At 62.2% G+C, this 57,671-nt stretch carries 51 protein-coding genes, 2 pseudogenes and 2 riboswitches (2 of these 55 only partly in view); of the genes and pseudogenes, 27 read left to right on the forward strand and 26 right to left on the reverse strand.

The window, feature by feature from the left end; all coding sequences use genetic code 11:
• Window positions 1–35, forward strand: a riboswitch (SAM riboswitch) (it extends 43 nt beyond the left edge of the window).
• 43 nt (window positions 36–78) lie between these two features.
• Window positions 79–1,272 (forward strand): O-succinylhomoserine sulfhydrylase, encoded by a 1,194-nt coding sequence (locus ABVK50_RS01920; protein WP_353643049.1) that lies wholly within the window; start codon window positions 79–81, stop codon window positions 1,270–1,272.
• Window positions 1,273–1,310: 38 nt separating this feature from the next.
• Here ABVK50_RS01920 and ABVK50_RS01925 read toward each other — a convergent pair whose 3' ends face one another.
• Window positions 1,311–2,441, reverse strand: a complete 1,131-nt coding sequence (locus ABVK50_RS01925) for an IS630 family transposase (protein WP_353643048.1) — start codon at window positions 2,439–2,441, stop codon at window positions 1,311–1,313.
• 669 nt (window positions 2,442–3,110) lie between these two features.
• On the opposite strand from ABVK50_RS01925, the gene ABVK50_RS01930 reads away from it, so the two are divergent.
• The gene (locus ABVK50_RS01930; RefSeq protein ID WP_353643047.1) at window positions 3,111–4,451 is read left to right on the forward strand and encodes an MATE family efflux transporter; all 1,341 of its coding nucleotides are present in this window, start codon (window positions 3,111–3,113) and stop codon (window positions 4,449–4,451) included.
• 192 nt (window positions 4,452–4,643) lie between these two features.
• Here ABVK50_RS01930 and ABVK50_RS01935 read toward each other — a convergent pair whose 3' ends face one another.
• Window positions 4,644–5,732, reverse strand: coding sequence for a quinone-dependent dihydroorotate dehydrogenase (locus tag ABVK50_RS01935; protein WP_353643046.1), 1,089 nt, complete (start codon window positions 5,730–5,732; stop codon window positions 4,644–4,646).
• Complete coding sequence (locus ABVK50_RS01940; protein WP_353643045.1) at window positions 5,729–6,076, reverse strand: DUF952 domain-containing protein; 348 nt, start codon at window positions 6,074–6,076, stop codon at window positions 5,729–5,731. The genes ABVK50_RS01935 and ABVK50_RS01940 overlap by 4 nt, the downstream gene beginning before the upstream one ends.
• Window positions 6,077–6,178: 102 nt before the next feature.
• Between ABVK50_RS01940 and ABVK50_RS01945 the strand changes: the two genes are divergently transcribed.
• Entirely contained in the window at window positions 6,179–6,622 is a 444-nt protein-coding gene (locus ABVK50_RS01945) for a hypothetical protein (protein WP_353643044.1), read from the forward strand.
• 22 nt (window positions 6,623–6,644) lie between these two features.
• On the opposite strand, the gene ABVK50_RS01950 is transcribed toward ABVK50_RS01945, so the two are convergent.
• Window positions 6,645–7,055: a hypothetical protein gene (locus ABVK50_RS01950; RefSeq protein ID WP_353643043.1), complete on the reverse strand. Its 411-nt coding sequence runs from the start codon at window positions 7,053–7,055 to the stop codon at window positions 6,645–6,647.
• A 324-nt stretch (window positions 7,056–7,379) separates the two neighbouring features.
• Here ABVK50_RS01950 and ABVK50_RS01955 point away from each other — a divergent pair, with 324 nt between their 5' ends.
• Window positions 7,380–8,036, forward strand: coding sequence for a response regulator transcription factor (locus tag ABVK50_RS01955; RefSeq protein WP_353643042.1), 657 nt, complete (start codon window positions 7,380–7,382; stop codon window positions 8,034–8,036).
• A gap of 202 nt (window positions 8,037–8,238) precedes the next feature.
• On the opposite strand, the gene ABVK50_RS01960 is transcribed toward ABVK50_RS01955, so the two are convergent.
• The 3 genes from ABVK50_RS01960 to ABVK50_RS01970 all read right to left on the reverse strand — a co-directional run bounded on the left by ABVK50_RS01960 (window position 8,239) and on the right by ABVK50_RS01970 (window position 13,642).
• Complete coding sequence (locus ABVK50_RS01960; RefSeq protein ID WP_353643041.1) at window positions 8,239–9,222, reverse strand: threo-3-hydroxy-L-aspartate ammonia-lyase; 984 nt, start codon at window positions 9,220–9,222, stop codon at window positions 8,239–8,241.
• 56 nt (window positions 9,223–9,278) lie between these two features.
• Window positions 9,279–12,773, reverse strand: a complete 3,495-nt coding sequence (locus ABVK50_RS01965; protein WP_353643040.1) for a PAS domain-containing hybrid sensor histidine kinase/response regulator — start codon at window positions 12,771–12,773, stop codon at window positions 9,279–9,281.
• Between the two features lie 263 nt (window positions 12,774–13,036).
• Complete coding sequence (locus ABVK50_RS01970; RefSeq protein WP_353643039.1) at window positions 13,037–13,642, reverse strand: VOC family protein; 606 nt, start codon at window positions 13,640–13,642, stop codon at window positions 13,037–13,039.
• Window positions 13,643–14,029: 387 nt separating this feature from the next.
• On the opposite strand from ABVK50_RS01970, the gene mscL reads away from it, so the two are divergent.
• Both mscL and ABVK50_RS01980 read left to right on the forward strand, forming a co-directional pair.
• Entirely contained in the window at window positions 14,030–14,449 is a 420-nt protein-coding gene (gene mscL / locus ABVK50_RS01975) for a large conductance mechanosensitive channel protein MscL (protein ID WP_353643038.1), read from the forward strand.
• A gap of 145 nt (window positions 14,450–14,594) precedes the next feature.
• Window positions 14,595–15,761 carry a pyridoxal phosphate-dependent aminotransferase gene (locus ABVK50_RS01980; protein ID WP_353643037.1) on the forward strand — a complete coding sequence of 389 codons (1,167 nt, stop codon included), beginning with the start codon at window positions 14,595–14,597 and terminating at the stop codon, window positions 15,759–15,761.
• Window positions 15,762–15,779: 18 nt separating this feature from the next.
• On the opposite strand, the gene hemA is transcribed toward ABVK50_RS01980, so the two are convergent.
• Window positions 15,780–17,057 carry a 5-aminolevulinate synthase gene (gene hemA, locus ABVK50_RS01985; protein ID WP_353643036.1) on the reverse strand — a complete coding sequence of 426 codons (1,278 nt, stop codon included), beginning with the start codon at window positions 17,055–17,057 and terminating at the stop codon, window positions 15,780–15,782.
• A gap of 206 nt (window positions 17,058–17,263) precedes the next feature.
• Here hemA and galE point away from each other — a divergent pair, with 206 nt between their 5' ends.
• The 6 genes from galE (at window position 17,264) to ABVK50_RS02015 (ending at window position 24,140) form a co-directional block, all read left to right on the forward strand.
• Window positions 17,264–18,259: a UDP-glucose 4-epimerase GalE gene (gene galE / locus ABVK50_RS01990; RefSeq protein ID WP_353643035.1), complete on the forward strand. Its 996-nt coding sequence runs from the start codon at window positions 17,264–17,266 to the stop codon at window positions 18,257–18,259.
• Between the two features lie 53 nt (window positions 18,260–18,312).
• On the forward strand, window positions 18,313–20,136 hold the full coding sequence (locus tag ABVK50_RS01995) for an alanine racemase (RefSeq protein ID WP_353643034.1): 1,824 nt from the start codon (window positions 18,313–18,315) through the stop codon (window positions 20,134–20,136).
• A 205-nt stretch (window positions 20,137–20,341) separates the two neighbouring features.
• Window positions 20,342–22,300 (forward strand): nucleoside-diphosphate sugar epimerase/dehydratase, encoded by a 1,959-nt coding sequence (locus ABVK50_RS02000; RefSeq protein ID WP_353643033.1) that lies wholly within the window; start codon window positions 20,342–20,344, stop codon window positions 22,298–22,300.
• 189 nt (window positions 22,301–22,489) lie between these two features.
• On the forward strand, window positions 22,490–22,837 hold the full coding sequence (locus ABVK50_RS02005; protein WP_353643032.1) for a hypothetical protein: 348 nt from the start codon (window positions 22,490–22,492) through the stop codon (window positions 22,835–22,837).
• Window positions 22,834–23,583, forward strand: coding sequence for a hypothetical protein (locus ABVK50_RS02010; protein WP_353643031.1), 750 nt, complete (start codon window positions 22,834–22,836; stop codon window positions 23,581–23,583). Before ABVK50_RS02005 ends, ABVK50_RS02010 begins: the two co-directional genes overlap by 4 nt.
• Complete coding sequence (locus tag ABVK50_RS02015; protein WP_353643030.1) at window positions 23,580–24,140, forward strand: sugar transferase; 561 nt, start codon at window positions 23,580–23,582, stop codon at window positions 24,138–24,140. The genes ABVK50_RS02010 and ABVK50_RS02015 overlap by 4 nt, the downstream gene beginning before the upstream one ends.
• Window positions 24,141–24,151: 11 nt before the next feature.
• Here ABVK50_RS02015 and ABVK50_RS02020 read toward each other — a convergent pair whose 3' ends face one another.
• The 7 genes from ABVK50_RS02020 to ABVK50_RS02050 all read right to left on the reverse strand — a co-directional run bounded on the left by ABVK50_RS02020 (window position 24,152) and on the right by ABVK50_RS02050 (window position 31,949).
• On the reverse strand, window positions 24,152–25,342 hold the full coding sequence (locus ABVK50_RS02020; protein ID WP_353643029.1) for a glycosyltransferase family 4 protein: 1,191 nt from the start codon (window positions 25,340–25,342) through the stop codon (window positions 24,152–24,154).
• Between the two features lie 111 nt (window positions 25,343–25,453).
• The gene (locus tag ABVK50_RS02025; protein WP_353643028.1) at window positions 25,454–26,368 is read right to left on the reverse strand and encodes a glycosyltransferase; all 915 of its coding nucleotides are present in this window, start codon (window positions 26,366–26,368) and stop codon (window positions 25,454–25,456) included.
• Window positions 26,369–26,405: 37 nt separating this feature from the next.
• Window positions 26,406–27,650, reverse strand: a complete 1,245-nt coding sequence (locus ABVK50_RS02030) for an O-antigen ligase family protein (RefSeq protein WP_353643027.1) — start codon at window positions 27,648–27,650, stop codon at window positions 26,406–26,408.
• Between the two features lie 13 nt (window positions 27,651–27,663).
• Complete coding sequence (locus ABVK50_RS02035; protein ID WP_353646995.1) at window positions 27,664–28,551, reverse strand: NAD-dependent epimerase/dehydratase family protein; 888 nt, start codon at window positions 28,549–28,551, stop codon at window positions 27,664–27,666.
• Window positions 28,552–28,607: 56 nt separating this feature from the next.
• Window positions 28,608–29,927 carry an HlyD family type I secretion periplasmic adaptor subunit gene (locus ABVK50_RS02040; protein WP_353643025.1) on the reverse strand — a complete coding sequence of 440 codons (1,320 nt, stop codon included), beginning with the start codon at window positions 29,925–29,927 and terminating at the stop codon, window positions 28,608–28,610.
• Between the two features lie 34 nt (window positions 29,928–29,961).
• Complete coding sequence (locus ABVK50_RS02045) at window positions 29,962–31,710, reverse strand: type I secretion system permease/ATPase (RefSeq protein WP_353643024.1); 1,749 nt, start codon at window positions 31,708–31,710, stop codon at window positions 29,962–29,964.
• Between the two features lie 77 nt (window positions 31,711–31,787).
• Window positions 31,788–31,949, reverse strand: coding sequence for a hypothetical protein (locus ABVK50_RS02050; protein ID WP_353643023.1), 162 nt, complete (start codon window positions 31,947–31,949; stop codon window positions 31,788–31,790).
• Between the two features lie 351 nt (window positions 31,950–32,300).
• Here ABVK50_RS02050 and ABVK50_RS02055 point away from each other — a divergent pair, with 351 nt between their 5' ends.
• From ABVK50_RS02055 to ABVK50_RS02085, 7 genes are all read left to right on the forward strand, one after another.
• The gene (locus ABVK50_RS02055; protein ID WP_353643022.1) at window positions 32,301–32,546 is read left to right on the forward strand and encodes a hypothetical protein; all 246 of its coding nucleotides are present in this window, start codon (window positions 32,301–32,303) and stop codon (window positions 32,544–32,546) included.
• A gap of 4 nt (window positions 32,547–32,550) precedes the next feature.
• The gene (locus ABVK50_RS02060; protein ID WP_353643021.1) at window positions 32,551–32,886 is read left to right on the forward strand and encodes a hypothetical protein; all 336 of its coding nucleotides are present in this window, start codon (window positions 32,551–32,553) and stop codon (window positions 32,884–32,886) included.
• Entirely contained in the window at window positions 32,883–33,974 is a 1,092-nt protein-coding gene (locus tag ABVK50_RS02065; RefSeq protein ID WP_353643020.1) for a pre-peptidase C-terminal domain-containing protein, read from the forward strand. Before ABVK50_RS02060 ends, ABVK50_RS02065 begins: the two co-directional genes overlap by 4 nt.
• A gap of 62 nt (window positions 33,975–34,036) precedes the next feature.
• Window positions 34,037–34,555 carry a hypothetical protein gene (locus ABVK50_RS02070; protein ID WP_353643019.1) on the forward strand — a complete coding sequence of 173 codons (519 nt, stop codon included), beginning with the start codon at window positions 34,037–34,039 and terminating at the stop codon, window positions 34,553–34,555.
• A gap of 387 nt (window positions 34,556–34,942) precedes the next feature.
• The gene (locus tag ABVK50_RS02075; RefSeq protein WP_353643018.1) at window positions 34,943–35,308 is read left to right on the forward strand and encodes a hypothetical protein; all 366 of its coding nucleotides are present in this window, start codon (window positions 34,943–34,945) and stop codon (window positions 35,306–35,308) included.
• Window positions 35,266–36,273, forward strand: a complete 1,008-nt coding sequence (locus ABVK50_RS02080) for a calcium-binding protein (RefSeq protein ID WP_353643017.1) — start codon at window positions 35,266–35,268, stop codon at window positions 36,271–36,273. Before ABVK50_RS02075 ends, ABVK50_RS02080 begins: the two co-directional genes overlap by 43 nt.
• Window positions 36,274–36,385: 112 nt before the next feature.
• On the forward strand, window positions 36,386–36,952 hold the full coding sequence (locus tag ABVK50_RS02085) for an NUDIX hydrolase (protein ID WP_353643016.1): 567 nt from the start codon (window positions 36,386–36,388) through the stop codon (window positions 36,950–36,952).
• 28 nt (window positions 36,953–36,980) lie between these two features.
• Here ABVK50_RS02085 and ABVK50_RS02090 read toward each other — a convergent pair whose 3' ends face one another.
• Both ABVK50_RS02090 and ABVK50_RS02095 read right to left on the reverse strand, forming a co-directional pair.
• Complete coding sequence (locus tag ABVK50_RS02090) at window positions 36,981–38,387, reverse strand: mannose-1-phosphate guanylyltransferase/mannose-6-phosphate isomerase (RefSeq protein WP_353643015.1); 1,407 nt, start codon at window positions 38,385–38,387, stop codon at window positions 36,981–36,983.
• A gap of 118 nt (window positions 38,388–38,505) precedes the next feature.
• Window positions 38,506–39,396, reverse strand: a complete 891-nt coding sequence (locus ABVK50_RS02095; protein WP_353643014.1) for a glycosyltransferase — start codon at window positions 39,394–39,396, stop codon at window positions 38,506–38,508.
• A 211-nt stretch (window positions 39,397–39,607) separates the two neighbouring features.
• Between ABVK50_RS02095 and ABVK50_RS02100 the strand changes: the two genes are divergently transcribed.
• Window positions 39,608–40,966, forward strand: a complete 1,359-nt coding sequence (locus ABVK50_RS02100; RefSeq protein ID WP_353643013.1) for a phosphomannomutase — start codon at window positions 39,608–39,610, stop codon at window positions 40,964–40,966.
• 16 nt (window positions 40,967–40,982) lie between these two features.
• On the opposite strand, the pseudogene ABVK50_RS02105 reads toward ABVK50_RS02100, so the two are convergent.
• The 4 genes and pseudogenes from ABVK50_RS02105 to ABVK50_RS02120 all read right to left on the reverse strand — a co-directional run bounded on the left by ABVK50_RS02105 (window position 40,983) and on the right by ABVK50_RS02120 (window position 44,938).
• Window positions 40,983–41,568: pseudogene (locus ABVK50_RS02105) on the reverse strand (NAD-dependent epimerase/dehydratase family protein).
• Window positions 41,569–41,577: 9 nt separating this feature from the next.
• Window positions 41,578–42,657, reverse strand: a pseudogene (gmd, locus tag ABVK50_RS02110) (GDP-mannose 4,6-dehydratase).
• On the reverse strand, window positions 42,647–43,654 hold the full coding sequence (locus ABVK50_RS02115; RefSeq protein ID WP_353643012.1) for an NAD-dependent epimerase: 1,008 nt from the start codon (window positions 43,652–43,654) through the stop codon (window positions 42,647–42,649). The pseudogene gmd and the gene ABVK50_RS02115 overlap by 11 nt, the downstream one beginning before the upstream one ends.
• Window positions 43,655–43,663: 9 nt before the next feature.
• On the reverse strand, window positions 43,664–44,938 hold the full coding sequence (locus tag ABVK50_RS02120) for a nucleotide sugar dehydrogenase (RefSeq protein WP_353643011.1): 1,275 nt from the start codon (window positions 44,936–44,938) through the stop codon (window positions 43,664–43,666).
• Window positions 44,939–45,185: 247 nt separating this feature from the next.
• Here ABVK50_RS02120 and ABVK50_RS02125 point away from each other — a divergent pair, with 247 nt between their 5' ends.
• The 6 genes from ABVK50_RS02125 to ABVK50_RS02150 all read left to right on the forward strand — a co-directional run bounded on the left by ABVK50_RS02125 (window position 45,186) and on the right by ABVK50_RS02150 (window position 52,219).
• A complete protein-coding gene (locus ABVK50_RS02125; protein ID WP_353643010.1) occupies window positions 45,186–46,151 on the forward strand; it encodes a glycine betaine ABC transporter substrate-binding protein in 966 nt (321 codons plus the stop codon).
• Between the two features lie 15 nt (window positions 46,152–46,166).
• Window positions 46,167–46,853: a L,D-transpeptidase gene (locus ABVK50_RS02130; RefSeq protein ID WP_353643009.1), complete on the forward strand. Its 687-nt coding sequence runs from the start codon at window positions 46,167–46,169 to the stop codon at window positions 46,851–46,853.
• 6 nt (window positions 46,854–46,859) lie between these two features.
• Window positions 46,860–47,207, forward strand: coding sequence for a hypothetical protein (locus ABVK50_RS02135; RefSeq protein ID WP_353643008.1), 348 nt, complete (start codon window positions 46,860–46,862; stop codon window positions 47,205–47,207).
• A 226-nt stretch (window positions 47,208–47,433) separates the two neighbouring features.
• Entirely contained in the window at window positions 47,434–48,984 is a 1,551-nt protein-coding gene (locus ABVK50_RS02140) for an AbgT family transporter (protein ID WP_353646048.1), read from the forward strand.
• A gap of 43 nt (window positions 48,985–49,027) precedes the next feature.
• Window positions 49,028–50,239 carry a M20/M25/M40 family metallo-hydrolase gene (locus ABVK50_RS02145; protein ID WP_353643007.1) on the forward strand — a complete coding sequence of 404 codons (1,212 nt, stop codon included), beginning with the start codon at window positions 49,028–49,030 and terminating at the stop codon, window positions 50,237–50,239.
• Between the two features lie 144 nt (window positions 50,240–50,383).
• Entirely contained in the window at window positions 50,384–52,219 is a 1,836-nt protein-coding gene (locus tag ABVK50_RS02150) for an SLC13 family permease (RefSeq protein ID WP_353643006.1), read from the forward strand.
• Between the two features lie 121 nt (window positions 52,220–52,340).
• Here ABVK50_RS02150 and ABVK50_RS02155 read toward each other — a convergent pair whose 3' ends face one another.
• From ABVK50_RS02155 to ABVK50_RS02175, 5 genes are all read right to left on the reverse strand, one after another.
• A complete protein-coding gene (locus ABVK50_RS02155; RefSeq protein ID WP_353646047.1) occupies window positions 52,341–53,348 on the reverse strand; it encodes an ABC transporter substrate-binding protein in 1,008 nt (335 codons plus the stop codon).
• Window positions 53,345–54,100 carry an ABC transporter ATP-binding protein gene (locus ABVK50_RS02160; RefSeq protein ID WP_353643005.1) on the reverse strand — a complete coding sequence of 252 codons (756 nt, stop codon included), beginning with the start codon at window positions 54,098–54,100 and terminating at the stop codon, window positions 53,345–53,347. The genes ABVK50_RS02155 and ABVK50_RS02160 overlap by 4 nt, the downstream gene beginning before the upstream one ends.
• Window positions 54,097–54,897, reverse strand: a complete 801-nt coding sequence (locus tag ABVK50_RS02165; protein ID WP_353643004.1) for an ABC transporter permease — start codon at window positions 54,895–54,897, stop codon at window positions 54,097–54,099. Before ABVK50_RS02165 ends, ABVK50_RS02160 begins: the two co-directional genes overlap by 4 nt.
• Before the next feature lie 33 nt (window positions 54,898–54,930).
• Window positions 54,931–55,539 carry a YkoF family thiamine/hydroxymethylpyrimidine-binding protein gene (locus ABVK50_RS02170; RefSeq protein WP_353643003.1) on the reverse strand — a complete coding sequence of 203 codons (609 nt, stop codon included), beginning with the start codon at window positions 55,537–55,539 and terminating at the stop codon, window positions 54,931–54,933.
• Window positions 55,530–55,643: riboswitch (TPP riboswitch) on the reverse strand. Its footprint overlaps the gene before it by 10 nt.
• A 379-nt stretch (window positions 55,644–56,022) precedes the next feature.
• Window positions 56,023–56,709: a TetR/AcrR family transcriptional regulator gene (locus tag ABVK50_RS02175; RefSeq protein ID WP_353643002.1), complete on the reverse strand. Its 687-nt coding sequence runs from the start codon at window positions 56,707–56,709 to the stop codon at window positions 56,023–56,025.
• 141 nt (window positions 56,710–56,850) lie between these two features.
• Here ABVK50_RS02175 and ABVK50_RS02180 point away from each other — a divergent pair, with 141 nt between their 5' ends.
• Window positions 56,851–57,671, forward strand: the 5' portion of a protein-coding gene (locus tag ABVK50_RS02180; protein WP_353643001.1) for an efflux RND transporter periplasmic adaptor subunit. Its footprint extends 184 nt past the window's final position; only the first 821 of its 1,005 coding nucleotides appear in the window; it begins with the start codon at window positions 56,851–56,853; its stop codon lies beyond the right edge, outside the window.

Here is a 57,671-nt window from a genome sequence, read left to right on the forward strand (position 1 = left end):
TAAATAAATCGCTAAAGGGCCGTTGATGGACCGGTTGCGATTTTCGCGGCCGGTTTTTTGTATTTTGGGGACAGCGCAATGACCATCGAAAAGAAGCGCAACTGGAAGCCAGCCACCCAGCTCGTGCACTCCGGAACGCTGCGTTCGGGCTTCGGCGAGACCTCCGAGGCGATCTACCTGACGCAGGGCTATGTCTACGACACTGCCGAAGCCGCCGAAGCCCGTTTCAAGGGCGAGGAGCCGGGCTTCATCTATTCGCGCTACGCCAATCCGACCGTCGACATGTTCGAAAAGCGCATGTGCGCGCTGGAGGGCGCCGAGGACGCGCGCGCCACGGCGTCGGGCATGGCGGCGGTGACGGCGGCGATTCTGTGCTCCCTCACGGCCGGCGACCATATCGTTGCCGCGCGCGCGCTGTTCGGCTCCTGCCGGTGGGTGGTCGAGACGCTGGCGCCGAGATACGGCATCGAGGCGACGCTGGTCGACGGCACCAGGATCGAGAATTGGGAGAGGGCGGTGCGCCCCAACACCAAGCTCTTTTTCCTCGAAAGCCCGACCAACCCGACGCTCGAAGTCATCGACATCGAGGCCGTGGCAAGGCTCGCCAATTCGATCGGCGGCCGGCTGGTGGTCGACAATGTATTCGCCACCCCGCTGCAGCAGAAGCCGCTCACGCTCGGCGCGCATGTCGTCGTCTATTCGGCGACCAAGCACATCGACGGCCAGGGGCGGTGTCTCGGCGGCATCATCCTGTCGGACAAGAAGTGGATCGACGAGAATTTGCACGACTATTTCCGCCACACCGGCCCGAGCCTGTCGCCGTTCAACGCCTGGACGCTTCTCAAGGGGCTGGAGACGCTGCCGCTGCGGGTGCGCCAGCAGACGGAAAGCGCCGGCAAAATCGCCGATTTCCTGGCCGAGCGGCCAGAGGTTTCGCGCGTGATCTATCCGGGACGCAGCGATCATCCGCAAGCCGATCTCGTGAAGAAGCAGATGCTCGGCGGCTCGACGCTGATCTGCCTCGACCTGAAGGACGGCAAGAAATCCGCCTTCGCCTTCCAGAACGCACTGGACGTGGTGCTGATCTCCAACAATCTCGGCGACGCCAAAAGCCTGATCACGCACCCCGCGACCACCACGCACAAGAACCTCTCCGACGAGGCGCGCGCCGAACTCGGCATCGGGCCAGGGACGCTGCGCCTTTCGGTCGGGCTGGAGGATACAGACGATCTGCTGGAGGACATCGAGCAGGCGCTGCGGGCGGTGGGGTGAGGTAACACGTCTATTGGCGGTCTGCCGCAGGGGACAGTTTACTTTTTTCCGCCAGCGCGAACCTCTAGACTGCCGCTGCCTTTCCGCGGAAGAAAGTAATACCCGGTCTGGCCGATAACCCGAAATTGCTCGGGTCGAACGATAACGAAATTGTCGTTGACGGTATCGCGGATGGTCTTCCAGTTCCGCGGCAGGGTGGATTTGAAGAAGCGCATGATGGCGTCGGCGAAGGCGCGGAAATTGTCGTAGTAGCGGTTGTGGGTGACATGCTCGTGCATGACTTTCCACAATCGCTCGATGGCGTTGAGATTGGGGGCGTAAGCGGGCAGGAAATGCAGCCGGATGCGGCATCCTGGCCGCGTCAGCCAGCCTCTGACGGCCTCGCCGCGGTGAACCGGCGCCCGGTCGAGGATAAGGTGGATCACACGTTTGTTTGGGTTGGCGCGCTCCAGCTTGGCAAGCAGATCGATCGTCGTCTGTGTCGACATCTTCAGTGTTTCGATCAGCTGCAGGTCGAAGTTCTCCAGGCACAGTGCGCCCATGAGGTTCATGCGTTCACGGCCCTTGCCGCGCTTGACGGCGAGCTTGTCGCCGCGCCGGATCCAGCCATAGGCCGGCCGGCTTTGATACTCGGGATGCACGGCATCGCTGAAGTAGACGATCTCGTCGGGCTCGAGCCGGTTGAGCAGCTTATCGTAGCAGGTCACGAAAGCTTCCTGCGCCGCCGCGTCGGCCTTGGCCGGCAGCCCCTTGGGCTTGCGGTAATCGAAACCCAGCCGGTGCAACAGCTGGATCATTCCCGGTTTGGAATAGGCGATCCCGTAGCGCCGTTCGACATGCGCCATCACCGCCGCCGTGCTCGGAAAAAGCTTGGCCGACAACGTCTCGACCAGTTCGGCTTCCTGGCAGCGCGACAGCTTGCTCTGGCTGCCCTTCCAGCCGAAGCTCCGCAACGCTTGCGTTCCGTCGGTGGTAAAAGCCTTGTGCCAGCCGCGCACCGTGTCGTCGTCGAGGTAGAGCGCCCGCGCTACATCTTCACAGCTCCAGCCGTCGTCCAGCAGCAGGATGGCGTTGGCACGGCGCGCAACCCCGTGCCTCTCCGTCGGCCGCCGCACCACCGCCTGCAGATAGGCACGCCCTTCCTCGCTGAGAAAACCGCCGCGAATCATGCGGCCAAAAGAATCGACCCCAAACTACCTGTCAACCTCTTCTTCGCGTTGTCAGCGAGTCGGGGTAAAACTGTCCCCGGCACGCATCTCTCCGTTGCCACGCTGCGTTTCCGCCCTGGCTGTTGCAAGAAGTCGGGAAGCGGGGCGCATGGCCTTGCCTACCGAAACTTAAATACGTGGCGCAGCTTCCGCGCCCCGCCGGTGTCTGTCGCCCGGTCGACCGGTCACGCGCCCCGCTCCATGTTCTTTCCATGGACAATGACGCGCGGATGATCCGCCTTCAGCCAGGCATTGGCGCCTGGCTTCCGGAATGCCGGCCCGTCGGACGCCCTCGGAGCCATGGGTTCCGATCCCATGGCGGGAGGTCACCGCCGTTCTGCCTGATACCCGGTGCGCACCAGGTCCCGCCAGAACGGTGAGGCCATTATGCGGGAGGGCTAGATATGTGGACAAATCGGGTGCGAAGATTTTTCAAGAATCTGACATCCCATTGATACGGAAGGGGTATTTCTTCGCTTTGGCCGAAATTGGTGTGGATTCTATCCACAAAGGAGGCTGTTCGACGGTTGAGCCCTCCAATGATTTGCCGCGGGCTTCGGCTTGCGCCGGCATGGCCGCCGTGGGACATGTTCCGGCCCGCCGGTAACTCAGGGAATCGAGCGCGAAAGTATGCGGCAGCAACAGCCAGAAGCGGTTTCGGCGAGACCTTTCGCGGTGACGCACCGCAGCGTGCTGTCGATAGCCATACCGATGACGCTCGCTTATCTGACGACGCCTATGCTCGGGCTGGTCGACACGGCCGTGGTCGGGCAATTCGGAGACGCAGCGCTTTTAGGCGGCCTGGCGGCGGGCGCGCTGGTGTTCGACGTGGTCTTCACCACCTTCAACTTCCTGCGTTCAGGAACAACCGGGCTGGTGGCGCAGGCATTCGGTCGCGGCGACGAAATAGAGGAGCAGGCGGTGTTCTGGCGCGCTTTCGCCATCGCGCTGGTCGCGGGCCTGGTGCTGGCGGCATGCGCGCCGCTGGTTTCGATCGTTGGCATCTGGTTCATAGATGCGGAACCCGGCGTCAACGCTGCGCTGGACGAATATGTCCGAATAAGGTTTCTCGGGGTGCCGTTCGCACTGATCAATTACGCGATCCTCGGCTATGTGCTCGGCAGGGGCGAGGGCGGGCTCGGCCTGGTCCTGCAACTCGTCCTCAACAGCATCAACATCGCGCTGTCGATCATGCTCGGCTTGTGGCTCGCATGGGGCGTGGCGGGCGTCGCTTGGGGCACGGTCATCGGCGAGTTCGCGGCCATGCTGCTCGGCCTCGCCATCATCGTCGTCCGCTTTTCAAAATCGCCACGCCTGCCGCGCGAGCGGCTTCTGCACGCCGAACCGTTCTGGGCCATGGTTTCACTCAACCGCGACATCATGATCCGGTCCTTCTCTCTGCTGGCGGCGTTCGCCCTGTTCACGCGACAAGGCGCGCAGTTCGGCACGCTGACGCTCGCCGCGAATGCGGTGCTGATGAACTTCTTCATGATCTCGGGCTTCTTCCTCGACGGATTCGCGACCGCCGCCGAGCAACTGGCAGGGCGCGCCGTCGGCGCGCGCAACGTTACCGCCTTCCGGCGAGCCGTGTGGCTGACGTCGATATGGGGCTTCGGCCTTGCCGGCGTCGCCTGCGCCGCGTTTCTGCTCGCTGGGCGCGACCTGATCGCGCTGATCACGACGGCGGAGGATATTCGCGACATAGCCTCGGCCTATCTGCCATGGGCGGCGTTCACTGCCGTCAGCGGCGTGCTCGCCTTCCAGATGGACGGCGTCTTCATCGGCGCGACCTGGTCGACCGACATGCGCAATATGATGCTGCTCTCGCTTGGCGTGTCCGTGGCCGCCATGCTGGTGCTGACCGGGTCCTTCGGAAATCACGGCCTGTGGGCGGCGCTGCACATCTTCCTGGTCGTGAGGGGACTGAGCCTGCTGGCGATACTTCGGCTGCGGCTTCGGACATTCAGTTGAGGCCGGCCTGCGGCTTTCACGGGGTTCCAGTTTGCGCTGCCCCTCACCCTTACCCTCTCCCCATGAAAAATGGGAGAGGGAGACATCCGCGTTGCTGCCAATCGCCGTTGGCGGAAACTAGCGTCAGCGACGACGCCCCCTCTCCCCGGTTTTCACGGGGAGAGGGTAAGGTGAGGGGCGATTTGCAAAGCGCTAAAGCGGCTTGGCGGCCCAATGGTCCAGCCGGCTGTCGCGTAGACTGCCAATGCTTGAAAGGCCCTCGCGTTCAGCGAAACGCGCCATATCGCCGACGATGCGGCCGGGGAGCGCCGGACCTGCATAGATCATCCCGGTATAAAGCTGCACGAGATCGGCCCCGGCACGGATTTTTTCGAGTGCAGTCTCGGCGGAGTTGACGCCGCCGACGCCGATCAGCGCCAGATCGGGCCCGACGAGCCGGCGCATTTTTGCGAGCACAGTGGTGGAGCGCTCGAATAGCGGTTTTCCCGACAGGCCGCCGGCCTCGCCCGAAAGAGCGACCGATTGCAAAGTGGGGCGGGAGATCGTCGTGTTCGAGACAATGACGCCGTCGATCGCAGCGGCGGCGACTTCGGCCGCTATGTCCTCGAGCTCGGCCTCGGCCAGATCGGGTGCGATCTTCAAAAACAGCGGCGTTTTTCGCCCCGCGCCGTCGGCAAGCGCCGCCCGAGCGGCGGTGACGCGTGACAGGAGTTCGGCGAGCTCGGTGCGCGCCTGCATGTTGCGCAGACCCGGCGTGTTGGGCGACGAGATGTTGACGGTCAGATACGAGGCGTAGCGGGCGAAGCGCTTCACGCCCAGTCCATAGTCGGCGATGCGGTCGGCGCTGTCCTTGTTGGCGCCGATGTTGACGCCGACAATGCCGGGGCGGCCGGCCCGCGCGGCGAGCCGCTCTTCGCAGCGGACATGGCCCTCATTATTGAAGCCAAGCCGGTTAATGACGGCTTCGTCCTTCGTCAGCCTGAAAATGCGCGGCTTCGGATTGCCCGGCTGCGGCAGCGGCGTGACGCTGCCGATCTCGGCGAAGCCGAAGCCGAGATTGAGCAGCGCATCGGGCACTTCGCCGTTCTTGTCGTAGCCGGCGGCCATGCCCAGCGGGTTCGGGAAATCCAGCCCGCACGCGCGGACCTTCAGCCGGCGGTCGACGGGCGGCCTCGCGGCGACCGGCAATCCGCATTTCAGCGCCTTGATCGACAGGCCGTGCGCAGTTTCCGGATCGAGCGTGAAGAGCAGCCTCTGGCCGAGCCGGTCGATGGCGTTCATGAAGGCTCCAGCGGCGGAAATTCATGGCCGTTCGCGCCGAGCGGCAGCGGCTTCGCCCAGATCACCGCGGACAGGTCGAGAGCGCCGTAGAGATGCGGGAACAGCGCGCCGCCGCGCGAAACCTCGTATTTCAGCGCTGGTCCGAGCCTTTCGGCGTCGATCGCCACCAGGAGCAGGCCGGACTGGCCGGCGAAATGGCGCGTCGCTGTCTCCTCGACCTGATCGGCGGTGGAGAAGTGGATGAAGCCGTCGGCGATGTCGATCGGCGCGCCGGAAAACACTCCGGAATTTTCGGCCTCGCGCCACAGCGCTTCCGGGCATATCTTGTAAACGGTCTGTCGCATGCGGGCCCTATAGGCCAGAAGCCGGGCCGGGAAAAGGGAGGCGTCTCCCTATTTACGGCGAAAACCGCGGGCATCCTGCCCCGATCGCGAATGGAGGAAGTCATGCGTGCCACTGCCACCGTCGCTGCTGCGATCGTCATGTCGTTTGCGGGCGCACCGGTCTTCGCCCAGGACAATACCGACCGCTATACGCTTGAGAAAACCGACAGGGGCTATGTCCGGATGGACCGGCGGACCGGCGAGATGTCGCTGTGCGAGGAACGCTCCGGCCAACTCGTCTGCAAGCTGGCTGCCGATGAACGCGCCGCTTTCCAGGCTGATACCGAGAGGCTAGAAGCCGCAATCGAGGCGCTCGAGGAGCGGGTCGCCAAACTGGAGAGTGGGCTGACGGCCAAGCTCGACCAGGCGCTGCCGACGGAAGAGGAATTCGAGAAGACGATGGGCTATATGGAGCGGTTCCTGCGCCGCTTCATGGGCATCGCCAAGGATTTCGAGGAAGAGCCGGAAGGCCCGAAAACTCCGCCCGCCGACCCGCAGAAGACCTGACGGATAGCTACCCCGAGACGACTCATTCCGTCGCCATGGCCGGGCTGACCTCCGGCTGGTAGGCCTCGAAGCCGAACATCACGAAAATCATCGAGATGGCGAAGAACAGGCAGGCGACGGCGAGCGAAGCTTGCCCGAACCGCGCGTAAACATCGCGCATGACCGTCGCGAACACGAAGCGCGAATGCTCGTTGGCGGGCCGCGCCTTCTGGTCGAGATACATCCAGACTTCGGTCGACTTCGGATTCTGGCGGGCTGCGGCGTAGGCCTTCCAGATCAGGATCGCGGCCATCAGCAGGGTCAGCACGGCGCCGGCGCGGAAGGCCGACACCGGATTGAACGAGAAGCCGACCATCACGCAGGTGATCGCCAGCGTGCCGAACATCACGGCGCGCCCGACGCAGAAAATGGCGACTTCCCTTATTTTATCCATCGGGGGATCCGGCGTGAGATGGATTTAACTGTGCAGAGGCAAGTCGGTTCCCTGCAAGTAAATTTCCGGCGATCTGCGGGGTGTGCCGGGATTCAGGTGATGCCGGCCTGCAAATGGTGGCTTTCTGCGCTTCCGGTGCTCACGTACCTGAATGTACGGCTCCGCTCCGGTTCTCGAAATCCGCCATTTTCGACTCGGCCTGAGCTGAATCCCGGCACACCCCAAGCAAGGGCCCTCTCGATTGCGGCTTGAAAACCCCGCTCATCCCCGCATAATCGGCGATCAACCGCTGGCACGACATAGCGGAGGGATGGGGAGGGTTCATTGCCGTCAGGCTACAAGTTCGTCATCGCGGACGACCATCCCCTGTTTCGCGGCGCGCTGAAGCAGGCGCTCGGCGGCATAGCCGATGTCGCGACGATCCTCGAGGCCGGAGATTTCGAGGCGACGAAGGCGCTCGTTGCGGCCAATGAGGATGTCGACCTCGTGCTGCTCGATTTGTCGATGCCTGGCGCCAGCGGCCTTTCCGGCCTGATCTCGCTGCGCGGCATCCATTCGGCGGTGCCCATGGTGGTGGTGTCGGCCCATGACGATGCCGAGACGATACGGCGCGCGCTTGAACTCGGCGCGTCCGGCTTCATCTCGAAGTCGGCGAGCATGGAAGACATAAGGGCGGGCGTGATGACGGTGCTGTCGGGCGGGATCACGGCGCCTGTAGGCATCGACCTCGGCGTCGAGCGCGACCCCGAAATTTCCGACCTGATCAAGCGGCTGCAATCGCTGACCCCGCAGCAGGCGAGGGTGCTCGGCATGCTGGCTGAAGGGCTTCTGAACAAGCAGATCGCCTACGAACTCAGCGTCTCGGAAGCGACGATCAAGGCGCATGTCTCGGCGGTGCTGCAGAAACTTGGCGTGGACAGCCGCACCCAGGCGGTGATCCTGCTGTCCAAGATCGGAACCGACCCGCTGCCGGCGGCTTGAGATTCAGGTGATGCCGGCCTGCAAATGGCGGCTTTCTGCGCTTCCGGTGCTCACGGCCCTGAATGTACGCTCCGCTCCCGTTCTCGAAATCCACCATTTTGGTCGCTTCGCGCCCTCTTCGATTCCGGCGCGGCCTGACCTGAATCTCCCATCGCCTAGCGAGCAGCGCGATCATATCCGAAAAGTCCGCAACCTTTCGGGATCATGCCCCCAGAATCGCCGCCAGCACTTTCAGGTCGACATTGCCGCCGCTGAGCAGAATGCCGACCCGCTTGCCGGCGCAGGCGACCGCGCCATGCATGACGGCGGCGGCGGCGAGGCAGCCTGTCGGCTCCACGATCAGCTTCATGCGCTCGGCGAGGAACTTCATCGTCTCGATCAGTTGCGCGTCCGAGATCGTGACGATGTCGTCGACGTTGTCTTTCAGGATGGGGAAATTGTGGTTGCCGAGATGGGTGGTGAGGGCGCCGTCGGCGATGGACTTCGGCACGGGGATGCGAACCACTTCGCCCTTGTGCAATGATTGCTGGCCGTCATTGCCGGCCTCCGGCTCCACGCCGACAATTGTGCAGGCGGGCGCCGTCGCCCGGGCAGCGAGCGCGCTGCCGGCAAGGAGGCCGCCACCGCCCAGCGGCACGACAAGCATGTCGATCGGCCCGACCTCCTCGATCAGTTCCAGCGCGGCGGTGCCCTGTCCCGCAATAATTTCGGGATGGTCGTATGGCGGGATCAGAGCCGCTCCGCGCTCGGCGGCGAGGCGACGGCTGATCCCCTCGCGATCTTCCGTGTAGCGGTCATAGAAGACGATTTCGGCTCCGTAGCCCTTGGTCGCGGCAATTTTCATCGCCGGCGCGTCGCTCGGCATGACGTTGGTCGCGGGAACACCCTGGAGCCTGGCCGCGTAGGCGACCGCCTGGGCGTGGTTGCCGGAGGAATAGGCGACGACGCCGTTTTGGCGGACGCTCGCCTCCAGCGCGGCTATTGCATTGTAAGCGCCGCGAAATTTGAAAGCGCCGCCACGCTGAAGGTTCTCCGCCTTGAAGAACAGGCTTGCGCCCACCTTCGCGTCGGCGGTTCGCGAGGTCAGGACCGGCGTCTTGTGCGCGGCGCCTGAAATCCGCGCCCGCGCCGCCAGCACATCCTCGAAGGTGGTTATGCGCAGCGAAGGCGATGAGGATTCGATCACTGGGTATTCTCCGGATTCAGCCTGCAATGAATTTGCCGTGTTATCGAGCGCGTCGCCTATTCCGCCGCCTGCGCCATGCGCCGCACGCGCGTCATCATCGAGCGCAGGGCTGCGGGCTTCACGGGCTTGTTGATGACCGGCACGTCGATCAGCTCGGCCGCCGCACGCACCTCGTTGGAGCGGTCGGCCGTGAGCAGCATTGCCGGCGTGCCGCTGCCGTAGAGCGTCCTCAGCTTACGGATCGCGTCGAGGCCGGTTTCGCCGTCGAGATGGTAGTCAGCGAGTATCAGATCGGGAGCCAAGCCGGCCGGCTGGCTGGAATCGAAGGGTTCGGAGCTCGCGAAGGCCCTGGCATTGCAGCCCCAGCCTTCGAGAAGCAGCCTCATGCCTTCGAGGATGCGGGCGTCGTTGTCGATGCAGATAACGTTCAGGCCGCTCAGCGCGCCGGCGGCGGGCAGCGGCGTGCTGGCCTCGGCGGCGAGGTCGGGCTCCAGCGCCTGGGTCACCGGAAGAATGACCGAGAAGCGCGTGCCTTTGCCGCGGCCGGAATCGATCTGGATTTCCAGGCGCAGCACCCGCGCGATGCGATCGACGATAGACAGGCCGAGGCCGAGCCCCTGCGCCTCGCGCACGCCCTCGTCGAGGCGGGTAAATTCGCGGAAAACGGTGTTGAGCTTGTCGGCGGGAATGCCGATGCCGGTGTCGATGACCTGCAGCTCGGCGAGTTCGCCACGCCGCCTGACGCCGACCAGAACGCGGCCGCTGCGCGTGTATTTGATGGCGTTGGAGACGAGGTTCTGGATCAAGCGGCGGAGCAGGTTCCGATCGGTCTCGACGGTCAGCGAAGATGGAACGATCACCAGTTCGAGGTTCTTTTCGGCGGCCATCGGCTGAAAATCCGTGCCGATCTGGCGAAGCAGGCCGTCGAGCCGGAAAACCACGGCTGCGGGCTTCATGGCGCCGGCGTCCAGGCGCGAAATGTCTAGCACCGCTCCCAGGATGGTTTCCACCGATTCCAGCGACGATTCGATGTTGGCGGCGGCCTCTCCCGGCGCGCCCCGGCCGGCCTTCTCGATCAGCGAGGCGCAGTAGAGGCGGGCGGCGTTCAGCGGCTGCAGGATGTCGTGCCCGGCGGCCGCCAGGAACCGCGTCTTGCCGAGATTGGCTTCCTCGGCGAGCATCTGCGCCTGCGCTAATTCTTCGTTCACGCGCATCAGTTCGGCGGTACGGCTCCGGACGCGCTGTTCCAGCGATTCATTGGCGCTTTTCAGTGCAAGATCGGATTTCACGCGAGCCGATATGTCGGCATAGGTCGCGACGATGCCGCCATCGGGCATCGGATTGGAACGGAGCTCGATGATCCGGCCGCTGGTCTTCAACTCGATCTGCCACGGGCTGCCGAATGTGGTGAGCCGGTTGAGCGTCGCGATACGGGAATCGGTGGGAATGTCGCCGCGCGCCGCCAGGAAGCGCAGGATCTGGTCGAGCGAGACGCCTACCTGGCCCATCTCGTCGGGAAGATCGAACAGGGCGCGATATTGACGGTTCCAGCAGGTCAGGCGGAAATCCTGATCGAATACGGTGATGCCCTGTTCCATCTGGTCGAGCGCGATCTGGAGGAGGTCGCGATTGTGCTGGAGAGCTTCGGTTGCGTCATCGAGCAGGCGGAAGGCATCCTTGGATGCGCTGTCGTGGCGCTGGAACAGCAGCGACAGGATCAACCGCGCCGACGATGAGCCGACGGCGCTGGCGAGCAATTGCTCTGAAAAGCGGATAACGGCCATGCTGGCCTGCTCGTTGCCGTTGAGTTTCAGGCCGCCGGCGTTCTCGAAGGTCTGGAACGAGCGCTCGGTGCGTTCGACGCCGAGATAGCGGGCGATCGTGTCCTTCAGGTCGTTTACGGTGATGGCCGTGCGGAAACGCCTGAGGCTCGGCATCGGGCTCGCGTCGCGCGGCACAAAGATCGACGCCTGGATGCGTTCGAGCGGTACGGAGGCCCGTGAGAGCGAACCGAGCACGAAGAACAGGAGATTGACCGACAGGCTCCACATGACGCCGTGGTTGAGCGGTTCGGCGATCGTGCCGAACAACGCCTGTGGCCGCAGCGCCTCGATGCCGAAGGGACCATGGAGCAGGATCTGCGCGTCTGGCGGGCCGAGAGACGGCAGGAGCAGTGTGTAGGTCCAGACCAGTATGCCCGCCGCCATGCCGAGCGCCGCGCCCCGGCCATTGGCGCCGCGCCAGATGAGTCCGCCGAAGAAGGCGGGGGCGAACTGGGCGATGGCAGCGAACGACATAAGGCCGATGGACGCCAGTCGCGCATTGTTGGTGCTTTCGCGGTAGTAGAGGAATGCCACGAAAAGAATGATGAAGATCGAAGCCCGCCTGATGTTGAGGATCAGGCTCGACCAGTCCTCCGTTTCGCTGCCTTCCGATTTGAGCAGCCGGCGCACGAAAAGCGGAATGATCAGGTCGTTGGAGATCATGATCGAAAGGGCGACGCTGGCGACGATCACCATGGCGGTTGCCGCCGACAGGCCGCCGATGAAAGCGGCCATGGCCAAAACGTCCTGGCCGCTCAGCAACGGCACGGACAAGACGTAGAGATCGCTGGTCGTCTGCGGCCCGACAATCGATATGCCCGCAAAGGCGATCGGCAGCACGAACAGATTGATCGCCACCAGATAGAGCGGAAACACCCAACTCGCCGTCCGGAGTTCGACTTCGCTGCGGTTTTCGACGATCGTCACATAGAACTGGCGCGGCAGCATGATGATGGCGAAGCCGCTGATGACGGTCAGCACCAGCCAGGTGCCGAGCGAAGTGCGATAGCCCATCGCGTCGCGGATTTCGGCGTTCTGCGCAAGCCTGGCGATCATGTCGCCCGGCCCGTCGAACAGGACGAAGGTGACCATCAATCCGATTGCCAAGAAGGCGGCGAGCTTCACCACCGACTCGACCGCCACGGCAAGGATCAGCCCGTCCTGATGCTCGGTTGCGTCGGCGTGCCTGGTGCCGAACAGCACCGCAAACAGCGCAAGCAGCATGGCGACGGCCAGCGATATGTCGCTGACGAAGGGGTCAAACGACGGCGGCGCACCGGTGTAGTGTTCGACCATCAGGCCGACGGATCCGGAAATCGCTTTGAGCTGCAAGGCTATGTAGGGAACCGCGCCTATGGTCGCGATTAATGTGGCGATCGAGGCGACGGCGAAGCTCTTGCCGTAGCGTGCGCCGAGGAAATCGGCGATCGAGGTTATCTTTTCGGCCTTGGCGAGCTTGATGATCCGCCGGAGCAGTGGAAAGCCGAAGATGAAAACCAGGACGGGGCCGATATAGATGGCCAAAAATTCGAGGCCGCGTTCCGACGCCAGTCCGACCGAGCCGAAGAACGTCCAGGACGTACAGTAGATGGCGAGGCTGAGCGCATAGATATAGGGCCGTGGTCTGCCCGCACCTTTCGTCGCGGCCCGCCGGTCGCCCAGGCTGGCGATGACGAAAAGCAGCGTCACATAGGCGACCGCGATGATGACGATGACCCAGCCCTGCACGCCCGGATGTCCTCCCTTCAGGCATTCGCCCTGAGGACTCAAGGCAATCACAGCTTCGGTGGCAAGTCCATTGCGCTAAGCGCGCTCCAGTTCTCGAAAGCACCATTCTGGACGTTGCCTTGTCTGAATCTCGACACGCGCTGGTGGTGAAGTCTGACGCTTGGTACCCGCTTGGAATGCAGAGAACGACCCCATTGCGGACCAAGACGATGCCGGAGGGACCGACATCGTCCTTCGAGGCAGGGGGGTTGAATGGTGACGGGTCAGTCGCCCGGACCAGCAAACAAAATGAGATTTCCATCTGGGTCTAGAACAATGAAGTTTCTAGCGCCCCACGGCTCTTTCCTGAGGACTTGATGGAAGGGCACCCCTACGGCCTGGAAATTCAGAAAGAGCTGCTTGATCTCGTCTGCAGTATCGACGGTAATCGAAGCGGAGAGTAGATGTTCACGTTGCCGTATGTCGCCAACGAACACAGGTTCGCAAACCAACCTAAGAGCGAGTTGCGCTTTGTCACGTATAACCTGTCCGTAAAATGGCGGGTCGCCGTAAACAAAGTCGACTCTGAAGCCTAGTTTGGTGGTGAAGAATTCACACGACGCTTTGATGTCGGCGACGAACAGTTGTGCTGAGGTTGAACTTAGAACGGGTTCAGGTACCGTCTGTTTTTTCTGATCTGTCATGGCTGGGGCTCCTGTCTTGAGCGCCTGCCATCCCTCGAACCCCAATTGACGCGCGATCAGCTCCTGCGCGTCGCTCAGCCTAAAGCTTGCCTCCAGAACTTGATTGTCATCGAGATGCCGGAAGCGTGGCAACGCAGCCCTGATCTCGGCTGCGACCGGATAGTACCGTTCGCGGTGCCACCGCAAATATTACTTGGCCTGCTTCTTGAGGTTTTCGAGATTCGGCATAGGCGCAACTGTGGTCACAGTGTAGGCGGGCATTGCCCTTTCAACGTTACACCGGTGCGCCCTACGCAGCGCTGCGAACGTGCCTTGGCAATGAACAGTTGTCAATCACCGCACCCCCTCGTGTAACCCAGTAGTCATCTAGAAACCGAGCCGAATGACCGCAGTCCACCCAAGGCGGCCGTTGTCTTCGGGCAACAATGTCGGGTTGTCACCGCTAGGTCGATCGGCGGGGGCGAACTGGATTTGGAAAAGTTTCCGGTTTTGCAACCGGAGGTTTTTGCTATTGTGCGGTTGCTTCAGCGGGGAGCGGCAGATCCGGACGTGGCCACGGACAGGAGAGGGAAGATGATCAGGGAATTTCAGGAATTCATTTCAAAGGGCAATGTGATGGACCTCGCGGTCGGCGTCATCATCGGCGGCGCTTTCGGCCTGATCGTCTCGTCGCTGGTCGGCGACATCATCATGCCGATCGTGGGAGCCATTTTCGGCGGCTTCGATTTCTCCAACTATTTCCTGCCGCTGTCGTCCAACGTCACCGCAGCTTCGCTAGAGGAGGCACGCAAGCAGGGCGCAGTATTTGCCTATGGCAACTTCCTGACGGTGCTCATCAATTTCCTCATTCTCGCCTGGATCATCTTCCTGATGGTGAGGGGCGTGAACAGCATGCGCCGCCGGCTGGTCGCGGAAAAGCCGGTCGAGCCGGAGGCGCCGCCCGCCGACATCGCGCTGTTGAGCGAAATCCGCGATCTGCTGGCAAAAAGATAGATTCAGGTGATGCCGGCCTACAGCTGGCGGCTCGGCCTGGCCTGAATCTTGACCAACTGGACGACCCGGCCATCGGCCGGGTTTCGTTTGCGCTCCCAGCGGTGGGACTGTAGCAACAGCATCCATCTCCAAATTCGGGATTGCCATGAAACTGATCGACGATCTGCGCAGCGAGGCCCGCCTGGCCCCCGAAAGCGGCATCGTCGCCGTCGCCAACTATGGGCGCGGCCGTGAGGGCCTGATCCCGGTCTGGGCCGGCGAGGGGGACCTGCCGACGCCCGAGTTCATCTCGCAGGCTGCTGCCCGCGGGCTGGCGGCGGGCGAGACCTTCTACACCTGGCAGCGCGGCATTCCGGAACTGCGGCAAGCGCTCGCGCGCTATCACGCGCGGCATTTCGCCAAGGCGTTTGCGCCCGAGGAATTCCTGGTGACCGGTGGCGGAATGCAGGCGATCCAGCTTGCGCTGCAGGCTACGGCGGGCGCGGGCGACGAGGTGATCTACCTGTCGCCAGCCTGGCCGAACTTTCCCGGCGCCGCGGGCGTCGCTGGTGCAAAGCCGGTTTCAGTCAGGCTGGACCAGACCGGCAATGGCTGGGCATGCGATGTCGCCAAGCTCGAGGCGGCGGTGACCGACCGGACAAGGGCCATCTTCGTCAATTCGCCGTCGAACCCGACCGGCTGGACCGCCGATCTCGATACGCTGCGGGCGATCCTCGATCTCGCGCGCCGCAGAAACCTCTGGATCATCGCCGACGAGATTTACGCGCTGTTCCATTACGGCGGCGTCAGGGCGCCGTCTTTCATGGACATCATGGATGACGAAGACTGCATCCTGTTCGTCAACACCTTTTCCAAGAACTGGGCAATGACCGGCTGGCGCATCGGCTGGCTGCGCGTGCATCCGGCCCTGCAGCAGACATTCGAGAACCTGATCCAGTATTCGACCTCGGGCGTGGCGCAGTTCATGCAGCGCGGCGCAATCGCGGCGCTGGACGAGGGCGACAACTTCCTGGCCGCGCAGATCGAGCGCGCCCAGCAGGCAAGGGATATCGCCTGCGACATACTCGGCGCTACCGGCCGCGCCAGGTTCAGCGTGCCGCAGGGCGCATTCTATCTGTTCTTCTCGGTCGACGGGATTGCGGATTCACGCGCCGCGGCCTTCGAGATCGTCGACCGCGCCAATGTCGGCCTCGCGCCCGGCACTGCCTTTGGAGAAGGCGGCGAAGCCTTCTTCAGGCTGTGCTTCCACCGCCGGCTGGACCAGGTCGAGGAAGCGGCGAACAGGCTGGCGGAGTGGATTGGGAACTGCTGAAGTTCGTAACCGGAAGGTTCACCCGCCCGATTTCGGCACCAGCAGCGGAATGATGCGCTCGCTTTTGGCGACAGCGGGGCGCCCGGTGGCGCCGTAGGAAATGCCGAGCGCGTCCCAGGTTTCGACCAGCGCGTCGCGCAGTGTCTCGATAAGGGCGTCGGAATGGAACGGCGTCGGCGTGATGCGCAGGCGCTCGGTGCCGCGCGGCACGGTCGGGTAGTTGATCGGCTGGATATAGATGCCGTGGACGCCGAGCAGGCGGTCCGTCGCCATCTTGCAGAGCTCGGGATCGCCGACCAGCACCGGGACGATATGCGTGGCGGAAGGCATGACCGGCAGCCCGGCGGCGGAAAGAATGTCCTTGGCCCGCGCTGCCTGCCGCTGCTGTGCGTCGCGCTCGGTCTGCGACTGCTTGAGGTGGCGGATAGAAACGGCAGCCGCAGCTGCGATTGCCGGCGGAAGCGCAGTGGTGAAGATAAAGCCCGGCGCATAGGAGCGCACCGCGTCGATCACTGCGCTGGAACCGGTGATGTAGCCGCCCAGCGTTCCGAACGCCTTGGCAAGCGTGCCCTCGATGATGTCGATACGGTCGGCAAGGCCTTCGCGCTCGGTGATGCCGCCGCCGCGCGGGCCGTACATGCCGACGGCATGGACTTCGTCGATATAGGTCATGGCGTTATATTTTTCGGCTAGCTCGACGATCTGCTCGATCGGAGCGATGTCGCCATCCATCGAATAGACGGATTCAAAGACGATTAGCTTGGCGCGCTCGCGGCCGGCCGCCTGGAGCAGGCTTTCGAGATGGGCGACGTCGTTATGGCGGAAGATCTTCTTCTCGGCGCCGGAGCGGCGCACACCTTCGATCATCGAGGCGTGGTTCAGTTCGTCCGAAAGCACCAGGCAGTTCGGCAGCAGCCGGGCGATGGTGGAGATCGACGCCTCGTTGGAGACGAAGCCCGAGGTGAAGACCAGCGCGGCTTCCTTGCCGTGCAGGTCGGCGAGTTCCAGTTCCAGCTCGACCAGCGGGTGGTTGGTGCCGGAAATATTGCGCGTGCCGCCCGCGCCCGAACCCATTCTGCCGGCGGTCTCCTGGAAGGCGGCGATCACGGCGGGGTGCTGGCCCATGCCGAGATAGTCGTTGGAGCACCAGACGGTGATCTCCTGCTCCTGGCCGTTGGCGCGCCAGATGGCGCGAGGGAAGGAGCCGGCGATCCGCTCCAGATCGGCAAAGACGCGATAGCGACGCTCGGCATGAACCTGGTCGATCGCTTCCTCGAAAAACCGCTGATAGTTCATTTTGACTTCCCAGTTTGAGCAATCATAGTCACTGCCGATTTTTGCGTCCATGACCGAAACTCGGTCAAAATGCCACGGCTTGCCCGCCCACAAACGAACAGAGTCGCCCGGATATTCCGGAGGTGCGGGCCGTGAATGAGACTTGCGGGGTGGCTTTTCGGCGGCGTTTCCAATAGGGCGTGCCGTATCTGATGGAGATTTCAGGAATGTCCGTACTGGTAACTGGCGGCGCCGGCTATATCGGCAGCCACATGGTCTGGGAGTTACTCGACGCCGGCGAAGAGGTGGTCGTGCTCGACCGGCTGTCGACCGGGTTCGAATGGGCGGTGGCTCCGGAGGCGAAGCTGGTCGTCGGCGACGTCGCCGACAGCGAACTCGTGGGTTCGCTGATCCCCGAGCACGCGGTCGACGCCATTATCCATTTCGCGGGTTCGATCGTGGTTCCGGAATCGGTCGCCGACCCGCTCGGCTATTACGAGAACAATACCTGCAAGACCCGCGCGCTAATCGAGACGGCGGTGCGCGGCGGCGTTCCCAATTTCATCTTCTCCTCGACCGCCGCCGTCTATGGCGCGGCCGGCCTGGAGCCGGTCCGCGAAGATGCGCGGCTTGCGCCGGAATCGCCCTATGGCCTCTCCAAGCTGATGAGCGAATGGATGCTGCGCGACGCCGCAGCCGCGCACGGCATTCGCTACACGGCGCTACGCTACTTCAACGTCGCAGGCGCCGACCCGAAAGGGCGGACGGGCCAGTCGACGCCCGGAGCCACCCATCTGATCAAGGTCGCCAGCGAAACGGCGCTCGGCAAGCGGCCTTCCATGCAGGTGTTCGGCACCGACTATCCGACGCCCGACGGCACCTGCGTGCGTGACTACATCCATGTCAGCGACCTGGTCGCCGCGCACAGGCTGGCCCTGCAGCGGCTGCGCGCCGGCGGCGACAGCCTCGTGGCTAATTGCGGCTACAGCCACGGCTATTCGGTGCTCGAGGTGATCGAAAGCGTGCGCCGCGTGTTCGGCGGCGATTTCGACGTCCAGATCGGCGGCAGGCGGCCGGGCGACGCAGCGTCGGTAATCGCCAATTCCGATCTGGCCCGCCGCGAGTTCGGCTGGACTCCCGCCCATGACGATCTCGACGCCATCGTCGGCGATGCGCTATCGTGGGAGAGGAAGCTCACCGGCAAGAATTCGGTGCACGGCTGAGGCGGCGTTGCCGGGCAGCGGCGAGAGGGCTTTCGGTCGGGTGGGGGCGAGGCATGGGACCGCAAGTCGCGATCGACCTCGGGCGGATTGAGCGCAACGCGCGGACAATCGTTGAGCGTTGCGCTGAATCCGGCATCAAGGTTTTCGGCGTTACCAAGGGAACCTGCGGCATGCCGCAGGTGGCGCGCGCAATGCTGCGCGGCGGCGTCGCCGGCATCGCCGAATCGCGCTTCGAAAACATCCGCCGGCTGCACGAAAGCGGCATCGATTGTCCGATCATGCTGCTGCGCAGCCCGCCGATCTCGCGCGTCGAGGAGGTGGTGCGCACGGTCGACATCAGCCTGCAGTCGGAACTGGCTATCATCGGCGAGATCTCGCGCATCGCCGAGCGTCTTGGCCGCGTGCACGATATCATTGTCATGGTCGATCTCGGCGATCTGCGCGAAGGCATCTGGCCGCACGACCTTCTGCCGACCGTGGAAAAGATCCTTGAGATGAAGGGCGTCAGGATCGCCGGCATCGGCACCAATCTGACCTGCTTCGGCGCCATCGTGCCGACCGAGGAGAATCTTGGACAACTGGAGGCGCACGCCTACAAGATCGAGCGGCTGGCCGGGACCACGCTCGACTGGGTATCGGGAGGAAATTCGTCGTCGCTGCCGCTGTTGCTTGATGGACGCCTGCCCGCCGGCATCAACAATCTGCGCGTCGGCGAAGCCATCCTGCAGGGCGGCATCGAGACGTTCCGCGACAAGCCGTGGCCCGGACTGGAATACGACGCGTTCCGGCTTGCCGGAGAACTCATCGAAGTGAAGCTGAAGCCTTCGATGCCGATCGGCGAATCCGGCTTCGATGCGTTCGGCAACCGTCCGCTCTTCGTCGATGAGGGCGAACGGCTGCGCGGCATCGCCAATATCGGGCGCGAGGACGTGATTGTCGAAAGCCTGACGCCGATCAACAAGGGTGTGCGGGTCCTGGGCGCTTCGAGCGACCATCTGGTGCTCGACGTGACCGAGGCCGATCCGCCGCTCGCCGTGGGGGATCGCGTCAGCTTCCGCATGGGCTATGGGGCGTTGCTTACCGCGATGACCTCGGAATATGTTGAAAAGACACCCATGCACGACATCGCCGAAATCCCCGGCCGCAAGATGGTCTCGATAATTGCCGAGCCGCTATCGGCGCCCATCCTGGCGAGGCATGATATCGGTTCCAGGCTCGAGGCAATGGATTACGACGTGGTGGAACTGGCCGACGCCATGCGTTCGCCCGCGGGCCTGATCCGGCTTCATTCGGGCAAGGACCGGCGCGTCGCCTATCGCGCCCTGGCGGTAGCTGCCCGTGCCACGCACTCGCTCGGACTCATCTGGATAGACTCCATTGCGGCGTTGATGCCGGAAGCTGGAGATGATTCCGAGCTCGCGGAAACCTCGGCGCTTTCGCGCGCGCTCGGCCTTAATCGGCGGCAAGGGGCGCTGCAGCCACAGCTTTCCCCCGAGAATGTCGTTCTGGTCGGTCTGCGCGAGGCCAATCCAACCGAGGCGAAAATCCTCAAGGAATCCCGCATCTCCGTATTCACTATGGCCGAGATCGATGGTTCCGGCATGCGCGATGTCATGCGCGAAGCGATCCGAATCGCTTCCTCGGGCACAAGCGGCTTCCATGTGAGCTATTCGCCGACGGCCACGGAAATGCCGGGATGGGCGCCGGGCGCCGGCGGCATGACGGTTCGCGAAACCCATCAGGCGATGGAGGCTGTTGCGCTCAGCGGCCGCATGACGTCCATGGACATTTCGCCCGTAGCGGCCGAACTTGATCCCCGGATCGGCCATGAAACGGTTAGCTTCGTGATGTCTGCTTTCGGGAAGCGAATCCTTTAGGCAGGCGGGAAACTCAGATTGGTGCTATTCAAAGGGGCCACAGTCGATCGTTCGGCCAAGGATTGGGAGGGTGGGGTATCAACGGTACCGAGATTTTGGAGCTGGCTGTGTTGAACGGCCTCGGCTGTTCAGGTAACAATGTGCCGGGGCCGGGCATTATTGACACTTATTCAGATGAAAATGCATCTACGCTGAGCATTGTTGCATGAAACTCAGTAACTTGCGTCTGCCTGCCCGATTTGCCCGTTATGCGGGTACTCTGCACGATTTCGGAGTTGCGGCCGGCTCATTCGTCTTGGCCTATCTGACCGTTCTCGGCGCAAAGGCGTTCGACGTGCCGGGCAATGAGGAGAAGACGCTCGGCTTCGTGGCCATTTTCGGGGTCTTCTATTTCGTCTTTTCGCTGCATCGCGGTTCGTGGCGATACGTCTCGATTCCCGATCTGATCATTATCATCAAGGTGGCGCTCGCGACGACGGTAACCTACACGGTCGCGTCGTTCCTGATGACCCGCGGCGCCAATGTTCCGCGCTCGGTGCCGGTTTTGGCCGGGGTATTCATGGTGACCGCGCTTGCCGGCTCCCGGCTGGCCTGTCGTCTTCTGGTCGAGAAAATCCTCTGGCGTACGAGTCATCTCGCCCCAGCGCCGGCAAATCGGCGAAACGTGCTTCTTTACGGGCTGAACGACGGCGCAGAAAGCTTCATACGCGCAAGCCGCCGGGGGCAAAGTGAGTTCAACGTCGCCGGGATTCTTGACGACAGCATGATGAACCAGGCCAGAACGCTTCAGGGCGTTAGGGTTCTCGGGTCGTTCGAGGATGTCGGTAAAATCGCCGACCGGCTGGAGCGAACCGGCATCCCCATATCCGAGTTGATCGTCACCGAAGCAGCCCCCACCCGCCAGCATCTCGGCGAGATCGTCGAAAAGACAGCGAAGCTCGGCATCAAGACTTCGATAATCCCGGATGTTACGGAGACCGCGCTCATTACCAGCCGGTCGCTGCTGGAACCGAAGGAGATTGAACTCGGAGATCTTCTCGATCGTCCGGAGGTCGTTACCGACATATCGAGCATAGCCCGGCTCATCAACAACAAGACGATTCTCGCTACTGGCGCCGGAGGGTCGATCGGTTCGGAGCTCTGCCGCCAGATCGCGCAGCTCGGACCGAGGCTGCTGGTCATTACCGACAGTTCGGAATTCCACCTTTATATGCTCGATATGGAGCTCCGGGAAAAATACCGGGATCTGAAAATCAGCACGAGGCTGATGGATGTGCGCGACAGCACGCGGGTTTCGCGGCTGTTTGCCGAAACGCGACCGGATGTGGTGTTTCACGCCGCCGCGCTCAAGCACGTGCCGCTGGCCGAGAGCAATCCGCTTGAGGCTATCAAAACCAATTTCCTCGGCACCAAGAATGTCGCCGATGCGGCGCTCGTCAACGAAGTCGCAAGCTTCGTAATGATCTCGACCGACAAGGCGGTGAACCCCACGAATGTGATGGGGGCGACGAAGCGTGCTGCGGAAGCCTATTGCCAGGCCCTCGACATCAACTCGAAAAAGACTCACTTCAAGACCGTCAGATTCGGCAACGTGCTCGGCTCGAATGGCTCGGTGGTGCCGCGATTCCAGGAACAGATCCTCGCCGGCGGACCGGTGACCGTCACCCATCCGGATATTGTGCGGTTTTTCATGACGATCCCGGAAGCGGTCCGGCTGGTTCTGAACGCGTCGGCCGAACACGGCGGCGAAGAGTTGCAGCGCGGCAAGATCATGGTGTTGGATATGGGTGAGCCGGTCCGCATCGTCGATCTGGCCGAGCGCATGATGCAGCTCGCCGGACTGAAACCCTATGTCGACATAGATATCGTGTTCTCCGGTCTGCGGCCGGGGGAAAAGCTGTTCGAGGAGCTTTTCGATCCTTCCGAAGTCCAGGACCTGCGCACGGAAGACGGCTATGTGGTTGCATCGCCGCGCGTCATCGACAAGTTGCTTCTGGACAAGTCGATCGCCGAACTTCAGAACGCGGTAGCACGTGAGGACCGCGGGCGGGCGCTCGAACTGCTGCTTCACATCGTTCCGGAGTACCGCAGCGCCAAAGCAATGCAGGAACAGGCTGCGAAGCTTATTGCGCAGGATTTGGACGACGCCGCACCATTTTCATGAGAAGTTTTCACTCGGGCCGCGAATGCGGAATTCAGCGGTTCTTCCGTATGACCACAGACTGCCATATGTTGGTGACCTGATGCGCTTGGCTGCCGCGAGTCGGCGGTGACAGGGGTGTCGCACAATCGCAGCTAGCAATGGCGGGTTTCGGAACAACATGGATGGGAATTCGGGGGACTCGACGCCGCATTGCTGGCGAAGCACAGGGCGGGCCGCGAGAATGCGCTTCAGCGGCTGACCGCCGGGCTCGACCCTGGGACAATGGGTGCGATGCCCGGGCGCCGTTCGGCGCTGTTCGGCGGGTTTGTCGGCGCGGGCTTGGCCGTTCTTGCCGCTGCCGCCCTGTGGTTCGCGGAGGGGGCGTGGTCTTCGGTACCTTCCCAGACGGAACGACAACGCCAGTTCGAGGCGCAGGTCGAAAAGTCCCTACCTTCAATCGACATAGCGGTGCAGTTTCTGGAACGGGTCGAGCAGGAAGTTAGCGCCAGAATGCTGACGGAGCGGCATTTGCCGCCCGGGCTAACAAAGGGCTTATGACGATCGACAAGGTGCTGCCGAAACTGGCCAAGGAGATGCCCAAGGAATTGCCGCCGCGAACGGTTCTTTACATCGCGGCAAACACCGTCGCCTATAAGATCTTCCGCTCAGTGCTTTGCACCACGGTGGAATTCGCGCGCCCGGCCCTGGTCGACCTCAAACGACAAGATGAAGGGCTGGGCTGCGAATTCTTTGGCGTATGGAACGCAGAGGGCGCAAAAAATATGAGCCTACGGAAAGCTCGCCAACAGGTCGCCGTACTGTTGGCGGGAGTGCCAGCGGGTTGCGCCGTTATGAAAATTTCTGGCTCCCCGCGTGAATCGTTGTATCCTGCGCACGACATTGCCGAGTTGAATGATGGCCGACGGAGGGACGCGACAGGAGTTACGGGTGGAATACCAAGACGAGGACCAAACTCCGCCTTCAGGAACGACGGTTACGCCGTCGGTCCTGAAGGACTTCCGTTGCGATCTGGAAACGGATTGCAGATGCTCGCCCGAAATGCGTCCGACCTGCGAGTACAATGTGAAAACCCGGCCCGTGCGGAGCAGCGTCTTGTATCGGCATGCCATAAAAGCCGCGAAAAAGGCCGAGACTGCAAAAAAACCGATGATGTTCTACGAGGTGAACTCGCCCATGGCCGTTCGGCTCCTGCTTCTGCTCCTCGTCTTTGCGGGAGTGGTCGCCGCGGTGACCTGGCATTTCGGCGAGTGGATCCGGCACTCCATCCAGTAAACGTCGCATGAAGCGCGCATTCGACATCGTACTTGCCGCCACCGGACTTGTGGTCGCGGCGCCGCTGATCCTGGCTGCCGCGGTGTTGATCCGGCTCACCTCGCCGGGTCCGGCGATCTTCCGCCAGACCCGCGTGGGACTGAACGAGAAGCCTTTCACCTGCCTGAAGCTGCGCACCATGTATTGCGAGACCGGGAACGTGCCGAGCCACGAGGCGGGTGCGTCGTCGATCACGCCGGTCGGAAGACTTCTTCGGCGGTTCAAATTCGACGAACTGCCGCAACTGTGGAACGTGCTGGCGGGCAGCATGAGTTTTGTCGGGCCGAGACCATGCCTGCCTTCTCAGACGGCGCTGATTGCGGCGCGCAGGGCGTACGGGCTCTATAAGCTGTGTCCCGGCATTACCGGTGTGGCGCAGGTTGCGGGTGTGGACATGTCCGACCCGGAAAAGCTGGCGGCGCTTGATGCGGCCTATCTGAGCGACATGTCGCTTGCCGCCGACATAAGGCTGATCCTGGCGACGGCGCTCGGCTCCGGGCAGGGCGACCGTGTGAGGCCGGTGGAATAACCCGACGAGATTCAGCCGGGCGACAGCGCCGACGTCGAATCCCCAGCGGTCTGTTGACTATCGGTGAGCAGGCGCACGAACTGCTCGGTCACTGCGTCCTCCCGGAACTGGCCATTCCTGAACAACACCAGACCGGCACGACCCTGCCGGTCCAGCAATTCGGGATCGGCGAGGTACGTGTCGATCGCGGCTATCATCGAGGCCGCCAAGGGGCCTGCATCGCCCGGTGGAAGCAACGCTCCGTTCACGCCGTCGCGGATGATTTCTCGGCATCCCTGAAGGTCGGTGGCAAGGCAGGGAACCGCGCTCGCCGCGGCCTCGATCAGGATGCGCGGAATGCCCTCGCCGTAGCGGGAAGGCAGGCAGACCAGGTCCACGCTGCGCAGAAGTTCGGGCATATCGGAGACTTCACCAAGGAATTTGATGGCGCCTTCGCGCTCGAGCAGTTCGGGCGCGTAGCGGTCGGGGTCGTGCGCTTCGATCATACCCGCGACCAAGAATTCGACTTTGGTATTCCCAAAATAGTGGCGCGCCGTGTCGACGAACGCGTCCAACCCCTTCGATTTTAGCAGTCGCGACGCAAACAGGATTTTCATGGGCGATCGCACCCGGCGGTCGCCGGCTGGATAAAACCGTGCGGGATCGACGCCGGCGCCGCTGATGACGGTCGAATTGTGCCGGCCGATCAGCCCGCGATGCAGCCAGTCGTGGCGGTCATCCGCAGTCTCGAAGGTGAAGTGCACGCCCGGCTGCGACGAAAGAAACCGTATCGAGGCATCGACCAGGGACCGCGCCAGGCGGTCGGCTGCCCTCTGGCGTGTGCTGGACGGCGACATCAGCCGCCCAAGGCCGGGTATGGTGATCAGGATGCGCTGCGGCCCGCCTCCGAACTTCCGCGCGAGCACGGCGGCGAGCCCCGACAGGACCGCGGGCTTGAGCGTGATGAGGTGCACGGTATCCGGCTTTTCTGTCCTGAAATGCCGCAGCGATCGGCGCATCACCTTGGCGTCCAGAACCGGATGGAAGGAGAAGCGCTCTATCGGCATGTGCTCGTAGCGCCAGCCGGCCGATGGCTTGGTCATCGGCTTTCCCCCGGTGATGACGGTCACGTCCGCGTCAGTGGCCGCAAGCCGCTCCACCACATGGAGGCGATGTCTGAGGAAATAATCGCTGTCATTGCATATGACAGTGATCCTGGTCATGCGCTGTTCTCCGGTGCTTTGCGGCCTTGGGTGGTGCGCATCCATCGCCTAGTCAAGCGGAAAAGGCCTCCGCGTCCAAAACTGGTCGCGCAAACCGCACCGACGGAACGGCTAGAGACGCGCCTTCAGCGATATGCTGTCCTTCGGGATACCGGCGATCGGTTCCAGATGCCAGCCGGGAGATAATTGCAGCGACAGGCGCGGCGCTTTCGCCAGCGACGCCGAAAGCGCCTTCAGCGCACGCAGTGTCGAGCCGCGGAAATGGTAGACTGCCGCGATCTCGAGATCCATATAGCTGTCGAGGCGGGCAAAGAGCGCACGGTCCAGCGCGCTTTGCCATTTCGCCCGGATGGCGCCGGCGTCCGCCTCAATTTGCTCGGGATGCTGCACGCGCTGCCTCTCGATCGCAACCGCCGCGACGGGAAGTATCTCGAGCGAAAAGCCCTTCAGAGCCAGCGACAGGAACCAGTCGATGTCCTCGAAGCGCCTGAGCGTCTCATCCTGGAACCCTGCGGCGGCAACGGCTTTGGGCCCGTTCAGGATCACGCATGAGCCCGGCGAGAACCAGCACCCGGAGGCAAATGCGCGCGGTTCGGCGGCCGGACGGGGCCAGCGCAAGCGGGAGGCGTCGTGGTTGGCGGTGAAGTCGATCCAGCCGCAGCCGAAAATGGTGGTCTCCGGCGCTCCCCGACGAAGTTGTTCCTGCACGCCCTGCCAGCGCTCCGCCATGCTGCCGCGGAGCAGGTAGTCGTCGCTGTCGAGGAATGTGATCCAGTCGGTGCGGGCCTCGCGCATACCGGTGTTGCGGGCGGCGGCCGGCCCGCGATTGCGCTCATGCCGTATCAGGCGAACATTCAGACGGTGGGCCAGATCGAGGTCGATCGCCGAGGGGACGGGCGAACCGTCGTCGACCACGATGACTTCCTCGGGCAGGCTGCCCTGACCATCGACACTTCGGAGCGCCCGGTCCAATGCTTCTGGGCGGCCAAAGACCGGAATTATGAGCGTCAGTGGCACTTTCTGCATGGTGAACTGCTAGCAGAGAACCAGATTGCGGGAAAGCTCAGCCGTTAGATCGCGACTCGGAATCACGCCCGCTGCCAAAAACAAAAAACAGGCCGGTCAATATTCCGACGATGAACATCGAGTCGGACAGGTCATGGCCGATCATATTGTTCAGCAGGCCGCTCAGGAAAAAGCTCATCATGATGCCCCCCGTCATGGCCAGGCCATAGTCTCCCATCTCGTCGCGGTTCTTGCGCCAGGCCAGAATCACCGGGCCGAGAAGCATCATCGCGACGATCAGGGCGCCGGGAATGCCATCGCGTACGGCATAGTTGAGAAAAACATTGTGGAAATGCGAATATGAGAGAGGCGTTCCCGAGATCGCCTTGGTGCGCTCGATCATCAGTTCTGCGCTGTGACCCGGCCCGTGACCGAAGAACGGCGCTTCCGTGACGAGTTGCCAACCCGCCTTCCAGACGGTCAATCGCTGGCCGACCGATCCCGAATAATCGCTCTTTTCCACTATTTGCCCATAGTCTTCGATCAGCAACTCGACACGGTCGCGGACGAAGGGTGTGGCGAACAGCCCGAAGGCCAACAGTGCGACCGAAAACACCGCTATGGACGGCAGCAGGTAGCGCCGGGCTATGTGATCGCGATAGAACCAGATGCAGATTGCGGGAACGATGACGAGTCCGGGCCATAGGCCGCGTGTCCCTGATAGGATGATGCTGCCGACTGAGGCGAGTGCGGCCAGCGCGAACAGCACACGCCATCGGCCATGCGCGCGCTGGCTGGCCAGGAAAGTGATCGTGAGGGTCATGAAATTCGCAAGTGCGAAGGGATAGGCGTTGCCGGCGCCGCCTTCGGCTCGCAGGCCAAATCCGAAGCTCTCCACCAGGGCAATGGCGAATGCCACATAGGCGCCGCCCATCGCAGCAAGTTCGACCGCGTCGCGAACGCCTGAGCGTTCCGAAACCGAAAGGCGGGAGTAGATGGGCAGAAAAGCAAGATAGAGCGTGTTTTGACCGATTTCGTACAGGGTCACAACGCCATTGTATGAAATCGCTCCGGCGAGGGCTTCAATTGCGAAAAAACCCGCGAAGATATGCGCCACTATCCGAGCTTCGCGAACCCGCGACAGGGGAAAATCCCTTCTCAGGAGGCGGACGATCGCCCAGATGAACGCACCGCCGACCATGAAGCTGACGGCGCTGCCGATCACCGCCCCCCAGCCGGTGACGATCCCCATATAGAGGCGGTTCATCCTGTCCAGGGTCAGGCCGAAAATTGGTTGGGGCACTATGATTTCGACCTCATGACTTAGACTTTTGAAAATCTCTTGCCGCATCGGCCAGGCCGGGCCGGGGGTCTTCCGTCTGCCGCCATCCATCGTCTGCCAGCGCCGAAGAATCACAAATCTGCTCGGCAAACAGGCCCTGCCAGTCTTCGCCGCGCCCGGCAAGCCTTGCAGCCTCCTTGAGCAGACCGGCTGGAACGGGCAGCAGACGCGCGGGCCTGTCCAGCCCTGCGCGGAAGGCGGTGAATATCTCGTCTGTGCTCACCGGATAGCGGTCGCTCGCCAGATAGATCTGCCGGATTTGCGCCATGCGGAGCAGGTCGACCGCCGCCGCGGCCAATGCCTCCACCGAGAGCAAGGACCGACGGTTGCGAAGGGCTCCGAAAGGGAGAGGATAGTGGGTATCGGCCAAGCGAAGCATCTTTGCGAGATTTCCCTTCATGCCTGCCCCATAGACCGGCGGCAGGCGAAGGATCGAAAGCCTGGAGGCGTTCGGAAAGTGCGTCAGCGCTGCCAGTTCCGCGGCCCGCTTGGACCGCCCATAGGCGCAGGTAGGTTGGGCAGGCGTTTCCGGCGTCAATATGCCGTCGAAACCGGCCCCGGCGACAGCACGTATCGAAGACATGAGCAGAAACCGGCCCGAAACCACGTGAGCTGCGGCTTCGGCAAATCGCGCTGTCAGCTCCGCATTCGCCTGCATAAATTCGGATTCCGGCGTTTGGGCCGAACCATTGGTGAGACCTGCGCCGTGCACGACGTGATCGGCGCCGTTGAGAACACGCTCGAACTCACCGAGCGAAGCGGCGGAATCTGGGAGGGTGGCAGTCTCGACACCTTCCTCCCAATTGCCGGCCGTTCGCGAGATCGCCCGAACGGAAAAACCGGCGTCGCGCAGATGCCGCACGACCCTTCGCCCGACGAACCCGCTTGCTCCCGTTACCGCAACCAGCATTCGCGCGGCTATTGCTCGCGGAAGGCGCGCGTGAATGAGTCGGCGAGCGGCTGCAGAAGATATTCGACGAAGGTCCGTTCGCCCGTTCTGATAAAGGTTTCGACCGGCATACCTGGATAGATCTGGTCGGCGCTAATCTCGGGGGGCAGGTTTTCGGTGATCTTCAGCCGAGCCGTATAGTAGGGCAAGCCATTGGTTTCATCGATCAGGCGGTCTGCCGATACGTAGAAGACGGTGCCCGGCACCTGCGGCGTGGTGCGCGCGTTGAGCGCGGAAAAGAGCATGCTGGCTTCCTGGCCGACCCGCAGCAGGTCGATGTCCTGCGGGCGCACCTGCGCCTCGATGATCAGTTCGCGAGTGGTCGGCAGCATCTGGATCATCGGCTCACCCGCCCGGATCACGCTGCCGGGCGCGGTGTAGACGGTTCTGATGACGATGCCGTCGGCAGGCGCCCTGATGACCGTGCGTTCAAGTACCGACTGGGCCGCGCGTACCTGCTCTTCCAGATCGGCGATCGAGGCGCGAACGGTGTTGAGTTCGCTTACCGCCTGTTCGACCCGCGTTGTGGTCAGCCGTTCGGTCTGCTGGCGCGCTTCAACGATCTGGGTCGCCGAACTCGCTATCTGGGACTGAAGTGCGCCGACCTGGCCGATGAGTTCGGCCTCGCTGCGCAGCAGCGCCGTATATTCCGACCGGTTGGTCAGCCCCTTTTCCAGCAGCTCTTTCTTGCGGTTCACCTCCTCTCGCACGATGGCCAGCTGATCCACGCCCGCCTTTTTTTGGGCGTTCAGGCCTTCGATGGCTTCCTTGAGAGCGGCGACGCGCTGGGCGAGTATCTCGAGTTCCGCCCTGTAGCGGGCGAGGCGGGCTGTGAATTCCTTCTGCTGCTCGCTCACGATCGCCAGATGTTCCATCTTGTTTCCCGGCGCCGAGAAGCTGTCGGGCATGGAAAAGTTTTCCGCGCCGTCTCGCTGGGCCTCGAGCCGCCATCCTTTGGCCTGGAGGGCGACCATTTGTTTGATCAGGCGATTGAGTTGCGCTTCGGCGACCGTGGAATCGAGCACGATGACCGGTTCGCCGGCACGGACGCGTTCGCCCTCGCGGATCAGGATCTCGCGGATGATCCCTCCTTCGAGGTGCTGGATGTTGATGTTCTGGCCGGCGGCTGCAACGATTCCGGGCGCGATCGCGGCTCCCGCGAGCGGTGCGGTCGCTGCCCAGAAACCGAAGCCGCCGACGAACGCCGCGATGGTCAGATAGCCCGCCGCGGAAATCCTGCCGGTGCGTGTCGACACCCGCTGGCGCCAGTCTGTGATCTTCTCGGTCATTTCCACTCCACGGCCCGGCTCGATCCCCACTGGATTACCCGACCGAAACCCGCACGGACTCGCCCGTGTCGCTGCGAGCTGTCGCTGGCTGGGTTTCGGGTGCCTTCTGCGGTCCTTGCGTCAGGCGCTGCAATACGTCCTTTGCAGGTCCATAAAGCTCGATTTGTCCGTCGCGCAACATCAGCACCCGGTCGCATTTGCCTGCGATCGACGGTTTATGGGTGATGATCACAACCGTTCGCTTGCGCGCGCGCGCCTCGAGGATCGACTTTTCCAGCGCCTGCTCGCCTTCCGCGTCCAGGTTGGCGTTCGGTTCATCGAGGACGATGAGCTTGGGATCGCCATAGAAAGCCCGGGCAAGCCCGATGCGCTGCTTTTCGCCGCCGGATAGCCGTACACCGACCGGGCCAATCTCGGTCGCGTAGCCGGCCTTCTGGCGCAGAATCAACTCGTGAACTTGTGCGCGCTGCGCCGCCGCGACGATCTCCTCGTCGACCGCCTGCGGGTCGAACCGGGAGATGTTCTGGGCGATGGTGCCGGGAAACAGCTCCACATCCTGGGGCAAATAGCCAAGATGGCTTCCAAGTTCGTCCGCGTCCCAGTTTTTGATATCGGCGCCGTCCAGGCGGATTACTCCGGATCGCGGTATGATCGCGCCGACGATCAGTCGGGCCAGCGTGGATTTCCCGGCCTGACTGGGTCCGATCAGGGCTACCGTTTCGCCAGCCTCGATCTTGAAGCTGATGCGCTTGATGAGCGGCGGAGCGCCCGGATCCGAATCCGGAACGAAATAGATGATTTGGTCGGCGGCAAGCGCACCCTTCGGCTCAGGCAGCGACACGTGTTCGCGCGCTGCGGCTGCGGCCGCTGTTCCGCGGGCAAGCGCCTTCAGCCTTTGCCAGGCGCGCTGCGTATCGACTATCTGGCGCCATCCGCCGATGATCTGGTCGAGCGGCTGCAGGGCGCGACCGGAAATGATCGATGAGGCGAAGATCATGCCCGCCGTCATCTGCCCGTCCAGCACCAGATAGGCGCCGATGCCGAGGATGGCGATCTGGAGCACCATCCGGATGGTGCGCGACAGGCCGCTGTAGAAGGCATTGGTCTTATTCACCTTATCCGATGCGGCGAGCGAATCGGCAAACCGGTTGCCCCACAAATCGAGGATGTTCGACGACATGCCGAGAGCCCTGACCGTCTCGAAATTGCGGGCAAATGACTGCGCGGAGCTCATCGTCGAAACCAGCGTTTCGCTTGCCGCCCGGCCGCTACGGCTGGTTGCCGCTTGGTTGAGGATGGCGACCGCGATCATCAATACCGCGCCGACAACGGTGATGACGAAGAGCAATGGATGAATGAAGTAAAGAAGGACTATGAACAGCGGCGCAAAGGGAAGATCGAACAGAAAGAACAGCGCGCGCGAGGACACGAAGCTCCTCACTGTCGCAAGGTCGCGAAGCGGCTGGACATCGCCGAGGCCCGCACGTGGCCCATTCATCGAGGCCAGGAACATGTCCGACCCGATCACCGTGTCCAGCTTCGACGCAACGCGACCGGCATATTGCGCGCGGAAAACTTCGAGAAGCCCCAGCACAATCAGGGAGGCAAGTGCGAAGAGCGAAATATAGACCAGCGTATCCATGCTGGACGAAGGGAGCACGCGGTCATAGATCTGTAGCAGATACAGCGGAAAGACAAGCAAAAGCAGGTTCGCCGCCGCCGAGAAAATACCGATCTCGACGATGCTCTTCAAGAAATATCGTTTGGTGTCAGCTGAAAACATCCCTGCCGCCTTTCAGCTATAACTAATACAGAATAATTTGATGCTTCGCCATAGGGCGTCCTCCAAGTAGTAACAGATCAGCGATCCGCAATCTCCGCCAGCCTCTTTTTGGCCTCCCCGGCAAGCGGTGAGTCCGGATGCCGGGCGATGAAAAGCCGATAGGCCGCAGCCGTGTCGCTGGCCTGCGCCGCTTCATATTCTTCCTGGACGGCAATATCGGGGTCGCGAGGCGGGAGCATGATCTTGTCCTCATTGGAAACGGAGTTGCCGCTGGAGCCGCCGGCAATCCCGGGCGTTGGAGAGGGCAAAACGTTCGCGCAAGCGCATGTCAGAACCAAAAGACAGGCACCCGTTTTCGAAATCGTCATCTCACCGCCTCGCAATCCAGCCATTTTGCAGCACAGGAATGAGTTCGGCTTGACACGAAGCAGTCACATCCCGGATATCCAATTTGTTTGCGCACTCTTACGCCGCTGCGTTGCGCGATGCTCCTAAATATTCGATACCCGAATCAAGGGTTTCGCGCGGATGCGGTTGTCCGTGCGCTCAGCAGCATCGCTGCTTGCTGAGGAGAGGCAGGGGCAGAAATCATGACGACTGTAATCAGCGCGGTTACGACCGGCGACACCTATATTGACGGCGTTCTCTACGGCACGCAATGGAGCGGGCCAATCACCTACAGCTTCGCCGACAGTTTCGCCGATTTCGGCGTCGGCTATTCGCACACGGTCGGCGGGTTCCAGCAGGTCAGCGCGACCCAGATGAACGCGATTCAGTCGATTCTGGAGGGAACGACCGTTTCGGGGCACGCCGCTGTTCACCTTCGGCTCATTTGAACAGGTGGCCAATCTGGACATTTCGCTGGCGGCCAATCCAGCGGGCGCATCGGACCTGACGATCGGCCAGACGAATCTTTTCGATGGATCCAATCTTCCGACCGCGCGCGTCGCAGATTTTCCCGAACTCGACCAGCGTGCATCAGGCGGCGACGTCTGGTTCGGCGATGATTACCCGCAATACCGTACGCCCGAGGTCGGAACCTACTCCTGGGCCACGCACATCAACGAATTCGGCCATGCCGTCGGCCTCAGCCACGGCCATGATGAAGGCACCCCCGTACCGGGCTTGGTTTCGCCATTCCTCGCGACCGCGATGCGATGGAATTCTCTGTCATGACCTATCGAAGCTATATCGGTGACCCGCTGAACGGCGGCTACTCGAACGAGGAATATGGTTTTGCGCAGACGCTGATGATGTACGATATCGCGGCGCTGCAGCATCTCTACGGCGCCGATTTCAGCACCAACTCCGGCGATACCGTCTACTCCTGGTCGGCCACGACAGGCGAAATGTCCGTCAACGGTGTCGGACAGGGCGCGCCGGGCGGCGGCGTCGGCGGCAGCGCCAACCGTGTATTCCTCACCATTTGGGACGGCAATGGCGAGGACACCTACGATTTCTCCAACTACACGGAGAACGGGCTCATCGATCTCGCGCCCGGCGATTTTCGCGCAGGCGCGACATATTCCGGCACCGGTCTTTACGCCGAGCCGCTCAGAAACGGCAATCACAGCCGGGCGACCGCGACCGTGCTCGACAGCTTCATCGGCTTTCGCAGCGACGCCAACATCCAGTATTCGCAAACCAATCCGACTGTATCGGTGAGCGGCAACGGCGACGGCACGGTTGACTGGTATTCGTTCGACGTACTGGCCCCGGGCCAGGTGGTTGTCGACATCGACGGCTCGCTGGACAGCTTTATCCGCCTCTACGACAGCCTGGGGAACCAGGTAGCCTTCAATGACGACGCCACGGTCGATCCGGGCAATGCCGATACGCTGCAAAGTTTCATTGCCTTCACCGTTGCAACTCCCGGCCGCTATTATGTGCAGGTGTTGCTTTACGCGGGTGACGTCGCCATCCCGAACGGCACCAACTACACGCTGAACATAACGCTGCCCGATCCGGTGGAGACGCCGCCGGCTAGCCAGGGTAACGACGAGCTTTTCGGCGATACGGGAAACGATGCGTTGTTCGGCCAGGGCGGCAACGACCGACTGGATGGTGGGGCCGGTGCGGACTCGATGGTTGGCGGCACAGGCGACGACATCTATGTCGTTGACTCGGCCGGCGACACCACGATGGAGAATGCCGGCGAAGGTACCGACACGGTGCGGTCGTATATCAGCTGGGTGCTGGCCAACAATGTGAGCGGCTGGAGCTGCAAGGCTCAGGCAACCTCAACGGCACCGGCAATGCGCTGAACAACACGCTGGTCGGCAATTCCGGCAACAACCTGCTCAACGGCGGCGCCGGTGCGGACACCATGGTGGGCGGCGGCGGGGATGACACCTACATCGTAGCTGCGGTAGGCGACATTACCACCGAGAATGCCGGCGAAGGCACTGACACGGTGCGGTCCTACATCAACTGGATGCTGGGCGCCAATGTCGAGCAGCTTGAGCTGCTGGGAACGGGCAACCTCAACGGTACCGGCAATGCATTGAACAACACGCTGGTCGGCAATTCCGGCAATAATGTGCTCAATGGCGGCGCGGGCGACGACATGCGCGGCGGAGCGGGCAACGACATTTATGTGGTAGCCGCCGCCGGCGACGTGACCGCCGAAGATCCTAGCCAGGGCACCGATACCGTGCGCTCCTACATCAATTGGACGCTGGGCGCCAATGTCGAGCAGCTTGAGCTGCTGGGAACGGGCAACCTCAACGGCACCGGCAACAGCTTAAACAACACGCTGGTCGGCGATTCCGGCGCCAACAGCCTGAGCGGCGGTGATGGATGGCAGGGGCTCCGGTCCGGCCATCGGGAGGTGGAGCATGTCTAACGCCGTTCGGAATCAATCCCTCGCTTTCGGATTTGAAACAGAAAGTCTCTCCTTTCTGCTTGGAGTTAAGTCTGGCTGGCGGCAGTTCGGAATTCATGGGGCAGTAAAGCGAAGCGCGAGTACCTGTTAGGGTTCGTGCCTTCTCTCCTGCTAGGTATCCCCTTTGCCTACGAATTGACAGGACCATCATTCGAAATAACCGCGATGCGACTAGGCGCATCCGGGAATTCTTCATTCAGAGAGGTGTACCATGCCTTCAACTCCCGTCACCTGGCGTGAGGATTTCATCGCCAACATCAACCCGAACGGATTCCAGAGCGACCCGTCATCACGCAGCTCACCAGCGGTCATATCCTTGTCGTCTGAACCGACAGCGACAATTCGAGCGTGCCGGGCTTTCCGGCAGGCACCGACATCATCGGCCGCATTTTCGATTCCCTCGGCAACCCGGTCACAGTCGAATTCCGGCTTAACACCTTCAACACGATAGACACGGAATTCAATCCGAGCATCACGGCGCTCGCCAATGGCGGGTTCGCGGTCGTGTATGATGAGTCTGGCGCTTTCACCGATCTCAACATCGAAACCTATCCGATCGCTTTGTTGTCGCGGCGGCCGGCGACCAGACGATCGAACTTGCCGGCGAAGGCACCGACACGGTCGTTACGTTCATCAACTGGACGCTGGCCAACAATATCGAGCGGCTGGAGATGCAGGGCGCGGGCAACCTTAACGGCACCGGCAATGCGCTGAACAACACGCTGGTCGGCAATTCCGGCAACAACCTGCTCAACGGCGGGGCCGGCAACGACTTCATGGTGGGCGGCCTCGGCAACGACATATTCGTCGTCGCCGCAGCGGGCGACAGCACCATCGAGAATGCCGGCGGCGGCACCGACACGGTTCGCTCCTACATCGACTGGGTCTTGGCCAACAATGTCGAACGGCTCGAACTGCAGAGCTCTGGCAACATCAACGGCACTGGCAACGCGCTGAACAATACCCTGGTCGGCAATTCCGGCAACAACCTGCTCAATGGCGGGGCCGGCAACGACTTCATGGTTGGCGGCCTCGGCAACGACATATTCGTCGTCGCCGCAGCGGGCGACAGCACCATCGAGAATGCCGGCGGCGGTACGGACACCGTGCGCTCCTATATCAACTGGACGCTGGCCGCCAATGTCGAGCGGCTGGAACTGCAGAGCTCTGGCAACATCAATGGTACTGGCAACGCGCTGAACAACACGCTGGTGGGCAATTCCGGCAATAACGTGCTCAGCGGCGGCGGCGGAAACGACTACATGGTCGGCGGCGCCGGCAACGATACGCTGAACGGCGGGGCCGGCAACGACACGCTGATCGGTGGCGCCGGCAGCGATAGTCTCAATGGCGGCACTGGAAACGATCGGTTCGATTTCGATGCCGTTTCCGACAGCCCGGCTGGACCAGCACTTCGCGATTCCATTGTCGGCGGCTTCGCCCACGGCTTCGACCGCATCGATCTCGCGACCATCGACGCCAACACTCTCGTCGGCGGCAACCAGGCGTTTTCTTTCATCGGCAGCGCCGCATTTTCGGGCGTGGCCGGCCAGCTTCGCTATACAAATTACAGCGGCAACGTGATCATCGACGCCGATGTGAACGGGGACGCCGCGGCCGACATGCAGATAACGGTCGCCGGCACCAACTTCATGACAGGCACCGACTTTATTCTCTGAAGTCGGCCTTCTCAAGAAAGAGCCCGCTTCATGCGGGCTCTTTCCGGCTGCACGACGCGACCGCTTCTGTTATCCAACCCCTCACCTGATAATCGTTGGACGGAGCGGCGCGGTGGCGGCCACGATCGAAAATGTCGAGCTGGTCTATGAAGGCTGGGGACGGTTCCTGCTTGTGCGCATGCGACGCGAAGACGGCTCCGTTCTGACCCAGCAGCTCGACGATCACGGCGACGGCGTGGCCGTGCTGCCCTACGATCCCGACCGGAAGGTGGTGACGGTGGTGCGGCAGGTCCGGCCTTCGGCACTCTTCACCGGCAGGGGCGTCATGGTGATCGAGGCGCCGGCCGGGCGGCTCGATACGGACGATCCGGAGGCCTGCGCCAAGCGGGAAGCGCTCGAGGAGTCCGGCCTCAAGATCGCCGAACTCGAACACATCGGCACGTTCTGGATATCGCCCGCGACGTCGACCGAACGCGCCCATCTCTACCTTGGCCGCTATTCGGAAGCGGACCGCCTTTCCGACGGCGGCGGGCTGCACGACGAAGGAGAACAGATCATCGTCGAGGAAGTGCCGATCGCAAGGATCCTGGCGATGGCGGACAGCGGCGAACTGGATGACGTCAAGACGTTTTGCGCCGTCCAGGCGCTCCGCCTCCGTTATCCGGAGATATGCGCATAGGTTTCTCGCGACGAGCTTTTTCGCCGCTCTATGACCTGCCGTACTGATCCTCGAAGCGAACGATATCGTCCTCGCCCAGATACGACCCCGTCTGAACCTCTATCAATTCAAGCGGAATCTTGCCGGGATTTTCCAGCGCGTGAACTTCGCCGAGCGGGATGTAGGTCGACTGGTTCTCGGTGAGGAGGATGATTTCCTCGCCCTTGTAGACCTTCGCCGTTCCGCGCACGACAACCCAGTGTTCGGCGCGATGGTGGTGCATCTGGACCGAGAGCTTGGCGCCGGGTTTCACCGTAATGCGCTTGACCTGATCGCGGCCGCCGAAATCGATGGAATCGTAGTGCCCCCAGGGCCGGTAGACTTCGCGATGGTTGATGTGCTCGCTTCGCCCCTTGTCCTTGATCAGGTCGACAATGTCTTTCACCTTCTGGACCTGATCCTTGTGCGCGATCAGCACCGCGTCCTTGGTCTCGACCACAACGAGATCGCTCACGCCGACAATGGCGACGAGGCGGCCATCGGCGCGCACAAGGTTGTTGTTGCTGGAAAGGGACAAGACGTCGCCCTTGAATGCGTTTCCGTCGCCGTCACGCTCCTGAACGTCCCACAAAGCGGACCAGGAGCCGATATCGCTCCACCTCGCATCGAGCGGGATGACAACGGCGTCGCCGGTTTTCTCCATCACCGCATAGTCGATTGAATCCGCGGGGCAGGCCATGAAGGCTTCCGCGTCGACGCGCACGAACTGCATGTCCGGCTCGGTGACGGAAATCGACCGGCTGCAGGCGTCGAAAATTTCAGGCCGGTGGCGCTTCAGTTCCTCAAGATAGCGGCTGGCGCGGAACATGAACATGCCGCTGTTCCAGTAGTAATCGCCGCTCTTTACATATTTTTCGGCGGTCTGCCGGTCGGGCTTCTCCTCGAACCGGCCGACGACGAAGCCGCCGTCGGGAAGCTCCTCGCCGCGCAATATATAGCCATACCCCGTCTCGTTGCGGTTCGGCACGATGCCGAAAGTGACGAGCTTTCCCTGCTCGGCCAGAGGCACGGCTTTTTTGACGCTCTCGCAAAAGCGATCGACATCCAGGATGAAGTGGTCGGCTGCCAGAACGAGCAGGATCGGGTCGTCGCCATGCCGCGTGGCAAACAGCGCCGCAAGCGCGATTGCCGGAGCCGTATTGCGGCCGACCGGCTCCAGAAGGATCGATGCATTTTCCCGGCCGATCAGCCGCATCTGTTCGGCCGCCAGGAAACGATGCTCCTCATTGCATATCAGCAGCGGCGATTCAGCGCCCAATCCGTCGAGCCGGATTGCAGTATCCTGCAAGAGCGTCCGTTCTCCGGTGAGTGCATGAAATTGCTTGGGGTAAAGCTGGCGCGAAAGCGGCCAAAGTCTTGAGCCGGACCCACCAGCCATGATTACCGGTAGAAACACGGAACCCCCTCTCTCTGCCCTCATTCTAACTCGCCGGGTCACCTAATTGAAATGCGGCCGCGATGGCAAACACAATTTCGGGCAGGCACTTGCAGGCGTGCCGGCTCAAGGTCCGACTTTACCACCCCGAGCCGTGCCCTCGATAGTGACGATTGAGCGAAAGGCCGCGATACCAATCGGCCGGTGAGGGGTTGTCGCGGAATGCCGCCAGACCATCGCCCAGCGCCCTAACCGGCTCGCCGCCGAAGAAAGCGGCGCGTGCCGATGCGAGCGCGGACAATGATGCGAAGGCGTCGATCAATCCCCGCTCGTCCTGTTCGGGCGCTTCGTCGCGCAACGCCTGTACCATGCGCAGATTCGCGTCGTGAACGTCGCGATAGGATTTCCACGTCGCGGCCATGGTTTTCGAACCGCTGTGCGAATTGTAGCGATAGGCCGTCGACGGCTGAAAGCTCCTTTTTCCGGCCAGGCGAAGCAGTTTCAAAAGCATGTACCGGTCCGCTCCCAGTCCGATGTCGCGTGGGAACGGCCCGCCCGCCCGGAGCAGCCCGGCATGTACGAGCCGGCTGTTCACGGTGGGAACGGCAAATAGAATCGACGCTGGGTTCATCGGGCCGGCATGATGATCGCTCCTCCAGGTGATCTTGCCGTCGGAGGCGATTTCAGCCTCTCCGGTTGCGATGTCGGCCTGGTCTTCGAGAGCCTTGCGCCAGAGGTCGACGACGCCACCGAGCAGGAGGTCGTCCGAGTTGAGCCAGGCAATATATTGCCCGCGCGCCCGGGAAATCGCGTTGTTTAGTCCTTCATAGAGCGAGCTGTCCGGCTTCTCGATCAATGTCACGTGGGCATTGCGCAAATAGTCGAGCGTGCCGTCGGTTGAGCCACCATCGGCAACGATGATTTCGTGGCTGTCGCCGGAAAGGACGGATTTCACGGATTCGATCGCGGCGGGCAAATGCGGCATGCCGTTCAGGCAAGGCATCACAACGCTTAGAATCGATTCCTGCATCAAAATCAGATTGTCCGTCTCTACGTCCCGTGGATGCGTGATTGCGGCGCGCCGGGAACGGCCTCCGGGCATGAAGGGTGACTTCTTTCTTACGACGCCGCTGCCTGCACGCGCAACGGCAGGGGTTGCGCAGGCCTCGCTTCCCTTTTAACGCGGCAAGTGGCATTCGCTTGGCCGGCAGGCAGAATTCGCACCAGGATTTGGGAACCAGATGAAATCGCCGTTCAAAGCCTACGACGTCCGCGGGCAGATTCCCGAGCAGATCAACGTCCCGTTCGCATACCGCTTCGGGCAGGCAGTCGCCAGCTTGCGCTCGCCTTCAGCCGTCGTCGTGGGACACGATATGCGCCAGGACAGTCCAGCCTTTGCGGCAGCGCTCGCCCAAGGCCTGCTCGACAGCGGCGTCGACGTACTGCCCGTCGGCCAATGCGGTACCGAGGAAGTCTACTTCCACACGGCCCGCTCTGGTGCGGACGCAGGCCTCATGATCACCGCCAGCCATAATCCGGAAAGCTACAACGGCTTCAAGATGGTGCTGCAGGACGCGACGGCGGCGACCCGCGAAAATTCGCTCGACGCGATCGAAGCTCTTGTGCTGTCGGACAGGTCGATCGCAAAAATGTCCGATTTCGGTTCGCGCGGCGCGCTCAAACCTACCCTCGATCGTACTCCCTATATCGAGAGGCTACTGGAACAGGTGGCGGACAGCCAACTGCGTCCGATGAAGATTGTCTGCCATGCCGGCAATGGTTGCGCCGGCCCGATCATCGATTTGATAGAGAAGCATCTGCCGTTCGAATTCATCAAGGTCGACCATCATCCGGATCCGACTTTACCGAACGGCATACCCAACCCGCTCCTGCCGGAAAAACGCGTCCGCGCGAGCCAGGCGGTGGTCGAGCATGGCGCCGATCTGGGGATCGCATGGGACGGAGATTTCGACCGTTGCTTCCTCTATGACCACAATGGCCGCTTTATCGAGGGCTACTATCTGGTCGGACTGATTGCCCAGACACTGCTGGGCGGCAATCCGGGTGCAACCATCCTCTACGATCCGCGGCTGACCTGGAACACGATCGACATGGTGACGGCCGCTGGCGGCGTGGCGAAGCCCTGTCCGACGGGCCATGCCTTCTTCAAGCGCATGATGCGCGATGAAAATGCCGTCTATGGCGGCGAAATGAGCGCACACCACTATTTCCGGGATTTCAGCTACTGCGATTCAGGCATGCTGACGTGGCTGGCTATTGTCGCGGAGCTTTCAGCCACCGGCGCGACACTTGCCGAACTCGTGGAGCAGCGCCTTGCGAAGTTCCCCTGTTCGGGAGAGATCAATTTCGTCGTCGCCGACGCGAAAGTCGCGCAGGAGCGCGTCGCCGCGCATTTCCTCCCCAGAAATCCGGTGGTGGAGGCCATCGACGGGTTGAGCATGGCGTTCGACGACTGGCGCTTCAATCTGCGGGCGTCCAACACCGAACCGCTGCTGAGGCTAAACGTCGAAACCCGCGGCGACCCGCGGCTTCTCGACAAGCGGGTTGCGGAACTCTTGCAGCTGATACAGGCGGCGTGAAGCGGTGCAGGCGCCGTCAGGCGACGTTCAGCCGCGCTTCGCCTTTCTCCACATGCTCCATGAACCAGGCGTAGGCCTGTTTCAGGCCTGACTCCAGATCGTATTGCGGACGCCAGCCGGTCTCGAACAGCGTCGAGACGTCCATGAGCTTGCGCGGCGTGCCGTCGGGCTTGCTCGGATCGTTTTGGATCTCACCTTCGAACCCGACCACGGAGGCCACCAGCCGTGCGAGATCGATAATGGCAATATCCTCACCTGAACCCACATTGACGTGGCCGTCGCCCGAATAATTCTTCAGCAGGTAAACCATCGCATCGGCGGCATCGTCGACGTGGAGGAACTCACGTTTGGGCGTGCCCGATCCCCATATCTGGAGGATTTTTTCCCCGGCGATCTTGGCCTCGTGCGCCTTGCGCATCAGGCCGCTTGTCGGCCGTCCAGCTTCGCACGGCGGCCTGATCGCGCAGGTCAAGTTCCGAGCGCGAGGCGATAAGGATTTCGCAGTCTTCGCCGGCCAGCCGGCGGACAATTGCCGAACCGACCATCCCACGATGGCCGGCGACGAAAACACGTTTGCCCCGAAGCGAATAGATCTCGTTCATCCGCGCATCCTATCGTGCAGAGCGGTCGTTGCGCCAGGATTCCCGCTCGATCAGTTCCATATCGGCCGCGACCATCTCGGCTACGAGCCTCTTGAAACTGGTCGTATGCTTCCAACCCAGCTTGGCCATGGCCTTGGCCGGATCGCCGATCAGCAGATCGACCTCGGTCGGACGGAAGTAGCGCGGATCGACCCGAACAAGGATTTCGCCGGATGTCTTGTCGCGGCCGATCTCGTCGACCCCGGCACCCTCCCACACGATCGTCCGGCCCACCTCGGCGAATGCAAGCTCAACGAACTCGCGGACCGAGTGCGTCTCGCCCGTAGCCAGGACGAAATCGTCGGGCTCGTCATGCTGGAGGATTCGCCACATGCCTTCGACATAGTCGCGGGCGTGGCCCCAATCGCGTTTGGCGTCGAGATTTCCGAGATACAGCGTGTGCTGAAGGCCTTTCTGGATGCCGACCACAGCACGCGTTATCTTGCGCGTCACGAAGGTCTCGCCGCGGGTCGGGCCTTCATGGTTGAACAGGATGCCGTTCGAAGCGAAAATCCCGTACGCCTCGCGATAGTTGACCGTAATCCAGTAGGCATAGAGCTTCGCCGCGGCGTAGGGGGAACGCGGATAGAAAGGGGTCGTCTCCCGCTGCGGAACTTCCTGCACTTTGCCGTAAAGTTCCGAGGTCGAAGCCTGGTAGAATCGGACCGTCTTTTCCATGCCGAGAATACGGACGGCTTCCAGCAGACGCAGCGTGCCCAGCGCATCGGCGTTGCCTGTATATTCGGGCGTTTCGAAACTGACCTGGACGTGGCTCTGTGCCGCGAGATTGTATATCTCAGTCGGCTTGGTCTCCTGCACCAGCCGTATGAGGTTGGTAGAGTCGGTCAGATCCCCATAATGAAGGAAGAAACGCGTAGGGCTTTCGTGCGGGTCGACATAGATACTGTCGATACGTTCAGTGTTGAATGATGATCAACGCCGCTTCACGCCATGAACGGTGTAGCCCTTGTCGAGCAACAATCTTGCCAGATATGCTCCATCCTGACCTGCCAGTGATGCGCCGCGTTCCTCGCGGCTGTCACACGCGATAGTAATCGCGGTACCAGTCGATGAATTTTGCGATGCCTTCCTCGATCGGCGTGAGAGGCCGGAAACCGACTGCCTCGCCAAGGGCGTCGATGTCGGCATAGGTGCTTTCGACATCGCCCGGCTGCATCGGCAGCATGTTCATGACCGCTTTCCTTCCGAGCGCCGTTTCGATGGCGCCGATGAAATCGAGCAGCCGCACTGACTGGTTGTTGCCGATATTGTAGAGTCTGTAGGGCGCCGACGAGATGGCCGGGTCCGGCTGCATCGGGTTCCAATTCGGCGACGGCGTTGCGACCTTGTCGAGCGTGCGCACCACGCCCTCGGTAATGTCGTCGATATAGGTGAAGTCGCGCCTGTGCTCGCCATGGTTGAACACGTCGATCGGCTCGCCGGCCAGGATTTTGCGCGTGAACAGGAACAGCGCCATGTCCGGACGGCCCCACGGACCATAGACAGTGAAGAATCGGAGACCGGTAACGGGAAGCCGGTAAAGATGGGCGTAGGCATGCGCCATCAATTCGTTGGCCTTCTTGGTCGCGGCGTAGAGGCTGACAGGATGATCGACACTGTCGGAAACGGAGAAGGGCAGTTTGGCGTTGGCGCCGTAGACCGAACTCGATGAGGCATAGACGAGGTGCTCGACGCCGGCGTGGCGGCAGCCTTCGAGAATGTTCAGGAAGCCGGTGAGATTGGCGTCGGCATAGGCGTGCGGATTTTCGATCGAATAGCGCACGCCCGCCTGCGCCGCGAGATGCACGACCTTGTCGAAGCCGCCGCGGGCAAACAGGTCGCGCATGGCGTCGCGATCGCCGACATCGGCCTTCAGGAAACGGAAGGCGGAATTCGTTTCAAGGCGAGCGAGGCGGGCGAGCTTCAGCTTCGGATCGTAATAATCGCTGATATTGTCGAGGCCGACGACCTCGTCACCGCGCTCCAGCAGTCTTTGCGCGACATGTGATCCAATGAAGCCGGCGGCGCCTGTGACTAGAATTCGCATGGCGGTCTCCTAGAGACGCAAATCGCTTGCGGCGGCCGGGAAGGCGCCTTTGACGTCGAAGATGACGCCCCCGGGCGCGGCAAAGCGGCGGATCGCTTCGCTGCCCTGGGCCCGGAACCGCTCATGGGCAACGGCGAGGACCACCCCCTCGTAGTTGCCCGGCTGCGGATCAGTCTGGAGCTTTATGCCGTATTCGGCCTCCGCCTCCTGCGGATCGGCCCAGGGATCGTGCACGTCCACATTGATCCCATAGGCCGAAAGTTCCCGGACCACGTCGATCACCCTTGTGTTGCGGATGTCGGGACAATTCTCCTTGAAGGTGAACCCCAGCACCAGAACCCGCGCTTGCGGCGCGTTCAGTCCGCGCGACATCATGAGGCGCAGCAGGCGCGATGCGACGATCTCGCCCATGCCGTCATTGATGCGCCGTCCGGCCAGGATGATTTCAGGGTGGTGGCCGACTTCCTGCGCCTTGTGCGTCAGGTAATAGGGATCGACGCCGATGCAGTGGCCGCCGACCAGTCCCGGCCGGAAGGGGAGGAAATTCCACTTGGTTGCCGCCGCCTCCAGCACGCTCAACGTATCGATGCCCAGCCTGTGAAACAGGTTCGAAAATTCATTGACGAGTGCGATGTTGACGTCGCGCTGGGTATTCTCGATGACCTTGGCCGCCTCGGCGACGCGGATCGACGGCGCCCGGTAGGTGCCTGCTGTGATGACCGAGCCATAGACCCGATCGACCAGATCGGCGGCTTCCGGCGTCGACCCGGACGTTACCTTGACGATCTTGTCGACCGTATGCTGCTTGTCGCCCGGATTGACCCGCTCGGGGCTGTAGCCGGCGAAGAAGTCGACATTGCAGGCAAGCCCCGACGCCTGCTCGATCACCGGCACGCAATCTTCCTCCGTGGCGCCCGGATAGACGGTGGATTCGAACACGACCACATCGCCCTTCGAGATGACCGCGCCGATGGTCTCGCAGGCGGCCTTGAGCAGGCTGAGATCGGGCCGCTTTGCAGCGTCGATCGGCGTCGGCACCGTTACAATGTAGAAATTGCACGACCTCAAATCGCCGGGCGAGGCGGTGAAATGTACCGAAGTCGCGCGCAATGCCGGCCGATCGACCTCCAGCGTGCGGTCGACGCCTTCGCGCAGTTCGGCGATTCGCTTCTCGCTGATGTCGAATCCCGTCACAGGAAAACGGCTGGCGAAAAGCACCGCCAGCGGCAATCCTACATAGCCGAGGCCGACTATACCGATCCGTATCTCGCCAATGTCATTCACGGTCGTGCACGCAATTTTTCTGAGCGACTTTGTCGGTCATAGACGATTTCGACCTTGGCTCAAGCGATTTCGGATCGGCTGACTGGGCCGGATCCCGGCTCTCACGAAGCGCCTGCGTCAAGAGATGCGATCCGTCATTTCCGCCGTAGGGGGGTGAAAAATCGCTGGCACTAACGCCTTGGTTGTGGCTGAATACCCGTGGGCATCGCGACTTGTCGGCGTGGGGGCGACGGCTGGAGGGTTTATGGTGGCCAGTACACGCTTGCTGCGGCGAAGCGGCGTTGCTCTCGGTTTTCTCACGGCATTGTGCGGCACGGGCTTCGCAGCCGACCTAGTGGTCGGCATGCCTAACTGGCCGTCGGGGCAAGCGTCCGCCAACATCATCAAATACGGCATCGAGAAAAAGCTGGGCCTGGATGTCGAGGTTCGTGAAATGGGGACGCTCATCATATTCGCCGGACTGGATTCGGGCGAAGTGGACGTCCACCCGGAAGTCTGGTTGCCCAATCTCGATTCTGTCGTGAAGAAATATGTCGACGAGAGAAAGTCGGTCCAGCTCAGCCCGAAGAAGGTGTCGGCAACGCAAGGGCTTTGCGCGACGCGCGAAACAACCGAAAAGTTCGGCATCAAGGATGTTTCGGATCTGAAGGATCCGAAGAAGACGTCCGTGCTCGACACCGATGGCGACGGGCAGGGGGAAGTCTGGATTGGTGCGGAAACCTGGTCGTCGACTCCCATCGAGAGAATCCGGGCCCGAAGCTACGGCTACGCCGAAACGGTGAATTTGCTCGAAATGCCGGAGGATGTTGGCATGGCGGCAGTCGATGCAGCCGCCGCGACGAACACCCCGATCGTGTTCTACTGCTACAGTCCGCATCATGTTTTCAATCTGCACGAAATCGTCCAGCTGACCGAGCCGAAGCACGATCCAGCCAAATGGAACATCGTCCTGCCGGGCGATAATCCGGCGAACTGGCTCTCCAAATCATCCGCGCCTGTGGCGTGGGCGCCGTCGCATTTCCAGATCGCGTTCGCGGCGAAAACGGGCGAGCGGCTGCCGAAAGTCGCGTCGTTTCTCTCCAACATCGACTTCACTCCGGAGGAGATCACCGAGATGAGCTACGCACTCGAGGTGGAGAGGCAGGAGCCTGCAGCGTATGCCCAGCAATGGGTTGCGACGCATGAGGACCGGTTGGAAGTCTGGTCGAAATAGAGCGAGGCGGCGTTTATGGCATTTCTTTCCCAATCCCGCGGCCGTGCCCTTGGTGCGAAGGTGGCGGCCTGTCTGGCGCTTGGCGTTGCCGTCTTCGCTACGCTCGCCTACGCCGCCGAGACGCAGATATTCGATCCGAAAACCCGCAAATGGGTTGAGTACGACCGCAAGAAAGCGCGGTCTTACTACGCCGCGCACAAGCAGGTGCCTGAAGCATTTCGCCGTCAGATCGTGAAATTCAGGACCGCCGAGAAACCCGGCACGATCATCATCGATGGAAACCAGCATTTCCTTTATCTGGTCCAGCCGAATTTCACTGCCATTCGCTACGGAATCGGCGTCGGCCGCGAGGGTTTCGGCTGGGCGGGCATCGTGAAGGTTGGCCGCACCGCCGAATGGCCGACATGGACGCCGCCCGCCGAAATGGTCGCCCGCGATCCGAACGCCCGGAAATGGGCCGGCGGCCAGCCCGGCGGGCCGGACAATCCTCTGGGAGCACGGGCCCTCTATCTCTATCAGGGCGACCAGGACACGATCTACCGCATCCATGGCACCCCGGAGCCGTGGACGATCGGGCTTGACGTTTCGTCAGGGTGTATCCGGATGAACAATGACGACATCACCGACCTTCACTCCCGCGTCGCCGTAGGGGCGAAAGTTGTCGTCTTGATGCAGGGAGCTTCGCTCTACAAAGGAGTTTGACCGCCAATGTCCAGTGTCCACGCTTCCGGCTCGACGTCCCGAGTTGCGCCGCACCGCAACCGAGTGGCCATCTTTGCTGCGCTTTTGGCCACAATGCACGTTGTCGGCTGCCAGTCGGATGGGCCTGCACCGGACACGGTGCGCAATACCGGCCAAACCGCGCCGGCTGATCTGCAACTGACCTGTGCGTCGGCGGCTGCCACGCCACTGGGCGTCGACAGCGCCGCCGTCCTGCCCGTCAGTTCCTCCCAGATTGACGCCCAGACGTTCCAGGTCGTGCTGGAATCCGGCGGCGCCCGGGCAAATTGCGTTGTTGACACATCGGGAAACGTGATTTCGGTCCAAAGGGCCTAGGTCGCGTATAGTTCCACATTTTCTCGTTATAGTTTGTGAAAAGCGAAAGGAAGGGCACTCCTTGAGACTTGCCAGTGAGGTGCTATAATCAGTCGAGTCAAGTCAATGTATTAGTAAATCTTAATATTTTGGAATTTCCATTTTTTTGGTTTTGGCATTAATGGCTGCTGCCTTGGATAGCCAAGCTGGTGTGGCATTCCTGGACAGTTGTTAAGGGAGGCAAGCAATAGCCACCGTGGACGCTGTGCCCAAGACCCTGATGCAGAGATTTCTCGACGGCGTCGAGAGGGTGGGCAACATGGTCCCCCACCCGGTGGTCATCTTCCTCATCCTGATTGGCATCGTGATCGTTTTGTCGGCCGTGCTGGGCCTGTTTGGAACAGCAGTCACTTTCGAGCGCATAAACCCCGATACGCATGAGATCGAGGAGGCGAGCACAAGGATCCGTAGTCTGCTGAATGCCGACGGCATTCGCTTCATGTACGAGTCGCTCGTTCCCAACTTCATGGCCTTTACTGCGGTTGGCCTGATGGTTGCGGCCATGATCGGCGCCGGCGTCGCCGAGGAGTCGGGCCTGGTCACTGCGCTGATCCACAAGCTCGTCATGGTGTCGCCGCGCTGGGCCCTCACTTATATCCTGGCCTTTGTCGGCATATTGGCGAGCATCGCGGCGGATGCGGGCTATCTTGTCCTGATCCCTCTTGCCGGCATTGCCTATCTTGCCGTCGGGCGGCATCCCCTTGCCGGCCTTGCGCTAGGCTTTGCCGCCGTGGCTGGCGCGTTCACCGTCAACATGCTTATCAAGCCGCTCGACACCGTGCTCGTCGAGTTCACCAACGATGCGGCCCATCTCGTCGATCCCGATACATCGATCGGCCTGGCGTCGAATATCTGGTTCTCGATCGCATCGGTGTTGTTTCTGACGGTCATCATCGCATTCATTTCCGATCGAATAATCGAGCCGCGCCTTGGAAGTTACAACCCCGAGAACGCGTCCGAAGGCACGACGACAGACCAGAGCGCCATGCTCGGAGAGCAGGAGTCGCGGGGCTTGCGCTTCGCCGGCCTCGGACTGCTCGGGCTGATCGCGGTTTTCTGCCTTCTGACGATTCCCGAGTGGGCGCCGCTTCGCAATCCCGAGACCGATGAGTTGATCGGCAACTCGCCATTCATGAATGGCCTCATAACCCTTATCGTGCTGATGTTCCTGGTCACCGGCTGGGCGTACGGCATCGGCGCCGGCACGCTACGCACCCTGACGGAGGTGATCGGCGCGATCGAGAAGTCGATCAAGAACATGGGCGGCACGATCTTCCTGTTCTTCGTGCTGAGCCAGTTCGTCGCCTATTTCACCTATACCAATATCGGCACCGTGATGGCGCTCAGCCTGTCGGGCGTCCTGCAGGCGGCCAATATCGGCGCGTTGCCGCTGCTTCTCGGCTTCATCGTCGTGGTCGCGATCATCGACCTGCTGCTGACCGGTGCGATCGCGAAATGGGCGATCTTCGCGCCGGTATTCGTTCCGCTGCTGATGAAGCTCGGCGTCGACCCCGAGGCGGTGCTCGCGGCCTATCGCGTCGGCGATTCGCCGATGAACGCGATTACGCCGCTCAACGCCTATTTCGCGCTCGTGGTCGGCTTTGCCCAGAAATACGACAAGTCGGCGGGCGTCGGCACGATCGTGTCGCTGATGCTCCCCTACGTCGTATGGATTTTCGTGCTTTGGACGGTTCTTTTCGCGATCTGGAAAGCGTTGGGCCTGCCTTGGGGCCTGTGACGGCCGCTCGACTAGGGACGATTACGGACGATCGGAGGATGCCATGAGCAATAGCTCTATTCCACTCGATGTCGCGGCCGCGGAAGAGCATCTGATGCGGTTCCTCTCGGTCGAAGGCGTGACCGGGCGGGAAGCCAATATCGCAGCCGCTGTCAGCGATGCGCTAAGGAAAGCCGGCGTGCCGGGCTCGGCCATTCGTTTCGACGATGCAAACAAGCGCATCCCCTTGCCGACCGAGACCGGCAACCTCATCGTCGATCTGCCGGGCACGCGACCGGGACCGCATCTGCTTTTCTCCACCCATCTCGACACCGTGCCGCTCTGCGCCGGCGCCAAGCCCCGGCGCGAGGGCGGCCGCATCGTCTCCGACGGCACCACCGCCCTGGGTGGCGATGCCCGCACGGGCGTCGCTGTGCTTGTCGTCGTCGCCGAGACGCTCATCAAACACAAGCTTCCGCATCCGCCGATAACCCTGCTGTTCACGGTCCGCGAAGAAAGCGGCCTGCACGGCGCCCGCGAATTGAACCCGGCGGGTCTCGGCGGTCCGGTCATGTGCATCAATGTCGACGGCATGCTGGCCTCGGACCTCATCATAGGAGCCGTCGGGCAGGAGAACTGGGAGGTAGAGATCAAGGGCAGGGCCTCCCATGCAGGCGTTGCGCCAGAGAAGGGAATATCGGCGACGCTGGTCGGGGCCATTGCGCTGGCGGAGGCGCGCAGCGCCGGCTGGTTCGGCAAGGTGGTCAAGCCGGATGGACGCGGGACGAGCAATGTCGGCATCTTCGGCGGCAAGGAAGGCAAAGTAGCCGCCGGCGACGCTACCAACGTCGTCACCGACTACGCTTATATCCGCGGCGAGGCGCGCAGCCCCGACGCCGCCTTCGCCACGAAAATCGCCGAAGGCTACAAGGAAGCCTTCGCCAACGCCAAAGCGGCGGTCGTCGATCACGAGGGAGAAACGGCCGAGGTGAAGTTCAGCCACGTGGCGGCCTACCCTCCCTTCAAGCTGGAAGAAGACACCCCGATCGTGAAGCGCGCCACCAGGGCGCTCGCGATGCTGGGCATCGAGCCGACCTATCTGTTCTCCAATGGCGGCCTGGATGCCAACTGGCTCGACAGGCACGGCATTCCCACGGTCACCATCGGCGCCGGCCAGGCCGAGATCCATACCGTCAAGGAATATGTGAATCTCGCAGAATACGAGAAGGGCTGCCGTCTCGGGCTGCTCATGGCGACGCTGGAGGACCAGCGATAGCAAAAGCTTACGCACAACCGGTGGACATCCCGACCGCCAACTTCGGGACCGGCCTCGGCCGCTGCTTTCCATTGTCCCGCAAGGGTCGCATCCGCGCATCAGATACTGGGAGCACTCGAATGCCGGATTTCATACGGAGCTGAATTGAGTCCGATAGCCTACACCGGCGCCATCATCGCCGTCGCAGTCGTCCTGTTCGTCTCGAACAGACTGCCCGTAGTCATCGTCTCGATGCTGGTCGCATTGGCTCTGTGGGCGACCGGCGTGTTGACGATAGGCCAGGCGCTCGGCGGATTCGGCGATCCGGCGGTCATCTTCATAGCGTCACTCTTCATCGTCAGCGCCGGGCTCGAGATCACCGGCGTAACGGCATGGGCCGGCCAGCTTCTGATCCGTGGAGCCGGTGAAGAAAGCCGGACACGCCTTCTGGTGCTGACCATGAGCCTGGTGGCGCTGCTCACGGCACTGATCAGCGTCAACGGCGCGGTCGCGGCACTGCTGCCGGTGGTGGTCGTCATTGCGGTACGGCTCAAGCGGAACTCCTCGCAACTTTTGATGCCGCTGGTTTTTTCCGCGCATGCCGGTTCGATGCTCGCGCTGACGGGAACGCCGGTCAACGTCCTGGTCTCGGATGCCGGCAGTGACGCGGGCGTTGGCGGATTCGGCTTTTTCGAATTCGCGCTTGTCGGCGTACCGCTGCTCGCAGGCACGATGGCGATCATCATCCTTTTCGGAAAGCAACTCCTCCCCGAGCGCAACGGCGCGACGATGCCCTCGGATTTCAGTCGTCACGCAAGGACGCTGGTCGAGCAGTACGGCCTGGTCAGTGGCGTCTATCTGATGCGGGTGCGTCCGAACTCGCCCTATGTGGGAGCGCCACCATCGGCGGTCGATCTCGCTGCCTATCCGGAACTGAAGCTCGTCGCTGTCCAGGAGGGCGAAACGGGCAGTCCTCTGCGCAGGCCTTCGATCGCAGAAGGCGATCATTTGCTGCTGCGCGGCGAGGCGGCGGCGGCTGCCGCATTCGCCGGGGAAAAGCACCTTGCATTTCGCGAAGAGGCATCGGCCGGCAAAGGCGAAGAGACACTGTTCAATCGCAATTCGGGCCTCGCCGAGGTGGTCATCCCGCCGCGCTCCGGCCTGATCGGCCAAAGCGTCTTCCCGGGCATGGTCACCGAAAGCGGCGATCTTATCATTCTTGCCGTGCAGCGCGGAGGCGCGGAGATCGCAGCAGGCAGGGCAGCAAGCAATGCCGGCGGAATCAAACTGCAGGCCGGCGACACCATGCTGCTTCAGGGAACGTGGAAGGCTCTCGATTCTCATCTCAACGATCCCGACGTTCTGGTCGTCAACTCGCCCGAACTGGTGCGCCGCCAGGCCGTCCCGATGGGGCCGGGCGCACGCCAGGCGGTCGCGATCCTGGTAGCCATGGTTGTGCTGCTTGCGACCGGCATCGTCCCGCCCGCGGTTGCCGGCCTGTTCGCCGCCGGCGCGATCGTGCTGTCGGGGATCATGAGCGTCGAGCAGTCCTACCGCGCCATCGGCTGGACGACGGTGATCCTGGTTGCAGCCATGATGCCGCTGTCCACCGCCATGATGGAAACGGGTGCGGCAAAGCTCATGGCCGAGCACCTCGTGGATCTGGTCGGCGACGCCGGGCCGCTTGCCCTGCTCGCCGGCTTGTTCGTGCTGACCGCCATCATGGGGCAGCTCATCAGCAACACCGCGACCGCGCTGATCATCATCCCGATCGGCGTGGCGGCCGCGACGGCCATGGGCATTTCGCCTCGTCCCGTGCTGATGAGCATGGCGGTGGCCGCCGCCGCCTCTTTCCTGACGCCGATCGCAACCCCGACAAACCTGATGGTGATGGGACCGGGCGGCTATGCCTTCGGCGACTACTGGAAACTCGGATTGCCGCTATTGATCTGGTTCTTCGTCGTGGCGGTCTTCATCGTGCCGCTGATCTGGCGGTTTTGAGGTACGAGACGCGGCACCGTTTCAGGTCTTTCCCACCCTCGGCCATCTCTTGAGAACCGCGCCAGGGGTTTTGACCGAGTCGCTGCCGGCGCGGCCCTGATTTCGACCGCGGAGTTCATAGCTATTGGCCAATGAACTCGTTCGTATAATAGGCGGATAAATCCGGAAGGTCCGCAAGCGGAAGGCCATCCTTGTTGCGCAGGATGCCGGCTGCGACGAGATAATCTGCCGTCGCCTTCATCTTGGCTGGGTCGATCGTCCCGATAGCGCCCTCCGCGCTTCTGAAATAGTTCCCGTCGATGAGAGCCTGCAGCGAGGCGAGGATAAACGCGCGATCGGTCAGCACGTCGCTGTTGGCGGCAATCAGGATGTCCGCAGCGTCATCGGGGTTCTCGACCGCAAACTCGTAGCCGCGCCGCGTGGCGGCGATGAAGGCAGCCGCGGTTTCCGGATTGGCGTCCAGATATGCCTGGCTTGAACCGATGAAGTTGGTGTGCTGATCGGGCACGCCGTAATCCGCATAGCGGAACGCCCGCTGGGCGACGCCTTCGAGCGCTGCCTTTACGCCTTCCCACGTGTAGACCTCGAGCGTGAAATCGACGGCGCCATTGGCGAGCGCTTCATAAGCCGAGGTTCCGAGCGTCACCGTCTCGAATTTGCCTTCGCCGCCATCGTGCCGGATCATCGAGCCGATAAGGGCTGTTTCCCAGTCGCTGCCGAAACCGCCATAGGTCAGCCCATCGAGGTCGCGCGGCCGCTTGATGTCCGGGCGGTCGGCGTTGAAGACGAGGCGACCGGTCTCTGTCTGCACCAGCGCATAAGTCGCGACGAGATCGGCGCCGGCCGTGCGCTGGGTAAAGAGCCCGAGTACGCCGAGAATGCCGAAATCGGCGACATGGTTGGCTACGAGGGTGCCGGCGGACGTGTCGCTGTAAGGCAGGATCTGAACCTTGAGCCCCGCCCGATCGTAGAAGCCTTTTGCCTGCGCAGCGTAGAGGCCGATGTGGTTGGTGTTGGGGGTCCAGTCGAGCGCGACAGTGACCGTTTTCGACTGTGCGAATGCAAGGCTCGGGACGAACGGCGCTGCCAGGGCAGCGACTATGATCTGGCGGCGGGTGGGCATGGTCAGTTCCTTTGGTCAGGGTTGAGCAGGGTTTGCAGCAGGCTTGCCTCGACGGCGCTGGCTTCCGGCGTGGCGAGGTCGATGCGGGGACGGGGAAGCGGAACCGTGATCTCGGTCAGCACGCGCGCCGGCCGCCCGGTCAGGACGTAGATGCGGTCGGAGAGGAAAGCCGCCTCGCGTACGTCGTGGGTGACCAGCAGCACGGTCCAGCGATGGCGCTCCCACATCGACTGCAGCCAGCGCTGCATGCCCGCGCGCGTCAGCGCATCGAGAGCGCCGAATGGCTCGTCGAGCAGGAGCATGTCGCGATGCTGGACGACGGTGCGCAAGAGTGCGGCGCGCTGTCGCATGCCGCCGGAAAGCTGCGCCGGATAGTGACGCTCAAATCCCTCCAGGCCGAACTCGGCGAAGAGAGGCGCAACCCGTGTGCGCGCCACCTTGCGGGTGACGCCCTGCACCTCGAGGCCAAGTGTTGCATTGTCGATGATGCGTCGCCACGGCATCAGCGCGTCGCGCTGCGGCATGAAGGCGAAAGGACGCCTGGCCTCGGTCAACGGAGCGCCGTCGAACGTGGTTGCGCCCCTGTCGGGTTGAACGCTGCCGGTCAGAATCTTGAAGATGGTCGACTTGCCGGCGCCCGACGGACCAAGGATCGAGACGAACTCGCCCGCCCGTACGGTGAGCGAGATGTCGGCCAGCACGTCGAGGCTGCCGAAGCTCTTGCGCAGATGACGCAACTCCAGCCGACTGCCGCTCATGGTCGGCGCCTTTGGTCGAGCCGTTGCCATGGCATCGACAAATGCTGGATCATCGCCGCGGCGGTGAACAGAACGAGGGTCAGCGTTGCGCTGACCAACACGGCCGCGAGCACGAGGTCCGGCCTGAAGTTGTTCTTGGCATTGAGGATGTAGATGCCGAGGCCCTTGGCCGCGCCCGCATATTCCGCGAAGATCGCGCCGACCACGGCATAGGTGATGGCAATGCGCAGGCCGGCAAAGAAGTAAGGCAGTGCAGACGGCAGCCGGGCCATCAGGAAAGTGCGCCAGCGCGAGGCTCCCATCGACACCAGAAGTGCTTCGACATCCTCGTCGGTTGCTGCATAGCCCTGGACCAGCGCCACCAGCATCGGAAAGAAGGTGACGAGCGCGACCAGCATGATCTTCGGGGTGAGGCCGAAGCCGAACCAGAGCACGATCAGTGGTGCGATGGCGACCAGAGGCAGGGTCTGGCTGATGATGAATACCGGGAACAGGGCCCGGCGCAGCGGCCTGGAAAAATCGACCAGCACCGAGAAGAGGAAGGCTGCCGAAACCGAGCAGGCAAAACCGAGCAGCGTCGCGCGGATTGTGGGGAGCGTGTTCGCGGCGAGCGCATCCCGATGCTGCACCATCTGGGCGAAGACTCGCGACGGCGCGGGCAAGGTCGTCGCCGAAATGCCCGAGACTTGCGCATAAACTTCCCACGCGGCGATCAACGAGCAGATCGAAATAAGGGCGGGACCGATCTTGGCGAGAGCGGACGCGAAACCGCGTGCGGGAGACGAAACGTCGGACATGGCGGACCTTTGGGGTGCAAACCAACCGGCGCGTCAGCGCGGCGTTGGGCTGTTCGCGGATACCGTCAGATCGATCGTCACATGCCCTTCAGGCGGTCCGAAGCGGCAGAACGCCGCTTCGAGCGCGGCAAAGACCGCGCCGGCATCGCCGCCGAGCCTGGTGCAGAAATTTTTGGAGCGGTCGAACACGCCGGAGCGTTTGAGAAAATCGATGCAGCCGTAGATTTCGTCCATGTGATCGCCCGTTCCCATCACATAGAGCGAGAACTGGGCGGCGGCCGCCGCATCGGTACGGGGAGCCTTGGTCATGGCGTCGAGAGCCGTCGCTTTGCGGTTTTCCAGAGACTCGCGCGGGCCGTTCAACTCCGGCGACGCGCGTATCTCGTCGTCGGGCTCGCCCGGGCAGCCGCGTGAAATTGCTGCCGATAGCACACAATGGATGCCGCCCTTGGCCGCTGCGACGAAGAGGTCGCGCATGGCCGGAAACAGCACTTCGGGAGGGCCGACCAGCAGCGTCGAGATGTCGTCCGTCTCTATGCGCAACTGGTCGCGATAGGGATCGAGCGCGCCGAGAGCGCTCATGATGACGCCGACGAAATCGTCGGTCATGGGATAAAGGGAAATCTGTGCGCCTGAAAACATAACCCGCCTCGCTCCGCTGGTATTACCCAGATCAGCTTTTAGGGTTTGAAGGCTTGGCGCCCGCGTCTCAGCCCCGGCAATACGGAGCACCCCTGTGGATGGCGGCAACCAATCAGATCGCGAGCGATTGGGCAAGCCTCTTCACGTAATTTGCCCACGCAAAGTGATATTGCCGTGCCGCTGGCTGAGCGCTCCGGCGTGCTACACTGGAATCAAGTAAATTGCACACGCAAAAAAGCCCGCTGCGGGAGGAGGTGCAGCGGGCTCTATTGAGGCGAACCCGGGAGGAGGTGAGTTCGCTTTGGCCGGCATCGCATCTGGGAGGAGTAGATGGCCGACAACACTTAATCTAGTCCTCGCCCATAGATTGGGCAATAGAACAATCTGCCTGACTCTTATGCAGATTGTCGCAGGCCCGGTTCCTCCTTGCTGGTTTTCCGGCCCGACGAGGTTTTTGATCAGATCACGTTTGCCGCGGCGCGATCAGGAAGTATCCGTGGTAAGAAGGGCGTGCGCAAAACCGGGTTCGGCGACCTCGATCGTTCCGTCCGGCAGCTTGAGAACGCGGTCGACAGCGATCCCGTAAAGCCGCAGTCGTTCGTCCAGCACACGCACGGCTTCGTCGATATTACCCGCTTCCGCCTGCTGTATGGCCCGGTGCATCACGGTCGCGAGGCTGAGGCGGAACTGCAGCAGCATCTCGGCGAACGCCTGCGGATCGGGCGCGTCGAAACGTCCCATACGGCTACCCTCTGCGATGATTTCGGTGATGACCGGCGCGGCGACTTCGGAGACCGCCCGGTCGATGCGGTGGAAGAGCACGACGTTCTCGGGCCGGAAGACCACGTCGAAAGTGCGCCGCATCTGCGGCGCCAGTTCACGCTTGAACCGCCGGGAACCGGCGAAGAGCGCATTGAGGCGCTCTACCGCGTCGAGCGAGCGGTCCTCGAGAATGGGCCGCAGTTGTTCCATGCTTTCTCGCGCCACACGGGCGGCGAGCGCTTCGAGCAGCGCCTCTTTGGACGGGAAGTAGTGGTAAAACGCGCCTTTCGAAAGGCCGGCTTCGCGGATGATGTCGTTGACCGTCGTGTTGTCATAACCGCGCTCGAAGAACAGCCGCTGCGCACAATCGAGCAGTTCGGCGGAGCGGATTTCCGGAGATTTTACCACTCGGGCCAGGCTTCGATCCCCGCTGCCGTTTGGCGGAACCTACCCGCCGTAACACATTGTCCTCATTATAGACCGACGGTCGGTCTAATGCTATAGGTGCCGTCGCCAAAAACCGGTTCAACTGTTACGGGAGAAGTTCTGGTGCGGCTGCTGCGATTTTTCCTTCTCATCGTCGTGCTCGCGGCCGCGGTTGGCGCCGCAGGCTGGTATTTTTGGCGGCCAGTCTCGGTTTCGGTCGTGACGCCCACGCGCGGAGACGCAGCCGAGATCGTCTATGCCAACGGCGTCGTCGAACCGCGCAATTGGGCCAAGGTGACGCCGTTGGTGCGCGAGCGAATCGTCGAACAATGCAATTGCGAAGGCGCGCCGGTGGAAAAAGGCGACGTGCTCGCCCGGCTTGACGACAGCGAAGCGCAGGCGGTGCTCGCCGAACTCGAGGCCCGGCTTTCGCTGGCGCAGGAGGAACTTCGACGCCTCTCGGTGCTCGCGGAACGCAATACGGCCAGCCAGCAGGCGCTTGATCGCGCGCAAAGCGAGGTCACGCAGATCGAGGCGCTGGTGGCCGGGCAAAGCGCGCGGCTCGAAAGCTATACGCTGCGCGCGCCGATCGCCGGCAAAGTGCTCAGGCAGGATGGCGAGGTCGGTGAGGTCGCTGATCTGGGCACGGTGCTGTTCTGGGTCGGCGATCCGAGGCCGCTGCTCGTGGTGGCCGATGTCAACGAGGAAGATATTCCGCGCGTCGAGGTGGGTCAGCGGGCGCTGCTGCGTTCCGACGCGTTCCCCCGACAGGAGCTCGAAGCGGTCGTGGACAGCATCACGCCCAAGGGCGATCCGGTGACCAAGACCTATCGCGTGCGCTTCCGCCTGCCTGACGACACGCCGCTGCTGATCGGCATGTCCGTCGATGTGAACATCATCACCGACGTTTCGGAGGACGCGCTGCTTGTGCCGTCGGTATCCAT

The sequence above is a fragment of the Mesorhizobium sp. WSM2240 genome, from assembly GCF_040438645.1.
Lineage (GTDB): Bacteria > Pseudomonadota > Alphaproteobacteria > Rhizobiales > Rhizobiaceae > Allomesorhizobium.

Bases quoted from the DNA above. Each gene is read 5' to 3' on its own strand.
- hemA (WP_353643036.1), bottom strand. From the start codon at position 17,057: ATGAACTATCAGCGGTTTTTCGAGGAAGCGATCGACCAGGTTCATGCC.
- mscL (WP_353643038.1), top strand. From the start codon at position 14,030: ATGATCAGGGAATTTCAGGAATTCATTTCAAAGGGCAATGTGATGGAC.
- ABVK50_RS02010 (WP_353643031.1), top strand. From the start codon at position 22,834: ATGACGATCGACAAGGTGCTGCCGAAACTGGCCAAGGAGATGCCCAAG.
- ABVK50_RS01935 (WP_353643046.1), bottom strand. From the start codon at position 5,732: ATGAACGCCATCGACCGGCTCGGCCAGAGGCTGCTCTTCACGCTCGAT.
- ABVK50_RS02070 (WP_353643019.1), top strand. From the start codon at position 34,037: ATGGTGGGCGGCGGCGGGGATGACACCTACATCGTAGCTGCGGTAGGC.
- ABVK50_RS02095 (WP_353643014.1), bottom strand. From the start codon at position 39,396: ATGCAGGAATCGATTCTAAGCGTTGTGATGCCTTGCCTGAACGGCATG.
- ABVK50_RS01920 (WP_353643049.1), top strand. From the start codon at position 79: ATGACCATCGAAAAGAAGCGCAACTGGAAGCCAGCCACCCAGCTCGTG.
- ABVK50_RS02065 (WP_353643020.1), top strand. From the start codon at position 32,883: ATGACCTATCGAAGCTATATCGGTGACCCGCTGAACGGCGGCTACTCG.
- ABVK50_RS01945 (WP_353643044.1), top strand. From the start codon at position 6,179: ATGCGTGCCACTGCCACCGTCGCTGCTGCGATCGTCATGTCGTTTGCG.
- ABVK50_RS01925 (WP_353643048.1), bottom strand. From the start codon at position 2,441: ATGATTCGCGGCGGTTTTCTCAGCGAGGAAGGGCGTGCCTATCTGCAG.
- ABVK50_RS02040 (WP_353643025.1), bottom strand. From the start codon at position 29,927: ATGACCGAGAAGATCACAGACTGGCGCCAGCGGGTGTCGACACGCACC.
- ABVK50_RS02020 (WP_353643029.1), bottom strand. From the start codon at position 25,342: ATGACCAGGATCACTGTCATATGCAATGACAGCGATTATTTCCTCAGA.
- ABVK50_RS02025 (WP_353643028.1), bottom strand. From the start codon at position 26,368: ATGCAGAAAGTGCCACTGACGCTCATAATTCCGGTCTTTGGCCGCCCA.
- galE (WP_353643035.1), top strand. From the start codon at position 17,264: ATGTCCGTACTGGTAACTGGCGGCGCCGGCTATATCGGCAGCCACATG.
- ABVK50_RS02050 (WP_353643023.1), bottom strand. From the start codon at position 31,949: ATGCTCCCGCCTCGCGACCCCGATATTGCCGTCCAGGAAGAATATGAA.
- ABVK50_RS02115 (WP_353643012.1), bottom strand. From the start codon at position 43,654: ATGCGAATTCTAGTCACAGGCGCCGCCGGCTTCATTGGATCACATGTC.
- ABVK50_RS02130 (WP_353643009.1), top strand. From the start codon at position 46,167: ATGGCATTTCTTTCCCAATCCCGCGGCCGTGCCCTTGGTGCGAAGGTG.
- ABVK50_RS01980 (WP_353643037.1), top strand. From the start codon at position 14,595: ATGAAACTGATCGACGATCTGCGCAGCGAGGCCCGCCTGGCCCCCGAA.
- ABVK50_RS01930 (WP_353643047.1), top strand. From the start codon at position 3,111: ATGCGGCAGCAACAGCCAGAAGCGGTTTCGGCGAGACCTTTCGCGGTG.
- ABVK50_RS02045 (WP_353643024.1), bottom strand. From the start codon at position 31,710: ATGTTTTCAGCTGACACCAAACGATATTTCTTGAAGAGCATCGTCGAG.
- ABVK50_RS01940 (WP_353643045.1), bottom strand. From the start codon at position 6,076: ATGCGACAGACCGTTTACAAGATATGCCCGGAAGCGCTGTGGCGCGAG.
- ABVK50_RS01950 (WP_353643043.1), bottom strand. From the start codon at position 7,055: ATGGATAAAATAAGGGAAGTCGCCATTTTCTGCGTCGGGCGCGCCGTG.
- ABVK50_RS02160 (WP_353643005.1), bottom strand. From the start codon at position 54,100: ATGAGCGGCAGTCGGCTGGAGTTGCGTCATCTGCGCAAGAGCTTCGGC.
- ABVK50_RS02000 (WP_353643033.1), top strand. From the start codon at position 20,342: ATGAAACTCAGTAACTTGCGTCTGCCTGCCCGATTTGCCCGTTATGCG.
- ABVK50_RS02145 (WP_353643007.1), top strand. From the start codon at position 49,028: ATGAGCAATAGCTCTATTCCACTCGATGTCGCGGCCGCGGAAGAGCAT.
- ABVK50_RS02170 (WP_353643003.1), bottom strand. From the start codon at position 55,539: ATGTTTTCAGGCGCACAGATTTCCCTTTATCCCATGACCGACGATTTC.
- ABVK50_RS02100 (WP_353643013.1), top strand. From the start codon at position 39,608: ATGAAATCGCCGTTCAAAGCCTACGACGTCCGCGGGCAGATTCCCGAG.
- ABVK50_RS02135 (WP_353643008.1), top strand. From the start codon at position 46,860: ATGTCCAGTGTCCACGCTTCCGGCTCGACGTCCCGAGTTGCGCCGCAC.
- ABVK50_RS01995 (WP_353643034.1), top strand. From the start codon at position 18,313: ATGGGACCGCAAGTCGCGATCGACCTCGGGCGGATTGAGCGCAACGCG.
- ABVK50_RS02055 (WP_353643022.1), top strand. From the start codon at position 32,301: ATGACGACTGTAATCAGCGCGGTTACGACCGGCGACACCTATATTGAC.
- ABVK50_RS02015 (WP_353643030.1), top strand. From the start codon at position 23,580: ATGAAGCGCGCATTCGACATCGTACTTGCCGCCACCGGACTTGTGGTC.
- ABVK50_RS02080 (WP_353643017.1), top strand. From the start codon at position 35,266: ATGCAGGGCGCGGGCAACCTTAACGGCACCGGCAATGCGCTGAACAAC.
- ABVK50_RS02165 (WP_353643004.1), bottom strand. From the start codon at position 54,897: ATGTCCGACGTTTCGTCTCCCGCACGCGGTTTCGCGTCCGCTCTCGCC.